This window comes from Microcoleus sp. w2-18bC1, assembly GCF_036700365.1.
Classification (GTDB): domain Bacteria; phylum Cyanobacteriota; class Cyanobacteriia; order Cyanobacteriales; family Microcoleaceae; genus Microcoleus.
The window spans coordinates 1-57,671 of the sequence record NZ_JAUBOS010000011.1; the positions used below are offsets into that span (position 1 = coordinate 1).

Here is a 57,671-nt window from a genome sequence, read left to right on the forward strand (position 1 = left end):
CCTTAACAGAAGTGCTAAAAACACTTTTTTCGGCAAAATACGCTTGCTGACGTTTGTTGATTAAGCTAATATAATCTTTGGGTTCCGATTGCTTGTTGATCCTAAGCTTAGCCTGAAAGGATGGCAGAGCTACCGAAGCTAATACTCCAATCAACATTAAAAACACTAAGTATCCACCAACATTCGATGCAAGGCTAGCTGATTTAGAACTTGGTTGACTCATAGTTTTGTATCCTCCCTGTTTGTAGTAAAGAATTTAGTCAGGTAAATCTCAATTAAAAGCCGATTTAATCTTGTAATCGACTGTCATTATATTGCGTATAGTTAGTTTGGTGAGACCATTGGTCTTGTGCCTTTACCGCAAGCAGTTTTACCATTTTCATAGGTGGGTTCCGCTGGTTGAATGCTACCGGGAAAATCAGCTTCGCAGAATATAAACGTTGTAGTTATTTCCTCTTTGGTAGCATTGGGAACAAAGTTTTTTGGCGGAACAATAAAAACACCGCCGACATAACTTTTTAATTCGTTTTCCTTTGCTACTGCATAATTAAATGCTGCTTTCTTAGTGGCGCGAATTGAATACTTGAAAACTTTTGTCTCTGTTTTAAGGCCAATTCCCAAAGCCTTAACAGAACTGGAAAAAGCATTTTTTTCGGCAAAATAGGCTTGCTGACCTCGGCTCATTGATCTAACATACTGTATCCCTTCCATTTTCTTATATTTACAGCCCTTGCAACCACCCAGAAATGATGGCAGAGCGATCGCGCCAATTACTACAATGCCCATTAAAAGCAATAAGCATCCGCAACCATTAGGTGAAAGGCTAGCTGATTTAGAATCTTGTTGACTCATAGTTTTGTACCCTCCCTGTTTGTAGTAAAGACTTTACTCCGGTAAATCTCAAGTGAATGCCGATTTGATATTGGTAATCGACTGTCATTATCTTGCGTATAGTTAGATTATCTGGTCACTTGTCTTGTGCCTTGCCCACAAGCAAGTTTACCGTTTTCATAGGTGGGTTCCGCTGGTTTAATTGTACCGGGAGAATCAGCTTGGCAGAATATGGATATTGTTGTTATTCCATCTTTAGCAGCATTTGGCTCAACTTCTTTAACAGGAACTAGAAAGACACCGCCGACATAACTCTTAAGTTGTGGTTGCTTGGAGACTCCATAATTAAAAGCAGTTTGCTTTGTGGCGCGAACTGAATACTTGTAATTTGTTGTCTCCGTTTTTATCCCAAGTTCCAAAGCATTAACAGAAGTGGCAAAAGCACTTTTTTCAGCAAAGTGAGCTTGCTGCGCCTTGTTCATTGAGCTACCATACTGTTTTGCTTCTGACTGCTTGCTTCTATTGGTATTATTTAGATAAAATGGCAGAGCTATCCCATTCATTACTCCAATACCGGTTATAAGTAATAAGCATCCGCAACCGCGACAAGCTGCATTGCGAACTATTGATTCTTGATTTGTAGTCATGGTGTTGTCTCCTTAAATGGTATATACAAGGTGAATTAAAGTCGGCGAGGCCGAGCCTCTGGATCTGCGTTACCAGGCAGAGCCTGGTAACGAGGAAAAGGAGGAAATACTAATCTTTAAGCTCGCAGCTTTTGTACTTCTTTCCGGTCAAGGGATGTGGGCTGAATCACTTTACTGCCGATCGCAAAATCGCGCAATTCCACTCTCGTAAACTTCACCCCCCAAGGATCTGTCGTTGTATCCAACTCTTCCACTAAAGCATTATTAATCTCATGTCGAGCCGTGTAGAGTTCCTCAACAGATAATTTAGCAAGGTGAGTCCGAATTGAAAGAATCAGCATATTTAACATCGCTTCCTTGAGATTCTGCACTTTGTAGGAAGCTTTTTCTAAGTCAATGATTCGCCAGTACACAATAAAATCAACGGTGATAGCCACGCGATCGCGCGTTGTGCATTCTTGCGGTGGCAAGTTTAAAATTTGCTCGCGCAGAGTTTGTTTATAGGCGACTGTTTCGACAAAGGGAATCAAAAATGTTATACCCGGTTCGAGCTTTTTTCGATCATACTTTCCGAAAATTTCAACTAATGCCTCATCTCCTTGACGGACAATTTTTACGCTGTTGGCTAAGGATACTCCGGTGATGGCAAACAATACCGTCAAAAAATACTGATACATAGTGAATCTCCTGGTAAATAGTTGACAGTTGACAGTTGACAGTTGACAGTTGATAGTGATTTCTTAGTCTCTTAGAGGGACTTTGTTTGGCAAGAAGCGATTCAACTCGCCGAGTTATAAAAGAGCTAACTCAGATTTAGCTGTTGATATGAATTAATCTGTCAGGTACAACAATCAGCGTGTTTCCTTCGCGGCGCAAAACGTAAACTTTTTGTCTGGGTGCGATAGCCCCTTGGGAATCTTCATTACGGGCTTTCCACGAAGCCCCTTCATAGATCACCATTCCGGTTTCTCCGGGGAAAATTTCGGAGATAGTTGTCGCTTCCGTGGCTTCGGGAATGACAAACTTTTTGCGAACAATGAAAATCGGTCTAATCCAGATGCTCAGCGCGAGGGCTATCCCCATCCAGTAGAAGATTTGCCAGTCAAAATCTTCATACATTATGTTCGCCCAACTAAACTGAAATGCTACAGATCCTCTCCACAAAATAAAGGCTTCAATTAAAGCCGAAGCTCCCATCATTAGCAGGTAAAATCTGTATTTTTGGGGCTGAGTTTTGATAATTAATAGCTCCATCGCACTAAGCACAACTCCGATCAGCAACCAGAATAGGGGCGGGGTGAAGGCGAAACCTGGTTGATTAGTGGCTGACGCCAGCGACCAAATTAGGATAGAATACACAATGCTTTTACCTCGTTTTGATGGGATTCAACCTTGTTATTTCTAATCTAATCAGGTGGCTATTTGAGTTGGCGACTGAGTTATTTGAAAAATCATCGACTTTTCATCGACTTTTCATCGACTTTAGGTACGGTTGGCATTTATGATGGTTTCAGTGTTTTGATTGTGATAAGCAATGCCACGATCGCTAAGGGTGCGCGAAGAGTGCATTCGCGCAGTTAAATCCTGTCTCCTGAGAAATGGCTTCCCCAGTCAGAAAATCCTGGCTGAGGATTTAGGGATGGCGCAATCTACTGTCAGCCATTTTCTGAATGGCAAACCTGTGGATTATGCCAATTTCATCGAAATTTGTCGCGGATTGGGGCAGGAATGGCGCGATATAGCCGATTTTGAGGCGAATTCAGAGCCAAAGGAGGTAGTGCTGGTGGGGGCAAAAGTGGCGATCGTCTTCGAGGGCTTCGCCAACGGGCGTTGGCTAAGCCCTCGAAGAGGATCGACCTCACACAAAACCCTTTCCCAGCAGTTACACCAAGCTTTGAGTGCGGGAGGCCACGAAGTCTTTTTTATTAACAACAGCAGCGAGTCAGGCTCATATTTAAAGCGTTGCGATTATTTGCTGTTGCTGATTTCAGAAGAATCGGCCGCTAGCGAAATGGTATTGGAACAAGTACAGCTAGCCAAAGAATTGCACAATATTAATGCTCAAAAGCCCGCAATTTTACCGATTTTTATTGAATTAAATACACCGCTTTCCTTTGATTTACTGAGCTATTTAGCCGGAATTCAGCCCTGGCTGTGGCGCGGTGCTGGCGACTCCTACAAGTTATTATCAGAAATTTTAACTATCATCAAAGAAGGTCGCACATCGTTAACTGCCGACAATGAATTAGCTGTAGAATGGAACGCAATTCATAGCACTAAACAGTCAATAATTCAACCCCTGCCAGCAGCACCGCCAGAATTGCCGGGAGGACAAGTTGAAATAGCTTCTTGTTTTTATATCGATCGCCCTCCGATCGAATCCCGCTGTTACGAGACGATCGCCCAACCGGGAGCGCTAATCCGCATAAAAGCACCCAGACAAATGGGCAAAACTTCCTTAATGGCGAGAATTTTGCATCATGCAGAAGTGCAAGGTTCTCGCACGGTAGCGCTGAGTTTTCAGCTAGCCAATAGGAAAATATTCGCTAATTCCGATACATTTTTGCAGTGGTTTTGTGCTAGCATCGGTCAAGAGTTAGGAATGCTGGAGCAGTTGCCCAAGTGTTGGGAATTAGCCGATTTGATTGGCAGCAATCAGTGCTGCAAAGCTTATTTTGAACAGTATTTGCTGTCAGAATCATCACAACCTCTGACGTTAGGGTTGGATGAGAGCGATCGCCTGTTTGAATCACCGGAAATTGCCGACGACTTTTTTGGGTTATTGCGCGCTTTACACGAAGAAGCAAAACGGCGCGATATTTGGAAAAAGTTTCGCTTGATTGTGGTGCATTCTACGGAAGTATATATTCCGCTGGATGTGAATAAATCGCCGTTTAATGTGGGTTTGCCGATTGAATTGCCAGAGTTTAATTCCCAGCAAGTGCAAGACTTAGCAAAGCGGCACGGATTGAATTGGAGCGGGAATGAAGTTCCAGAATTGATGGGGTTAGTGGGCGGAAATCCTTATTTAGTGCGACTAGGAATGTATCATATTTCGCGTCAAGATGTGACTTTAGAGCGGTTAGTGAAAGAATCTGCAACAGAAGCGGGAATTTATAGCGATCATTTGCGGCGGCATTTATGGAATTTAGAGAAATATTCGGAATTAATGGAGGCGATGAGAGAGGTTGTGAGTGTTTCTCAGCCAGTTAGATTGAGGTCAGAATTGGGGTTTAAGTTAAATAGTATGGGGTTGGTGAAATTGGATGGAAATCATTGCATTCCGAGATGTCGGTTGTATCAGAAGTATTTTGGCGATCGCCTAGGTTGATAGTTATACGTTGTACCAGTCTCAAGAAGGGGCAAGATGCCCGTTCCACAAGAAGATTGAGTTTTTAAGAAGGGGCAAGATGCCCATTCCGCAAGAAAATGGAGTTTTTCAAGAAGGGGCAAGATGCCCATTCCACAAGAAGGTTGAGTTTTTAAGAAGGGGCAAGATGCCCATTCCACAAGAAAAGAGAGTTTTTGAAGAAGGGGCATCTTGCCAGTTTCTAAACAGGTGATTGAGAAGGAAGCTTGATATAAGTTAATACCAGTTTCCATAAACGTTGCTACCTTTACTCACAAGTTGAAAAGGGTATGAGACGGTAGCGGTTAAATCTCTATCAATGGAAGGGTGTATACGGCTGACAGATTCGCTATCTTGAAAGTAATTAGCCAGAATCATCAGCAATCTGCAACGGTTGGCTGTTTGGGCAGGCAGCACAATAATCAAAGTCATAACATAAGTTGATTCCATGCAAAACACGGCAGATTTACTCCCCAAAATAGACTCGCTGAGTCTTCCCAAAAAGCAACCCGCACCCCCAAATTACGAAGCAGCCGATCGGCAATTTGTCAATTTGCTAGAAGTCGAGGATTTAGACAAGACGGTGGCGACAAAACCGTTACTTGTCAGCGATTTTGAAAGCGCAATCGCCTATGCAATTCAAGCAGCTTACCAACAGGAACCGGGCGATGAGGCCGCTCACCGCTTCTTGCAGCGCGTGCTTTACCGCATCAACCGCCTCAACTTGTTTTGGTACGATGATTTGCGCCGCTACAACAACGAACGATCGCACTATTTGCGTTCTGTGCGTGATCGCATTGAGGAACCTTGGCAGCAGTGGGAAATCGCGCAAATCGACGTTGCAGCGCTGCAAAAATTGCCGGATGTCAAGCAAGCTCTGCGCGATCGCGCAGCCGCCGATGTCGATCCTCCGCTAACTGAGCTCGATCGCTACCAGCGGGAACAGATGACTGAAGAGGGATACAAACACCTGCTGGCGATCGCCTCCTTCGATGGTTTAGTGGAAGCCAGCCGTGTTTCTCGCATCATCGGCGGTGCCGGCAACGAAATTCAGTGCACCCTTACGCGAGTGCTGATCGAAGAATACGGCGGCGGTCGCCTCCCGCGCAAGCATTCGACCTTTTTTGCTCAAATGCTGGCAGAATTCGGGATGAGTACGGAACCGGAAGCGTACTTCGATTTAGTGCCTTGGGAAGTGCTCGCAAGTATTAATCACAACTTTCTGCTGACGGAACGCAAGCGCCATTTTCTGCGCTACAACGGCGGACTCACTTATTTTGAGGTGGCCGGGCCTGTCGCTTACCGCAATTATCTAGCCGCCGCCCAGCGTCTGGGCCTCTCGCAAGCTGCGATGGGTTATTGGGAACTCCACATCAAAGAAGATGAACGTCACGGCCGGTGGATGTTGGATGAAGTGGCGATCCCGCTGGTTGATAGATACCCGCAGGAGGCTTGGGAGCTGGTGTTGGGGTACGATCAGGAGAAGTCGATCGGCGATCGGGCTGCTGCTGCTGTGGTGCGATCGATCCAAGCTGCAGAACGGAATTAACGGCTATTTAGGGTGCATAAGTCTTGGATGCACCCTAGATCTTGCACCTTTCTCAATAAGCCTTTGAGGAACAGGCTGTCCGGCCTGTTCCACAAAGAGTGTATTTCTTGTGTAACAGGCCGGACAGCCTGTTGCTGACAATGGTGGAACACGCAAGATGCACCTGCGAGCGCTGTATTTCACAATGCTGTCATTAACTGAATGAGCTCGATCGACAAATCTCTTTGCGACTTTTGGTGCTTCTTAAAGAAAACTCCAGCCAGCAGATAGATGTTTTCCGTATAAAAAGCCATTCCCTGTTCTCTGAGAGTGGCGATCGCGCTTTTCACTTTGGGTTCCGAACTATAATAGCCAAAAGTTAAAGGTGCAATTTCAAAATTCGCAACCGAGTAGCCTCGATCCAAGGCATAATCGATCAAACCCACAGGATTAGAATAGCTAGAAACCATCAGCAAAACTTCATCGCTGCCCAAAGATAAAAGTTTCTTAGCAATTGTACAACCATCATTCCCGCCGTGCAACAGTGGTTGGTAGATTTTATCATCTACCGCAGGCAAGTAAGGCGGATTTGAGATGACACAATCCGCCGACTCGTATAAAGGCGAATCAAAAAAAGAGCAATTGTTGACTGTGTATTTTTCGCTGAGTTGATATTCCTTAATTTGAGACTGAGCAATTTTCCAAGCTACATTATTTAGCTCAAATCCCTGTATTGTCCCATCAAAATCACTTCTCAGCAAAGACTTAATAACTGGACTTCCCTCTCCTGAACCAAACTCTACGATAAGTCGAGAATTGTCACTAGCATTTAACACTAAACTTTCCAAGCAGTGCGCGTAAAAATCCGATTCTTCCGGGCAGTGGAATACCTGTTTCAGAGGATGGGATGAAGTGAGCATAAATTCGGTAACAAAGTTGACTATTTTTAAAATATCGAATAAGTAATATTCCAGCCATCTGTCGCAAGAGCTATTTTATCAACTTGTACAATCTATCTCTTCCTGTTATACCGGGTGGGCTCAAATAACTATTACTGCCGACAGATTATCCAATTAACTAGATTAATCCGATTGACAGATTGCAATTAGAGCGATTACTGGTGAGATAGTACCTAAGCAAATAATTGTAAATTTTAATAGTGTCAGATATGACCTTTTTTAATTATTCAGTTCCCCCTCTGCGCCGGAAACAGCTTAACATCGAGCTTCAGGATTTAGAAGGGCTTTGGCAGGTTCAGTTTCCCCTTGGCAAAGATCGATTTTATTCACAATTTTACACTTGTCTCGATCGAACTTGCTTGCTGTGGAGCTTGCTGTTAATACCCATCTTCGGCACAGCACAATTTTTTTCTGTGAGTTGGATGCTGCAAGCCGGTTTGTGGTCAGCGCTCAGCCTCGTAGGTACAGCAGCAATGGTAAGCATGACATACTCTTGGGTTAAAATAGAACGCCTGATTTGGGTGCTTTACGGTTGGGTAATACTAATGTTATTAGGATTGTTGCTGACAGATTTAGCAATTTTTCTCAGTTGGGGAAAAGTGTTGGCGAATCTCTGTCCGCTGTGGTTGGGAATGAGCGGGATAGGGTATTTAGGGACGGGACTTGCAGTGCGATCGCGCGCGCTTTTAGCTGCAAGTTTATTTCACCTGTTGGGGATTTTGATTTTGCCTTACACGGGCGGTTGGTCTTTCCTATTTACGGGAGTCGTAATGGTATTTAGCTTGCTGGTTTTAGCCGAATTGCAATGGGATATGCGCCAGCCTATTAACAGGCTACATTAACGGGTGTTCCGCCGCGATTCCCACAGCTATCAACCTCAAGCATTAACCACAACTGATGAGTACATTCCTAATGACGGAGGATATCACGCCCGCTAGAATAACGTCACTGCAATTTGTGGGTAGTGAGGACTTTTGGTTCTCCTCAAAATTTGAGGAATGAAGTCCTCACTAAACAACGGATCGGGGTTATTTTAGCGGACACGATAGAAGTGATGGCTGATAACTAATTGCCACCAGACTGTACAGATTTGCGGGTTTGGTTAGTATCGTCGCCCTTGTGATGCCACGTGCCACCTTCGCCTTGAACGTATTCAGATTTTACGCTGTTCCAAGCAACGCTAGTAGCACCATCGGCGCTCATTCCATCTTCACTAGCGCTCTTAAAAGCCGCCTGAAAAATTTGTTTCGCTCCTTGGGGGAGTTCTTGTGCTTCTGAAGGTAAGGTATCAAATTGTTGTTCTGGCATAATGACCTCTAATTATTAAACATAAATTTAATCTTATATACTAGAACCCACTACTTTCCTCTCTCTAAAAGCAAGTTTAAGATTGCATTCTTATCAGTCCGAAGACAGATGTAATATTAAAGTTTTTGTAAAAACTAATACAACTTGATTGCCGTTCCTGGTTCAGCCGGATTTGGCTAATTTCCCTCCTCCAACAGCCATTAATCTGACTTCGGTTTTTTCACCTGCGAACTTAGAAAATACGTCAGCGCAGCGATTACTAAAGCGATACCTGCTCCCAAGGGAAGGATGTTCGTCCCGCCATTCCACCGAACTACCTCCGAGAGAAACAATACACTCAACACTACTACAATGACGCTGGTGAGTTTGCTTTTCAGGTCGTCGATAGTGTGAATTTCCAGCCAGATGGGTACTTTGATGCGCTCGTCAATAAACAACTCGTAAAGTCCGAGTGCAGTAATGTAAAATACTGTGGCGAGGAGAAACAAATCTACAACTTCGATGCCAGACAGAATCAGTTGTTTGGAGTTTTCGCTGGAAACCGGTACTGTAACTGTGTGGCCGATGGTAATGACGGTTTCCAGGGCACCGTAGATCAAAAGCGTCACAGACGTTGCAAAAGAACCGAATACAGCGATTAACATTAGATAGCGACTTCTGGCAAGAATTCGATGCAGCATAGTTGATCTCTCGTTGGAAAATTGGTTAGAGAACAAGCGCTCTCTGGCATACCTGTGGCTTTACTATATCAGAGTTTGCCCGATCGCACTCACAAGCAATTCTGCCGAGTGTGGCCACTGGTTAATTTCAGGTCGCGCGGCCACAACTCGCATAGCCCTCATTTCGCCTTCGTGTTTGAGACAACTCCAATCCCAGTCAAAAGCCTTGCTGTTGCAGGGTAGCAGGCGCTTTTGCGACTCGGAGCGATCGCTCGCGCGTTTTGAGATAATTTAGTTTCCTGGGAAAGTTTGAGCGGTATTCTGCCAGTGCCCAAATTGTCAGCCACAAGTTAAGAAAAAATAGCGCTCAAAAATTTTTAAAACTAACTCATCTGGCGGAGTGCTCAAGCAAAATTGACGGTGAGAAAATCACCAATTTCTGCCTCAAAGCACCTGCATCCGGGGAAAATTCATAGGAAGAAGCGGGCGCTTGTCTGAGAAAGCCGGTTAATTCGTATATGTCTCGTTACTCCACCCAAAATTTTTCATATCAACCTGGTTTCTATCCCCCGAACACAAAATTTGATTAAGCTAGTCTGCCGCTCAATCAAATTTCATCCACCACCTGAAATAAAAAGTCCTTTTGTCAAATATTCCTAAAGATGAATGGCGAACTTGAAGCATACGTAATAGCTTATAAACTGTTAACGTGGCGGTGTAATTAATCAGGAAAAAATCATCAAGGGAACGGGACTAAATTGGCTCCCTAACCTTCATTGTTCCGCAGCGAAGGTTAGAAAAATTGTACGTTACGCTGTCAATTTGACCCTCCGGTTTTGGCATCACAACCGATCGCAGCACTCTATGCAAAAGCAAGCATTACCATGAAATCTTCTAAATTGTTGAAAGTTGTTTTAGCAAGCGCTTGTACTTTAGGTTTAGCAACGGTTTCCTTAGCACTGCCTGCTTCAGCCCAGTCGGGCGGTGCTGGTGGCGGCGGTGCCGGCACAGGCACAAGCGGTACAAGCGGTACAACGGGTACGAGTGGCACCGGTACAAGCGGTACAAACGGTACAAGCGGTACTGGCACAAGTGGTACAAGCGGTACGACTGGCACGGATACAACCGGTACTAGCGGTACGAGTGGCACTGGTACAACGGGTACAAGCGGTACAACGGGTACAACGGGTACGAGTGGCACCGATACAACGGGTACAAGCGGCATCGGTACAAGCGGTACAAGCGATACAACGGGTACGAGTGGCACCGGTACAACGGGTACAAGCGGTACAACGGGTACAAGCGGTACAACGGGTACAACGGGTACAACGGGTACAAGCGGTACAACGGGTACAACGGGTACAACGGGTACGAGTGGCACCGATACAAGCGGTACAAGCGGTACAAGCGGTACAAGCGGTACAAGCGGTACAAGCGGTACAAGCGGTACAAGCGGTACAACAGGTACAAGCGGTACAACAGGTACGACTGGTACAACGGGTACAAGCGGTACAACCGATACGACTGGCACGGGTACGACTGGCACGGGTACAAGCGGTACAACAGGTACGACTGGCACGGGTACAAGCGGTACAACAGGTACGACTGGCACGGGTACAAGCGGTACAACCGATACGACTGGCACTGGTACAACAGGTACAACTGGCACTGGTACAACAGGTACAACTGGCACTGGTACAACAGGTACAACTGGTACGACATCGACGCCGGCTGATACTAATTCTGGAGTTTTGAGTGCTCGGCGCGATAGCCCCAACAATTTCGGGTGGCTGGGTGCCCTGGGCGCGTTTGGTTTGATCAACTTGTTTCGGAAAGGCAGTACGCCATCCCATCGGTAGTTTCGGGCGATTCCCTACGGGATAGCTTCGCTTGACGTACTTTTGAAAACAACTTAGAGGCTTAGAAATTCATGACTTCACTCAATCGCAAAAATTTGTTCAAAAAATTGGTAACAGTTGCCGGAATTGCCGGCGTTAGTTCCTTGATAGCTGTGCCGGGATTCGCAGAATTAAACCGCCAGACTCACGGCTTCAACCAGTCGGGCGATCGGGTTTTTGATCTTGCTGATAGCGACTTAAACGATCCTAATTCTCCGGGACCTTCTGTTACAGATCCTAACAACAACAATCCTGGCGGTTCTCCCAACACTCCAAATACCCCCACCAACAACACTCCTGGCGGTTCTCCCAACACTCCAAATACCCCCACCAACAACACTCCCGGCCGTTCTCCAAATAGCCCCATCAACAACACTCCCAGCCGTTCTCCCAACACTCCAACAGGTGGCGAAACTTCGCCTAATTCTCTCAGCAGCCAAGACAGAAACTTTGTCATGCAAGCAGGTCAACTTGGTATGCTGGAAGTGGAGCTCGGCAGATTGGCAGTGCAGCGCGGTTCTAGTGCAGGTGTGAAACAATACGGGCAAGAAATGGTTGAGGAACACACCCAGGCTAATCAAGAACTGATGCAGGTAGCAACGCAAAAAGGCGTAAAACTGCCAACCGAAATAAGCAGCCAGAACACAGCTTTGATGGATCGACTTTCCGGACTATCCGGTACAAGTTTTGACACCGCTTACAAGCAGGCTATGATCGACAGCCACACTCAGGCTATTGCTTTGTTTCAGGCTCAATCTCAACAGGGACAAGATCCAGACTTGAAGGCTTGGGCCACCCAGAAGTTGCCGAACCTTCAGGCGCACTTGCAAATGGTTAACCAAATGTTGGCAGATACCAGCCAGCCCAAATAGGAGGTAGAGGAGGTAGAGTGCGATCGGCTTTTATGCGATCGCACTCTACCTTTTGTGCTCGGAGAGGGAACAGTAATAAATTCTTTTAAACCCTATAATTTTTGAGAAAAATGGAAGATTTTCTCCGCAACTTGTTGGGCAACAATATTACAGCAACCTGGCTCTTATTTATCGTAGGGTTTTGCTGGATTGCTTACATACCCGGTCGCCTGAAAAATTAAAAATTATCAATTAAAACTTCAAAATTAAGTACGTAGGCGCAAATAAACCTTACCGTGCAACCAACCTATTGGAGGGTGCCTCAAGCCTCAGATTTCCTACGATATTTCATGCCATATCTCCGGGGCAGCCTACAATTTAGTCTAAATTAATCATTTTTTAACAGACAGGCGTTCGATCGCCCGATCGCGGAAACAAGCAAGTGCGATCGGGCGATTTCTTCAAACAACACCAAATTAATTAGTCCTCAGTGTCCACAAAAACAGTCACAGCCGCCACAGCGATTAGCATTTCATCATTTTTATCATTCAGAGAGGCGATCGCCCTTCCTGGCACAATCATGCCTCCTTGCTCCACAATCAGAGTTTTGCTGCCAAAAGGCAGCACCGCCAATACCTCCTCGGCGCGCACTTGTTCCGGGTAAGGAACAGCCACCTTAACCTCAACAATCATCTGATTAGGGTCGGTCAAACCCGCCACTTCCCAGACGCCTAGGAGAGCATTATGGGCGATCGCATTTCGTACAGCCCTTGCACAGGCTACAGTCGGTTCCTGCCCGTGCTGGTCTATACCCATCCCCATTTCAATGATGAAACATTTACGTGTCATAGTTGTCCATTGGTTTATTTTTGTTTGTAGTCGTTAGTGAAGCCCCCCCCTACGGGGGCTTCGCCAACGAAGAGGTTCGCACTCTTTCCCCAAACAATTATCAACCCAAATGACCGAATTTTATATTATTTTATCGCTCCATCGAATAACACAATAATCATCTCATTTAATAAAAAAGATAACTTTAGACGACCTCCAAACTTATATCAAATCAGTCATTGTAAATCTAAAATCTAAAATCTTAAAGTTAAAATGGTATAAGTTATGGTAATATTATCCAATTCAGCTTTCCTCGTGGACTGCAAAACTCATCGCCAGCTTGAATCATGGATAGTTTTCTGCCAATTGCCTACTTTCAAAACCAATTTCTCCCCTTTACCGACGCCAAAATTTCCATAGCCACCCACGCACTGCACTACGGAACCGGAGTCTTAGGCGGGTTGCGGGGAATTCCCGACCCCCAAAATGCCGATCGAATATTGCTATTTAGATTAGACCGCCACTGTCAAAGATTAAGTCAAAGTGCCAGCTTCCTTCACTGCGATTTACCCGCCCGCAAAATCCAACAAATAATTATTGATTTTGTTCAGAAAAACCAACCAACAAAATCATTTTATATCCGCCCTTTTATCTACACATCAAGTTTAGGAATTGCCCCGCGACTGCATAACGTAGAAACCGACTTTTTTGTCTATGGATTAGAACTTTCAGACTATTTACCCAAAGAAGGAGTAAACTGTAGAATTAGCTCTTGGTACCGCCAAGAAGACCGCAGTTTGCCCTTAAGAGGTAAAATTAGTGGCGCTTACATCACCTCAGCCTTAGCTAAAACAGAAGCAGTAGAATCCGGCTTCGACGAAGCTATTATGATGAACACTCAGGGAAAAGTCAGCGAAGCTTCAGGAATGAATATATTTGTCGCCAGAAACGGTAAATTAGTTACTCCCGGTTTCGAGCAAGATATTCTCGAAGGAATTACCAGAGACAGTGTAATCACAATCGCCAGAGACTTAGGAATTGAGGTCATAGAAAGACCCGTTGATAGATCAGAACTGTTGATTGCAGACGAGATTTTCCTCTGCGGAACCGCAGCCAAAATTACGCCAATTAAACGAGTAGAAAACTATCACTTGCCCACAAACCGACCCATCACCGAAAAGGTTTTGGACAAACTAACCGGGATTATCGAAAATCGGGACAGCAAGTACAAAGACTGGGTATTTCCGATTAATCTTAATTAACCGAAAATACCTGTGATCGTAGAAGCGAGTTCACTCGTTACCAGGCAGAGCCTGGTAACGCAGATCAGGAGCATCGGCCTCCACATTTCATGGCAGCCATGCGAGGCAGAGCCTCTGGATATCGGTTCCCAGGTAGAGCCTAACCGTTGTTGTGGAGCAGGCATCTTGCCTGTTTCCTGCTAGGAACTACCCGCACAAAACAGCCGCGTGATGCCGAATGTGATCCTCCATAAAACTAGCTATAAAATAATAGCTATGGTCGTAACCTTCCTGCATCCTTAAAGTTAGTGGCTGTCCCGCTTTTGCACAAGCTTCTGCGAACACTTCAGGCAACAACTGCCCGTCAGCGAGATAGGAGTCAGCAGTGCCGCAGTCAATCAGAATCTGACGGTTGTATTGTGCCTCCAGCACCAATTCGCTAGCATCCCACGTCTTCCACATCTCTTTGTCGTAACCGAGGTAGTGTCCGAATATTTTTTGTCCCCAAGGGCAGCGCATTGGGGCGGAAATAGGCGCAAAAGCGGAAACAGAAAGATAGCGAGATCCATTTTTCAACGCGCAAATTAACGCCCCGTGTCCGCCCATCGAATGACCAAAAATTCCCTGTTTTTCCGGTATCGCTGGAAAATTTTCGGCGATTAAATTCGGCAATTCATCAACCACATAACTGTACATTCGATAGTGAGCCTTCCAAGGTGCGGCTGTCGCATCAACATAAAAACCCGCACCACTTCCTAAATCCCAATCCTCATCTTCCCCAGGGATGTCCGTGTTGCGCGGGCTAGTGTCGGGCGCAACCAGCATTAACCCATATTTTGCCGCAAATTGTTGCGCCCCCGCTTTTGCCATAAAGTTCTCTTCCGTGCAGGTTAAACCTGATAGAAAATACAAAACTGGTACGGGTTGAGATAAAGCTTGCGGCGGCTGGTAAACAGCGAATTTCATCTCGCTGTTGCAAGCGGAAGATTGATGGCTGTAAAAGCCGAGTTTGCCACCGAAACTTTTCTGTTCTTTGTGCAGTTTTAGGGAGTCAGAGAGCATAATTGGGAATTGGGAATTGGGCATTGGGAATTAATCTTTATTCTATCCGTTACATCCGTTACAAAATCTGTTGCCGAACTTCTTCCTTCTTCCTTCAAAAAGTCAAAACTGTGCGAATTACTTCGCCTTTGTGCATCAAATCAAAGGCTTCATTGATTTTGTCGATCGGCATTACCTGAGTTACCAGACTATCAATATCAATTTTACCGTCCATGTACCAATCAACAATCTTAGGAACATCAGTTCTGCCTTTTGCGCCGCCAAAAGCCGTGCCTTTCCAAACCCTACCAGTTACTAGCTGAAACGGGCGAGTGCTAATTTCTTGACCTGCTCCCGCTACCCCGACAATTACGCTCACACCCCAACCTTTGTGGCAGCATTCTAATGCTTGGCGCATCACATTAATGTTGCCGATACATTCAAAGCTGTAATCAGCTCCGCCTTTGGTTAAATCTACCAAATAAGGCACTAAATCGCCTTCCACTTCGCGAGGATTGACAAAGTGAGTCATGCCGAATTTTTCCGCCATCTCTCGCTTATCGGGATTCAAGTCTACGCCGACAATCATGTTAGCTCCCACCATGCGAGCCGCTTGAATTACATTCAAACCCACGCCACCCAAACCGAAAACTACCACATTAGAACCAGGCTCTACTTTCGCAGTATTTATGACAGCGCCGATGCCAGTTGTTACGCCGCAGCCGATTAAACAAACTTTATCAAAAGGAGCATCTTCGCGAATTTTTGCTACTGCAATTTCTGGCAATACTGTATAATTAGCGAAGGTAGAAGTTCCCATGTAATGGTAAAGTTTCTGCCCGTCTATGGAAAACCTGCTCGTGCCGTCGGGCATCACTCCCTGCCCTTGAGTCACGCGAATTGCTTGACAGAGATTTGTTTTGCGGCTCAAACAATATTCGCAGTTGCGGCATTCGGGAATGTAGAGAGGAATTACCCGATCGCCCACTTTGACACTCGTTACTCCCGACCCCACTTCTGCGACAATCCCGGCTCCCTCGTGGCCTAAAATAGCCGGAAACAAGCCTTCAGGATCGGCACCGGAAAGAGTGTAAGCATCAGTGTGACAAACACCCGTGGCTTTAATTTCCACCAGCACCTCTCCAGCCCGCGGCCCATCCAGATCCACCGTTTCAATGCTCAAAGGTTTGCCGGCACTACGAGCAACTGCTGCTTTTACTTTCATGCTTTCTCCCTGCCCTCTATTTGTCAATTCACCAGTCAATATGTATTGTATTACTTAATGTCAAACTTGGAGCAAATCTATGACAAAATTAATTGTAATTACCGGAGTTAGTCGCGGTCTAGGTCTTGCCATGACCGAAAAGTTTATTGAATTGGGACATACAGTTGTGGGATGCGCCCGTTCTTCGGAAGCGGTGGAGAAACTCAACCAAAAATATAGTGCGCCCCACCATTTTACTTGTTTGGATGTCACCAACGACGATCGAGTAAAAGCTTGGGCAACAGAAATTATGGTAAAAAATGAGCCGCCAGATTTGCTAATTAATAATGCAGGTGTAGCTAATCACCTAGCGCCTCTTTGGAATGTCAGCAACGAAGAATTTTCGCAGGTAATTGATGTTAATATTAAAGGTACGGCTAATATAATTCGCCACTTTGTCCCGGCAATGATTGCTCGAAAAAACGGCATAATTGTCAACTTTAGTTCTGGTTGGGGAAGGTCAACTTCGCCGGAAGTCGGGCCCTATTGCGCTTCCAAGTGGGCAATAGAAGGACTTACGCGATCGCTCGCTCAAGAATTGCCCGCAGGTATGGCAGCAGTTCCTTTGAATCCGGGGATAATTCACACAGATATGCTGGATATTTGTTTCGGAGAAGATGCGGCAAATTACCCATCAGTCAAAGCATGGGTGCAAAAAGCCGTTCCTTTTTTACTCAAGTTGAAAGCTTCCGATAACGGAATGCCGCTGACTGTTCCTGGATAATACAGCAACCCTTACAGGATTTGCGAACATCTCTCCTTTCTTCTCCTCTGCGCCCTCTGCGCTCTCTGCGGTTCATAAAAAAATCTCAAAAATGAAATAAAATTGCTATATTCCCAAATCACAACTCTTTCCCCAAATAGCAACTGTGAACTTGCCGCTAACCTCCCCCTCGCAAACCGAAACCCGTAAAGCAGACCACCTGCGGATTTGCCTCGAAGAAGACGTACAATTTCGCGAAACTACCAGCGGCCTAGAACGCTACCGTTTTGAACACTGCTGTTTGCCAGAACTCGATCGCACTGAAATCGATTTAACCTCCACATTCCTCGGCAAAAAACTAGCCGTTCCCCTGCTAATTTCCTCGATGACCGGCGGCACAGAATTAGCCCAGACAATCAATTATCGCCTCGCCGATGTTGCTCAAGAATACAAACTAGCAATGGGAGTCGGTTCCCAGCGAATCGTTGTAGAAAATCCTCAACTAGCTCCTACATTTGCCGTCCGTCGTCGCGCTCCCGATATTCTGTTATTTGCCAATATCGGAGCAGTTCAATTAAACTACAATTATGGTTTGGAAGAGTGCCAAAAAATTGTTGATATTTTAGAAGCAGACGCACTAATTTTACACCTCAATCCGCTGCAAGAGTGCGTTCAAACCGAAGGCGATACTAACTTTAAAGGACTGCTAGATAAAATTGCCAAATTGTGCGATAAATTACCAGTACCAGTTATTGCTAAAGAAGTCGGCAACGGTATTTCAGGAAAAATGGCAAAGAAATTGCTCGCCGCTGGGGTAGGTGCGATCGACATTGCCGGGGCCGGAGGTACTTCTTGGGCGAAAATAGAAGGAGAGCGAGCTAAAGATGGCAAGCAGCGCAGGTTGGGCGCAACCTTTGCCGACTGGGGAATACCAACAGCCGAGTGCATTGTCAGCACCCGCGCCGTAGCGCCGGATGTTCCTCTGATTGCCTCTGGAGGATTGCAGAATGGGTTGGATGCAGCGAAGGCTCTCGCCCTTGGCGCGGATATTGCGGGACTGGCGCGGCCGTTTCTACAAGCTGCAGCGGAATCGGAATCAGCCGCAGCCCTCCTTGCTGAGGTATTAATTGCAGAAATCGCCACCGTGATGTTCTGTACAGGCTGCGGTAATTTGGATGAGTTAAAACATTCTGGGGTTTTGGAAAGGTTAAGATAAAAGTGAGTCAGCAGTCAAAAGTCATTAGTCAGCAGTCATTAGTCAACAGTCATTAGTCATAAGCTAATAACTAACGACAGCAGATAAGTGCTAAATCCTACTTCCAGGAATTACCAATAATATCATTTCCGCTGGCATCGGAATCATATTTTTCCGAGTGCAGTGCGAGCGTCTCGATCGCGTGCGGGGACGCTTGCACGCTCGGTATCATTCCGCTCTAACCGGATGTGATATAACTAATGACTACTGACTAATGACTACTGACTACTGACTACTGACTATTGACTAATAACTAATTACCAATTATCTAATGAAAGATTTCCTAAAATATACCTGTGCAAGTTTACTGGGAACCTTCCTAGGACTGCTGCTGCTGGGCAGCATCGGATTGGGGGGACTGGTACTGCTAATTGCTATGGCGGCATCGTCGTCTAAAGATTCAGGCCCGCAAGTTAAAGATAAGTCTGTATTGGTATTAGACCTTTCTTCAAATATCACCGACAGCAAACCGAGCCGTAGCACTGGCGCGGCGATTGAAGAAGTGCTTTCGGAAGATTCCGGCGATACAGTGACGCTACGGACTGTTTTAGACACGATCGAATATGCGAAAAAAGACCCGAAAATCGTTGGCATTTATCTCGAAGGCAGCTCGGATTCGAGCAGCAGCGGGTTTGCCAATCTCAAAGAAGTTCGATCGGCATTGCAGCGTTTCCGAGATGCCAAAAAACCTATTTTTGCTTACCAGATGGACTGGAACGAGCGAGATTATTACCTCGGTTCCGTTGCTAATACAATTGCCGTCAATCCTTACGGCGCTTTGGAAATCAACGGTTTTAGCAGTCAGGCAATGTTTTTCACCGGTGCCTTGGAAAAATACGGCGTGGGAGTGCAAGTGACTCGCGTCGGCAAATACAAGTCAGCCGTTGAACCGTTTTTGCTCACAAAAATGAGTCCAGAAAATCGCCAGCAAACTCAAAAGTTGCTCGGAGATATGTGGGGAGAATACCTGCAAACTGTCGCCCCGAGTCGCAAAGTGACTGTTCCGCAACTGCAAGCGCTTGCAGATAGTGGCGGAACTTTGATGGCTGACGAAGCTCTCAAAAACAAGTTAGTTGATAAAGTTGTATACTTTGACGAAATATCGACTGAACTCAAAAAACTCACAGGAACCGATCGCGAAAACAAATCTTTCAAGCAAATTAGTTTGAAAAACTACGCGAAAATTGCTGAGAATAAAAACTCAACTCACGCTAACAATAAAAACCAAATTGCTATACTTTACGCCGAGGGAGAAATTGTAGACGGCGAAGGGGGCCCGACTGAAGTAGGAGGCGATCGCATCGCTCAAGAAATGCGGAAAATCCGAGAAGATAACGACGTAAAAGCGGTAGTTTTGCGCGTCAACAGTCCCGGAGGCAGTGCGACGGCGGCCGAAGTCATTGGGCGCGAAGTGATGCTGACGGGGAAAAAGAAACCCGTTATTGTTTCAATGGGCAATTTAGCAGCTTCCGGCGGCTATTGGATTTCGATGGGTTCCAACCGCATTTTTGCCGAACCCAATACGATTACTGGTTCTATTGGCGTTTTTGGAATGCTGTTCAACGCCGAAAAATTGGCTGCTAACAACGGTCTAACTTGGGACGTGGTGAAAACCGGTCGCTTTGCGGATACTAACACGGTTGCCCGCCCGAAAAATCCTCAAGAATTGGCGAATATTCAGAGGATAGTCGATCGCATTTACGATCGATTTATTACTAAAGTCGCCACCTCCCGCAAACTGCCGAAAAACAAGGTACAAGAAATTGCTCAAGGCAGGGTGTGGTCTGGTACGGCCGCGAAACAGTTGGGTTTAGTCGATGAAATTGGTGGCCTTGAAGATGCTGTCAGAGAAGCGGCTAAGCAAGCTAAACTCGGCGATGATTGGAAGTTGGAAGAATATCCAAAACGCCGCAGCTTGGAGGAGCGAATTTTGGAAAGAATTTCAGGCGTTCACGTTTTGAAACCAGCCGCCAAACTCGACCCGCTAACGGCCGAATTTAAGAAAATGCAAGAGGAATTGGCTGTGATCAAGTCGATGAACGACCCGCAGGGGATTTATGTTCGCTTGCCTTTCAATTTGCGAATTGATTAATTAATACCAAGTCCGGGATTTTTACCCCTTTATTCTTAGTCCCGCTCTGTTGAGACGAAAGTTTTGCTCTTGAACCGTTGCAAGCGCTGAGTCTGATAGGGGTTTTTAACCCGGATTTGGTAAAAGTAGGCTGACCAAGAATTTCTTGATGGTACAGCCCCCGGATTTATCCGTGGAATCAATCCAAAATCGCAAATCGAAAATCAGAAGAGCCCCCGCATTTATCCGTGGGGTCGCCTCTAGAATCTAAAATCTAAAATCTAAAATCTAAAATCGATTGGCCAAGAATTTCTTGATGGTACAGCCCCCGGATTTATCCGTGGAATCAATCCAAAATCGCAAATCGAAAATCAGAAGAGCCCCCGCATTTATCCGTGGGGTCGCCTCTAGAATCTAAAATCTAAAATCTAAAATCTAAAATCGATTGACGCACCTACAAACAACTGAAAAACCCGGTTTTTTCAAGAAACCGGGTTTATGAATACCCTAAAAGTCGATCGACTGGGAATTGGCAATATTTGTTATGCAGCACGCTGAGTTAACAATCCCCAGATGAAAAGTAGAACGATCGCACCTACGACTGCAAAAGCTATGCTGGGTAGTGTCAATGCTCCGAAGGATGCTCCCCCGCTCGTCCCCAGCAAGACTTGACCTAGATAACCTCCCACTAGGGCGCCCAAAATTCCTAAACCTGTTGTTGCCAGAAAACCGCCGCCTTGAGATCCCGGATAAATGGCTTTGGCGATCGCACCGGCAATCAGTCCTAAAACGATCCAAGCAATAATTCCCATTTCTCTTTCTCCTGAATACTTAAACTTTTCTTGTGCCTTGTCTTATGTTCTAAGAATAACAACCCCTATCCCGCTCTTACCTCTACCGCAGGGATGAACCGAAAGTGGTAGGATTTCTCATGAATCGTCCGAGTTTGAGGTTTTTTAATATCTCAAAAGAGTTAACCCACTTTTTCGAGGGAAGAAAGGTACTTATGCTCAAAGCAAAAAGGAAATAGGAGAATTTTTTCTGGGACTTTTTGTGTTTTACTGGTAAAAAAATTACAATAATTTTGTGAAATGAGGAAAGTTTGCGCCCGATGGATCTGACTCTGTGCATGATTGTGAAGAATGAAGAGGCAACACTGTCGCGGACTTTGGACAGCGTTAAGGGTGTTGTTGACGAAATCGTGGTGATGGATACGGGATCGGGCGATCGTACCCGTGAAATTGCCAGAGAATCCGGGGCGAGGGTTTATGACTTTGAATGGTGCGACGACTTCGCAGCGGCGCGCAATGAGTGTCTGAAGCACGCCCAGGGCGACTGGATTTTGGTATTGGATGCCGATGAGGTTTTGGTACCGGAGATTCTACCTCAAATTAAGCAGGCAATTGCGAGCGAGCAACTGCTGCTAATCAATCTCATCCGCCAAGAAATCGGTGCCTCTCAATCTCCCTATTCCCTAGTGTCGCGCTTGTTTCGCAATCGCCCCGACATCCGCTTTTCTCGCCCTTACCACGCCATGGTAGACGACAGCGTGGCTGAGATTTTGCACAGGGAACCAAATTGGAAAATAGCTTCTCTCCCCGATGTGGCGATTTGGCACTCTGGTTATCAAAAAGATGCGATCGCCGCAAAAAGTAAATTCCAAAAAGCTCAAGCAGCAATGGAACGCTATATAGCTTATTATCCAAACGATGCTTATGCTTGTAGCAAATTAGGTGCGCTGTATGTAGAAAGCGGGCAAATCGGGCGGGGAATTAATTTATTAAACAAAGGCTTGACTGCCGAGGCAATTGATGATTCTATTGTTTACGAGCTGAACTATCATTTGGGAATTGCATATCGCCAGCAGCAGCAATTTGTAAAAGCAAAAGAACACTATCAAGCGGCAATTAATACCAATGTGTTCCCGCCACTCAAGTTGGGTGCTTACAATAATTTGGGCAATTTGCTCAAAGATGAAGGAGATTTGAAATCTGCTGAAAAAGCTTACAAAGCAGCTTTAAAAATAGACCCCAATTTTGCAGTAGGTCACTACAATTTAGGACTGACGTTGAAGGCAGCCGGAAATTTAGCAGATGCGATCGCCTATTACAGACAAGCGATTAAAATCGATCCAGAACACGCGGAAGCTCATCAAAACTTGGCAGTTGCCTTGCTAAAAATTGGCAAAATGCCAGAGAGTTTAGCAGAATTCAAAAGAGCGATCGCCCTTCACGAACAGCGCCGCCCTTTTGAAGCAGAACGCTTGCGCCGGGGACTACAAGAAATGGGTTTAATGTAAACTTCCATATCTACTTTATCGTTACCCAATAATTTTTAGGGGCAATCCCCGATGGTTTCCCCTCGCTCCCCAAGGGGTAGGCACTCTTGGCACTACCCTACAAATTCTGAAAATTACCAGCCAAATCAAGCAATTATCTCTACTTTGCCGCTATCCAAATCATAGCGGCCCCCAACAACTTTAAGCTTGCCGGCTTTGATTGCTTCAGCTAAAATAGGCGACGAGGATTGTAACTTATTTACATTCATTTTCACATTAGCTCTGACTGCATTATCCCACGCATTGCCTGTTTGACCTTTGGTCGAATCTACTGCGGGTTTAATCGCCGCCACCAAAGTGCTAATGTGACCAGGCACAGTTTTACCATCTAAAGCTGCTTTGACAGCGCCGCAGCGTTCGTGACCCAGAATTACTAATAGTGGCACGCCTAATTCTAAGGTGGCATATTCTATATTCCCAAGAACTACATCGTCGAGGAAATTTCCAGCTACTCGAATATCAAATAAGTCCCCTAATCCTTGGTCGAAAATAATTTCGGGAGCAACCCGCGAATCAGAACAAGCCAGGATAGTTGCAAACGGATGTTGACCCTGTGCTACTTCTACAACTCGCGATCGAGCTTGGTCGGGAAATGTCCGTTTTTGCTCAATGTAGCGTTGATTCCCCTCCATCAATTTCTTAAGAGCACTGTTAGGAGTAATGTCAGTAGGAGTAATGTCAGAGATTGCCTCTGCCTTTGCTACTTCGGCTTGTAAAAACGCTGGTGCCAAGCTTGCCGCCAGCATCCCTGCACCAGCCCTCAGCATTAAATTCCGTCGCGAAATCATACCTGCTCTTTCGCTTTTAGTCATTGCTTGCAACTCGGTTCAATTGTTTGTATTTGTTAGCATAATATATACCACAAGCTCAGTCAGACTTCTTTGATTTTTCTTTACAAGCTGCTCCGGCACAATGTAAAGTTCAAAAAAGTAGCCCATTTTTATTTCATTCATATTTTATTTAGTAAAGTCAATGGCAGTCATCCTTCTGCGGACAGGGATGCTAGAATGTATCTAAAACGACTATTATTTATCAATGGCTCGAAATGTCCTACGTTGCCAGCATTCATATCTATCCGGTCAAGTCCCTTGACGGCATAGCAGTCAGTCAAGCACCTATTCTAGCCAGCGGAGCTCTAGAAGGCGATCGTTCTTTTGCAATCTGCGATGCAGCAGGAGAATTGGTTAACACTAAGCACAACAGCGGAGTCAGTTTTCTACGCTTATCCTTTGACATCAAAAAGAGAATTGCCGGTCTGAAAATTCAAGGCACCGAACAAGAAATATTTTTTCATGTAGATAGAGAACGCTTGGGAATAGAATCTTGGTTGAGCAGCTACTTTGGTTTCCCTGTCAAATTAATTGAAAACTTGCTTACAGGTTTTCCCGACAATACCGCTGCACCAGGGCCAAGCATTATCAGTACCGAAACAATTGCCGAAGTTGCATCTTGGTTTCCGAGAGTTTGCGTTAACGAGATGCGCCATCGCTTGCGAGCTAATATTGAAATAGGAGATGTCCCGGCTTTTTGGGAAGACCAACTTTTTCCACAAGCCGATGAAATTGTGAGGTTTAAAATAGGGACTGTAATATTTGAAGCTATTAATCCAGGTCAGCCATGTCTCCTATCTACGCGAAATTATGCGGCGCAAGCAAGCGATCTAAATTTTAAAAATATACTAACAGCAAAGCAGAAGGAAATTATGCCTGACCTGCTAAAAAAAGGGCATTTAAATCACTTTACTCGGCTGATAGTCAACACGCGACTCGCACCTCAATCAGCAGAAAAAATATTACACATAGGAGACGAAGTTCACATTATCAGGGTCAGCAACTCTCTATTGAATACCATTTCTGATTAGTTGTAGGTTACGAGTCTGATCAGGCCGGCGGCAACTCCAAAGTAAGTTGACCTAAAACACCAGTTCTAAAATCGTTTAACATCTGCCGCGCCGTTCGTTCGACATCTCCTTTGTACCTGTCTTTTGCTACCTCGTGCAAATAATCTTCACCATTACTAGAGGCTGCATCTAATTTATACCTGGATTTGAAACCTGATAGTGATATCAACGTGTCATCAGTCGCCTCCAGCCCTTGCAGCAAATCTACCATCGCTGCTGCTACTACCTGATTGTCGTAAGCTGCTTCGCCAATATCTTCGCAAATAGCTAATTTTATGGCATTTTCTTGATTGTTAATTCGGGTTGGGATCACTCCAGGCGCGTCTAATAATTCAATTTCGTCAGAAATGCGAATCCATCGGAGCGATTTAGTTACTCCAGCTCTGCGAGCACTATCCACCACTCTCCGCCCTAACAGCCGATTAATTAAAGCAGATTTTCCCACATTGGGAAATCCCATTACCACTGCCCGGACTGGACGGGGCAGCATACCTCGATCGAACCTTCTTTTATTTAGCTGCACGCCAGCATTCTGCACGGCATCCGCCACATCATGTACTCCGTGACCGTGCTCGGCATTAGTAAAATACGCAGTTTCCCCCTGGGACTCAAACCATGTTTCCCACGCCTCGCGCGATCGAGGTGTAATCATATCCATGCGGTTGATGACCAAGACTCGCGGCTTGCCGCCCACCCAGCTCGGCATTTGGGGGTGATAAGTAGCCAATGGAATGCGGGCATCTCGGACTTCGAGCACCACATCTACCCGCTTTAGCTGTTCTTTTAATGCCCGTTCAGCTTTGGCAATGTGACCGGGATACCAGTGAATTTTCATTAGTTAGTTGACTGTTGACTGTTGACTGTTGACTATTGTGATTGGTTAGTTGTGATTGGTTAGTTGACTGTTGACTGTTGTTATTGGTTAGTTCTTAGTTGTTAGTTCTTGAATGACAACTAACAACTGCCAACCGTCAACTGCCAACAGTCAACTGTCAACTGACTAAGGCACAATCAAAACTGCACAAGGAGACAGATTGATCACCCGATTGGTAACGCTGTCAGACGCCCCATCATCGGTTAAACCCATCCCCCGACAGCCCATCACAATCAAATCCGCCCCAATTTCGTCAGCCACATCGCAAATCGTGAAAGCTGGTTTGCCTTCCCGTTCGATGATTTCAGCTTCAATTCCCTGCTGGGAAAACATCGATTGGGCCTCAGAAAGAAGTTTGGCGACTGCTTCGGGGGAAGTCATCACCTCGCGCGCGGGGGCGTCGGCCTCCTCGGCTGGAGGCTCGACTACCGAGAGAATAACTAAACGAGCACCGTAGGTTTTTACGATATTGACCACCTTTTCGGCAGCTTCGCGGGCTTCTCGGCTTTGATCTACAGGAAATAAGACTGTCTTGAACATACTGCACATCTCCGGGACACGGACTCCGATAAAATGTTTAGGTTAAGCCAATCAGTGCCGTTTGTTCCATCTTCCGTTTTTTGTACGGGCGCGGTTGAATGCGTCCGAGGCCGGGGTGCAAGTTACCAGTGCCGCCATTTCAACGGAATTCGACAAAAACACACATATTAGGAGGTTAATCCTGTGACAAAAAAAACTGTAGCAAATTTATCGGCATCGGACTTATCGGGCAAACGGGTATTGGTGCGGGCGGACTTTAACGTGCCGCTCGACAACGGCAATATCACCGATGATACTCGCATCCGGGCGGCTCTGCCGACAATTCAAGATTTAGCGTCCAAGGGCGCTAAGGTGATTTTGTGCAGCCACTTCGGCCGTCCCAAGGGTGTGACGGAGAAGTTGCGCTTGACGCCGGTTGCGAAACGCCTGTCGGAATTGTTGGGTAAAGAGGTCAAAAAGACTGACGACTGCATCGGTGATGAAGTCGCTGCTACAGTAGCCGGGATGCAAGATGGCGATGTGCTGTTGCTGGAAAATGTCCGCTTCTACCCAGAGGAGGAGGCAAACGACCCAGAATTTGCTAAGAAGTTAGCTTCTGTGGCCGATTTGTATGTCAATGATGCTTTTGGTACTGCTCACCGAGCTCACGCTTCTACTGAGGGGGTTACTAAGTATCTGAGTCCTTCTGTGGCTGGGTTTTTGATGGAGAAAGAACTGCAATATCTCGGCAGTGCGATCGACAATCCTCAGCGTCCTTTAGCTGCTATAATCGGCGGTTCTAAGGTTTCCAGCAAGATTGGAGTCATTGAAAAACTGCTCGAAAAGTGCGACAAACTGCTGTTGGGCGGTGGCATGGTTTTCACGTTCTACAAAGCTCGTGGCTTGAACGTTGGCAAGTCTTTGGTGGAAGAGGACAAGCTGGAACTGGCTAAGTCTTTGGAAGCTAAGGCGAAGGAACGGGGAGTTACTTTTCTGTTACCTACTGATGTGGTAGTTGCTGACAAGTTTGCTGCTGATGCTAACACTCAAACTGTTCCTGTAGAAAGCATCCCCGACGGTTGGATGGGTTTGGATATCGGCCCGGATTCAGTAAAAACTTTCCAAGATGCTTTGGCCGATTGCAAAACGGTCATCTGGAACGGGCCGATGGGCGTGTTTGAGATGGAGAAGTTTGCTGTGGGAACTGAAGGTATTGCTCATTCTTTGGCTGGACTTACTAAAACTGGTACTACCACAATTATCGGTGGTGGTGACTCGGTGGCGGCTGTTGAACAGTTGAATTTAGGTGAACAAATGAGCCACATTTCTACGGGTGGCGGTGCTAGTTTGGAGCTGCTCGAAGGTAAGGAATTGCCGGGTGTTGCTGCTTTAGATGAAGCTTAATTAAGTTAAGTAGGGCGGGCTTTGCCCGCCTTGCTGGAAGCAGGTCTATATCTTTGGCTGCGAATTATTTTTTTGAATATTTACCGCAGAGGGCGCAGAGAACGCAGAGGAAGAGAAAAGAGAGAAGGATATCGGTTTTAAGTCTATAGTTTGCTAGTATAATTTGTTTGAAGTAGCAGTGAGGTTTGTTTGTGAAACTTAAACTCTTGGCAACTGTAACGGCAAGTTTAGCTTTGTTTGGGCTGGCAGCTCCCGTTCAAGCTCAAAATCCCGATCATGTTAGGCAATTGCTGGAAACTAAAGAGTGCGAAGGCTGTGACTTGAGAAATGCTGATTTGTTTAAGGCTAGCTTGTACAGAGCTAATTTAAGAGGAGCGGATTTAAGCGGAGCAAATCTCTATGAAGCTAATTTGCTGGAAGCGGATTTAAGTGAGGCTAATTTGGCAAATGCTAACTTAGTTAATGCGGAGATGTACGGGGCTGAATTGAATGGTGCTAATCTGCGAAATGCGGATTTGTCTAATGCTTTTTTGGGGCGAGCGAATTTGACGAGTGCGGATTTGCGCGGTGCTAAGCTTTTTAATGCGAATCTGGGCGAAGCCTATCTGCTGCAAGCTAATTTGTCGAATGCCGATTTGAGGCGTTCGCTGCTGTTTAGAGTTAATTTGCATCGTGCGAATTTAAGCGGAGCGGATATGTCTTTCGCGGATGTGCGTGATACTAATTTGCAGAATGCTATTTTGTCAAATACTAGGCTTCCTGGGGCTCAATTGGCCGGGACAAATATTGATGCGGCGAATAACGTGCGGCAGGGTGATTTGGAACGTGCCAACTTCCGGGGTACGAATTTTGGGCCAGGGGTTTGTGTGATAACTAATTATCCTTATTGTGTTTTGAATGTGGAATAATCTGCCTGCTGAGTGCGTCAGCCTCCATGATTTTGGCAGCTACCGGAGTTTTTGACGCCGCCCAAAAATGGATACAAGCCTGCGACTTAAGTCGTGGAAAGATCAAAATTTTAGACTAAAGTTTTAGCTCCCAGATGAATCTGTGGAATAAATCTCAAGTCTAAAATATAAAATCTAAAATCGACTAACCCGGCCCAAAAACGGATACAATCCCGCGACTTAAGTCGTGGAAAGATCAAAATTTTAGACTAAAGTTTTAGCTCCCAGATGAATCTCTGGAATAAATCTAAAATCTAAAATCTAAAATCTAAAATCGACTGGCTGGCTGGCTGGCGCACCCTAGGTTGAACTCCGAGTTAAGTTTGAGGTGGTTTGTATCCTCTTTCTAGGGCAAATCTCACAAGCTGGGCACGATTTTCTAACTGTAATTTGCTGAAAATGCTGCCTAAATGAGCTTGCACAGTCCGGGGGCTAATAAACAGCCGATCGCTAATTTGTTTGTTAGTATAACCCTGGATAACCTCCCAAAAAACTCTTTCCTCGGCTGGTGTTAAAGGCAAAGGTGCAGGTGCTGGCAAGACTGGCACAAATTGTGGTTCCACCGCCCTACCGCTAGAAGTTTGCAGCAGTCGGACAATCTCGGCGTGAATGCGGTGAGAGCGCTCTAACTGCGCTTTTACCTTAGCTAAGATTTCTTCAGACTGAAAAGGTTTTACCAGATAATCGTCACCGCCGATCGAATGACCTTCAACTTTTGACTCCAACTCGCCTTGACCCGACAAAAATATAAAGGGGACTAACTGTCCCAAACGGGTAGTTCGCAAACGGCGACAAAACTCAAACCCGTCCATTTCCGGCATCATGACATCTGAAATTACCAAATCTGGGGGGGCATTTTCAAACATCGAGAGCGCCTCAGCCCCTGAATTAGCGCATTCCACCCGATATCCTTGACTTTCCAGGTACATTGCTAAGACTGTTTGACAGTCTGCTTCGTCGTCCACCACTAATATTCTTTCCATGACAGGCTTGCACCAATTCCAGTTGGACAGTTATTGAAACTGCCAGTCCCAAAGTAGGAACTTAATTGAGTTTACCTGCTGCAACTTAATAAAGGCTTGCAATTTCAAGACGCCACAATTTCTCAAATAGTCCAATTAGGGGCGCCTAGCGCCTAAAAGGGGAAGCAGTAGAGCAATAGGGGGAACAATCTCTTTCTTTGATTGGCCTATCATCAAAAGCTACAACTTTTTACGAAGAAGCGTCAACTTTTATGCCGAAAATAGAAGGTAAAAGAAAGAATTTTATCCTATAAAACCGAAATTTTGGTGACACTTACACTATTCCTAGACCCGACATTGAAAGGTTTTTAGATTTTTCGGGTTCAGACACAGGTACAAAAGGAACAACGCGACCAGGTGCTGCTGGCGGCGGCGCGAACAAACTTGGGTCGGCAACCAACATACTTTCAATTATCGCTGCTGGTTCGGGGCGACTGAACAGATACCCCTGCATGATATCGCACTGATGTTGTTTCAAAAAATCTAGTTCTGCTTCTGTTTCCACTCCCTCAGCAATTACAGTCATGTTCAAACTGTGACCCAGTAAAATTACTGCTGTAGTAATAGCAGCATTTTGAGCATCTTCGTTGGCATTACGGACGAAAATTCGATCGATCTTTAAACTGTCAAAAGCAAATTGCTTGAGATATCCTAAAGTAGCGTAACCGGTGCCGAAGTCGTCAATAGCAATCCGAATCCCTAGAGCTTTAAGTTCGTTTAAAGTAGCGCCTGCTACTGTCGCATTTTCCACCAAAGCGCTTTCGGTCATTTCTAATTCTAAATTAGCAGGATCTAAACCTGTAGTTTCCAATATTTGCACGATTCGCGCCTTGAGTTCCGGGTCTGACAACTGTCGCGCAGACAAATTTACTGATATTGTAAAGGGCGAAAACCCTGCAGCCAGCCAACTAGCGGCTTGAGCGCAAGCTGAAAGCAGTACCCACTCCCCAATCTGAATAATTAAACCTGTTTCTTCTGCTAAGGGAATAAATTCGACGGGAGAAATTATACCTCGATCGGGATTTTGCCAGCGCACTAAAGCTTCGGCGCCGATAACTTGACCGGTCGCAATATTCACTTGTGGCTGATAGTATACCTGAAACTCACCTTGTGCCAAAGCGTGGCGCAGCAAAGCTTCGAGAGCAAACTTTTCAGGAGAGAGAGTTGTAACCTTGGTGGAGTCGTTAACTAAATCTTTGAGTCTGGCTTCTGCTTGGTGAAGCGCGACTGTCAGCGGTTGAGTAATAGTTTGCCGTTTCAAGACGCGAGAAGCAATGGCTCCCAGCAATTCAGCCTTGGTAAACGGCTTTGTCAGGTAATCGTCTGCCCCCAATTCCATCCCCCGACGAAAATCGGTTTTGTCACTTTGAGCCGTGAGGAAAATAAATGGAATTGTTGCAGCTAGAGAGTTTTGCCGCAGAGTCCGCAACACGTCATAACCGTCGAGTTCCGGCATCTGCACATCGCACAAAATTAAATCCGGTATCTCCGAAAGTGCCATCTGCACCCCAGCTCGACCGTTCTCGGCCGCAATGACCCGGTAGCTGTGAGATTCCAGAAGTTGCAGAAGAGTTTCCCGGATTAATTCGTCGTCTTCAATTACCAAAATTTTGAGCATGATACTTAGATAACAGATGCCACTATATATCTGAACCTGACTAACTCTAGCATACTCAAACTAGGGAATTAGTAATTGGGCCAATTAGCCAATAAATGATTAGCCAAATGGCTGAATATTTTCCCTCGGTTCTTAAGTCACAATCAAAGAACTGCCCAAATTGGGAAAATTTCGATCTCTTTCAAAAGCAGAAAACTGCTGCGCCCTACTCGTTCGATAAACTTTTATTACAAAATCCCCAATATTTCTCATAAAAAAATTAGCGAACAGTTTCAGTGCGCCGATGGCGAAAATTACTCAGACTATCACTTATATGATGTCCGGTTAATTGTTCATAATTAGTCCGTGTTTGTACGGAAAACTAGAGTTTTATCTCCATAGATGAATCAGGATGCAGCATCCTGATTCATCCAAAAAAAGATACTTGCTTTCAGACAACAGTAGTGGAGAGATAAAAATTTTAGATTAAGGTTCAATCTCCCAGATTCATCTGTGAAGTAAATCTAACATCTAAAATCGATTAACGGAGAACTTAATTATGGTTCTCTAACCCGAAATCCTATTATGCGGTGCCTTAATTCACAGGCTTAGTGGAATTCGCGCAAAACTTGGAATCTACAATTGCAGAAGTGATACTGACAGCGTGCATGGATGATGACGGAATTATCCGGTCTTGCGGAACTACCACGGTCTTTTTACAAACCAGCTCGCTACTGCCTACAGAGGCAAAGTTCCAAGCATAAAATTCGGGATTGCTGACTGTCGCATTGGCCGGATGTAAACCTAGTGCAGTCACTAATACTAATCCCAAAGTCACTAAAGCTACGATCGCGAATCTCAGCATATTCTTTCTTTGAACAGGAAAACTTACCTGATTGGTATTACCTTATTATTGCCTGGGTGGATAGAGAGCGTCAACAGATTTTAGATTTTAGATTTTAGATTTTAGATTTTGGATTTTAGCATTGACCCCACGGATAAATTCGGGGGCTCCTTTATCGGATACAGATTTTTTATTTCTGGACGGATGAATCACGTGGCGGGTATCCTGGATGCTTGATTGTCAATAGCAGTTATTCGGCAGTCAGGTTCAACTCGTAAGGGATCGGCTCAGATGCTTGAGAAACTACCACGAATTCATAAAAACCAGTATCATCCAGCAATCCTGACCAACTAAGTCCTTCTGCATCTTCCAGCAAAGCTCGCGCGCCCTTTGTCCGCCCCGGAGTATAAATTGACAGTAGGGTAGATTTGCGCGGTGCTTGCAAATTCACGCGCAAAGTTTGATTTTGAGCGAACCTGGCAATGTAAGCTTTCCCTTCTCCGGGTTTGAGATTGCCTGCGAGGCTTTTGCTCTTCGATAGGCGGTCAAATTCAACGCTTTCGACAGTTGCTCCAGCTTGTAAGGCTTCGAGTTCGTCGGCGGTAATTGCTTGCCAAATTTGTCCGATCGGCAAACCAATGATATTGCGATCGCGCGGCTGTTGTGGAAACCAATAAAAGAACCTAGCATCAGCCAAATCGTACAAAGCCCGACTACTCAAATTCAGCTTGTTAACCTCAGTTTTCCAGCGATCGATATCAGTGGTGTCGTAAGTGCCCAACCGTGATCTAGCGTCGCTGCTGAGATTTTCCAGCTTGTCGAGCAACTCCTCGCCGATTTTCTGCCATCTTTCGCGCCACTGGCGATCTTCCTCGCCTTCTTTTAACAATCGTCCCCCCAATTCCGGGTATTTGGCATAGAAAGTCTCGTCCACAAGGTTGACGTAACCGTTATAGAATCGATCGTCAATTTTGAGCTTGACAAAGCGATCTTGCAAAGCATCTTCTTGCTGCTGCTTCGGGCTTGAAGGCTGGGGAACTTTCTGCACTTTTGATTGCAGATTTAACAAAGAATTGCCCGCCAACCAGCCAACTCCCCCCATACTTGAGAGCACCGCCACCACGAACAAAACCATTTTCCAAGCAGGCATTTTTTGCTGATTGCCAATAGCAGCAACTCGCACCGGAGTTCCCGGCAGTTTTGGTGTGGGAGCGGGCACGGGTATAGGCGAGAAATCTGGTGGCTGGGTGATACCAAAATCCGGGGCTGGTGGCAAAGGTGGCTGTAACGGCGGATTGCCGGAGAGAGCGAGCATTACCTCGCGAGCCGAGGAGTAACGCTGGCTCGGCTCCTGAGCAAGCATTTTCTCCAGCACCAGGGACAAATTCGGAGACAGAGAACATTCCCCCCGCCAGTTCCAATTCAGGGTATGGCTGTCGAGCAATTGATGGGGTTCCTTCCCAGTCAGCAACACCAAAACCGTGGCCGCCAGAGCGTACAAATCGCTGTGGGGAGAGACAATGCCCATCTGCATCTGTTCGACGGGAGCATAGCCGAGCTTGCCGATGCGAGTCGCGGGGGCGAGAGTGCCGTTAGCCTCAGCGAATAGAGACTCTACGGTGGCGGCGACTTGTTTTACTCCGCCAAAGTCGATCAGCACGGGCATCCCGTCAGAACTCCGCAGAATCAGGTTGTCCGGGGAGATGTCGCGGTGAATCACTCCCAAAGAGTGAATGTATTCGAGCACGGGCAAAATCTGCAGCAGTAATTGATTGATTTCTGCTTCTATGAACCGCAAACCCTGACGCTTGCGGGCGTCGAGCAGAAAGCGGTAAGTTTGACCGGGCACGTAGTCTTGGACGAAAAATAGGTAGCCTCGATCGCTGATACTGACGCGGAAGAGTTCGCGAAAGCGGGGAATTTGATTGTGTTGCAGCTTGTAGAGCACTCCCGCTTCCCGCTCGAACAGTTCCTCGGATTTTTGTAAAGCGTAACTTCCATGTACTTGGGGCGCAAATTCTTTTAAAACGCAGGGTTCGTTAAATCGGTGGGCGTCTTCAGCCAGGTAGGTGCGTCCGAAGCCTCCGTGTCCCAATTCGCGGACGATGCGGTAGTGGTTGTTGAGAGTTATGCCGGGGTAGATGGGATTGTTCATTGGAACTTGCTGCGTCGGATTTTCACGCTTGACTGAGACTGGGAGTTTTGGGCGATCGCTGATTTAATCTTGCCATAGTGTGTCAGTGTTGATTAGTCGATCGGCAGCTTGGCTATCCCCTGTGGTTATTGTGAAAACAGCGGTTTCGTGCTATGGAAGTTTATCTACTGCGCCATTTTTTCGATCGACCTCAAAGTGTGTTCAAATTTTTAGCGTCCAGCCCAATGTGCGATCGGGCGTTAGCGCTACTAATTGAATCTTGAGCGATCGAGGTGCAAAATAGCTGGTAAAAGTATAGTCATTTATAGACATGGGAGGCTTCAAGCCCCGCCCCTTTCACTTTTACTTTGAGCGGATTGACCCGCCTCGGCTGAACTACGCAGCTCCCTATCCCATTGCTAAACGCATTTGAGATTGCTTTTCTGAGGATATTGTACGAACCGTTAACATCAGAATTGATTAATTGACCAATTGATGTTTTGTACAAACCTCGTTTAATTCGCTTGCCCGTGAAAACGGGGTCTTTATCAGTTTTTCCGTAAACTGGGATTGGGTCTAAACCCAGGAAGTTCGCTCGCGAGGTGTAGGACTCTTCTTGTACAATTACTTCGATTCCAACCAGTCGAGCTTTGTAATCCAACATCTCGATTAATCGAGCGTGAGGAATGCTGACAAAGTTTTGGTTAGTTTGCTTCCCTAGATCGATCTCGGTTTTCCATTGTGCATTCTTACCAATTACTAGCGTCCCAATTTGTTTCGCTACCAAATGGTCAACAATTAGGCGGCTTGTGTGATGCAAGTAATTATCAACTTTTTGGTGGCGACAGCGAGTTAAACGCTGAATGCGACATGAGGTTCTGCGATTTCTTTTCAACTGACATTGCAACTTGGCTTTGCGCTTGTTGTAGAACTGGTTGATAGATTTCAACGGTCGCCCGTTAACCAACAGTGGGGTAAACCCCGGTTGACTTGAAGTTAGCGCCGCTAAATTATCCAGTCCTAAATCAATGCTAGCTACAAAGTTGTCACCACTAAAGGTGGACTCCGGTTCCTCATAAATCACCTCCATTACATAGCAATCGCATTTGGGAACTAATCTGACTTGGCAAATTCGAGCGGGATTAATTTTAGTTTTGATCGAAAGGTCAGCCCCCGAAAGTTTAATGATTCCCTTTTTCAACTGTTTGCTGCTAATTGCTTGAATTGTGTAAACGAGAATGTTTCGTCCTTTAGTTTTATCTTTGTATTTCGGCAGTTTTGGGCGACCAGTGAATTTAGAGGAATCCGTTTTGTAAGCTTTAACCGCTTCAAAGAATGATTTCCAATTCTTGTCCAACACCATTAAGATTTGTTGGCTAACCTTGGCAGGTAAAGCCTTGTACGCTTCGTGAGACTTCATTAAGCGGTTCATTTCGTTGTAGCCGACATAGCCCCATCCATAAATAAAACTCTGACGAATGACGTAGTTGGCGGCATTGTAGAGATTCTTGGATTTAAAAGCTAGTCGATCAATTTCAGCGAAACGGTGTTCCGTAGATTTAATGATATGTCGTTCTGTTAACTGCATTTAAGGCTTTTATTTTTTAGATGGCGCGTATTTCACTCGGCCCCTATGATAATATCATCATACTACTATTGCTTATAAGTGCTTACAAACTCAACGAAGTTTTACAATACGCATTTTAAGGAGCAAATCATGCAGCCAGAACAGCGTCAGCGAGCGATTGGGGCGTTTGAAGAGTTTTTGAGGGCGCCACTTGAGGAACGATTGCAACACCAGCAGAGTCGAGTTGCCGAATCCGAGGCGATCGCCCTTTTCCAAAAAGTCGCTGCCACAGTACCAGCTTACCAGACTTTCCTAGCTGAACATAACATCAATCCCGCCTCAATTCAAACCTTTGAAGACTTCCAAAAATTGCCGCTAATTACCAAAGAGAATTATTTACGCTGTTACCCGCTACCTCAGTTGTGCCACCAGGGCAAATTAGAAACTTGCGATTTCATTGCTGTTTCATCGGGTTCGACAGGAAACCCGACATTTTGGCCGCGTTTTATCAGCGACGAGTTGCAAATTGCCGCTCGTTTTGAACAAATATTTCACGACAGTTTTTCCGCCGATACTCGCTCAACTTTAGCTGTGATTTGCTTTGCTTTGGGGACTTGGGTTGGGGGAATGTACACGGCGAATTGCTGCCGCTATCTAGCGAGTAAGGGTTATCCCGTTACAGTTGTAACGCCTGGGAATAATAAGACTGAGATATTTCGAGTTGTGCAGGAACTTGGGGATCATTTCGAGCAAGTAGTATTGTTGGGATATCCGCCGTTTATCAAAGATGTGATTGATAGCGGAATTGCTGGGGGTGTGGAGTGGCAAAAATATCGAATTAAGATGGTGTTTGCGGGGGAAGTGTTTAGCGAAGAATGGCGGAGTTTGGTGAGCGATCGCACTAATTCTGACAATCTATATTACAACTCTGCGAGCCTTTACGGTACTGCCGATGCGGGCGTTTTGGGCAACGAGACACCGCTGAGCATTTGCATCCGCCGCTTTTTAGCCAACAATCCAGAAGCAGCACGCAATTTATTCGGGGAATCGCGGTTGCCAACGCTGGTGCAGTATGATCCGAAAAGCCGCTTTTTTGAAGTGAATAATGACGGCACGTTGTTATTTTCTGGCGACAACGGTATCCCGCTAATACGCTATCATATCTCGGATAATGGCGGTTTAATTTCTTACGAAGCAATGCTTAATTTTTTGGCTGAATGGGGATTTAACCCTGTTGCAAGTTTGCAGCAAGCAGCAGGTATGAAAGTTTCTGATTTCCCCAGAGGAATTCGCTGCTTGCCATTTGTCTATGTATTCGGGCGATCGCACTTTACCGTTTCCTACTTCGGTGCTAACATTTACCCAGAAAATGTCACCGTAGGTTTAGAAGTTCCCACGATTCGGGAATGGGTAACGGGAAAATTTGTATTGCAAGTCAAGGAAGATGCGGATCAAAATCGCTTTTTATCGGTGGTTGTGGAATTAGCAGCGGGGGTGGAGGGCGACGAGGAGATGCAGCAGGCGATCGCATCTTCAATTCTCGCGCAATTGCGGCGGCTAAACAGCGAATTTGCTAATTACGTGCCGCCAGAATATCAGTTACCTGTGGTGACATTAACTGCGATGGGCGATGCGGAGTATTTTCCGATTGGGGTGAAGCACCGATACACGCGACAGTAAACCGTGTTTTTGTGAGTAGGACGATCGCTAAATTGTATCGGGATCAATATTTAATTCTCGCAGTTTCGCGGCCAGGCGATCGGCTCGTTGAATCTCCCTTCCTGCAACCTCTTCAGGAGTAGGGACAAGCTCTCCTTCTGCTGTAAAGAAACGCAATTTTCCGCCACAAATTCCGAGACTCAAATCGAGTTGTTGACTCCGCAGATGCCCGGATTCGTTCGGTGTGATCGGTTGATATTCCCCGTCAAGTAAATGAAACCCAGCTAATTCTAAAGTTTCTGGGTCAAACCAAAAGTAGTCGTGAGTGCGAAAAGTATCTTGATAGAGTTGTTTTTTAAAGTTTTTGTCTATATCCGCTGTTTTGGGAGACAGGATTTCTATGATAATATTAGGGTACTTTCCGTCTTCATCCCAAACTACCCAGCTTTTCCGAGTTTTTCTTTCTGTTCCGAGTACCACAAAAAAGTCTGGGCCTCGGAAGTCTTTCGATTTGAGTTGCTTGGGACTGTAATAAATGGTGAGGTTTCCAGCAGCATAGAAATCATTTCTATCTCGCCATACCCATTCTAGACAGTTGAGGAGTAGGATTATTTGTCGGAGATGCAGTTCTGTTTCCACGGGAGGTTCGTCACTGTATAAATCGCCTGAAGGAAAGATAACATTTTCTGGTATCTCTTGTTCTGGTATTTCTTGGGTAGTAGCTAATTCTGCGGTTGCGGACATGGCTGCTGGGTGAGGAGTAAGAGGTTGTGTGTCTATTTTAGCAAGCTTTTCATATCTCTGCCGATCACTATTCTGAAAGCCCGATCGCGCTTTTTGCCGAAAAACGCGATCGAACAGCGAACAATTAGTCTTTAACTATTAGCAATTATCGTTTTATTGACCGTCAGTTTGTCTGAGAGCCGCCAGAATTTCCGGTCGTTTCATGCGCGCGTAGCCCCGCACTTTCCTGTCTTTGCCGATCGCCTTCAAGCGTCTCAGCGAAAGACTTTCGTAGTCATCCTCTGGGGACGGGGACGGAAACGGCAACTCCAACTGCAACTGCGGTAACTGAGGTTTCTGCTGTGCTTTCGACTGCTTCTTCGGCTGCGTTTTTGACTGCTTCTTCGGCGGTGCATCGGGCTGTATTTCTGAGTGCGTAGCTGTGGCTCCCAGTTGGTGGCGGAGCGTTTTGATTTGATTTTTCAGGTCATTTTCTACTTCTTCAATGGCGTCGGAAACAAACTGATTAATTGTTTCGACTGTGCGTTCTAATTTTATTGATAGCAGTTTTTCCAGTTCATCCAACTGTCTCAAAGCACCTTCAAGATTTACCTCAGAAATAACAACCGATGTTGGCGGACGGTTGCTGCTCGATTGTTCAATTTTTTTAGCCATTTTATCTACCTTTTCATGAAATGCTTTTTCTACTTGTTCGAGCAAATGCTTAATCTGTTCTATTTGATTACGCTCAAAGTTCTGCTCAGTTAGAGCTTTTACGTGCTTTTTTAGCAGGTCTTCATTTTTTTTAACAGATTGTTCTATTTGTTTTGTTAGACTATCTATCTTTTTTTGAAATGATAGCTCAAATTGTTGCAGTAGAGTCTCAATTTGTGCCGTTTTAGGAGTCGGTTGCGGAGCTAAATGTTCCATTTCAGCTTGAGCAACAGCGACCTCCTCGTCGGTCATTTCAAATACCCAGGCCCACATTTGCTCGATGCCAAGTTCTTTAGCAACAATACACCAATCTGAGCCGCAGACCACTTCATATTCTTCTTCGTTGCTGTAAGCTTCGGTAGGGCGTACAATTAAAGGAATTAAGTTGCTGCCTTGCTCGATCAGACTTCTCCTGAGAGCTTCGCGACGTTCGCGAGGAATTTCGCCCCGCTGAGGCTCTGGTACTGCTATTTGGGAAGTGTAAATCTGACTGTGACTAATGGGCTTAATCCGCAAATATTCAACTATTCGGTTTTGATCGGACGATCGATCCATCTTGTTACAAGTCCCCTTTTGTCATTAAAATCTGCTGTGTAGGTATTTATGTATGTTTGCACTTTACAGCCGGCGTTTTAAGGGATGCAGGACTAACCCAAGAACTCAAATTGTAAGGTGCGAGACAAACACCTTACCCAGACCGTGGTAAGTTAAAGGGTTTCTTGGGCTGAGTCTTCCAAGTCTGCGATCGAACTCGGTTATCTGGGGGAGATATGCCGTTGCTGCTGTAACTGTGCGGCTGGCTGTGCGGTGACAGCCCGATCGGCAAAAGTTACTGCAATTCCTAAAAAAGCGACTGTGATGAGTTTAACTGCCTGCGGGACACCAAGCATACACTGCTTTACTCATCTTTACTTTTTTACTTTTTTTGGCATCAGGGCGATCGGGCTGACGTTGCGAATTACGATCGCAATTTCGATTTATACGAAAGCCAGCTTTAATATCGCCCTTATTCTTTAGTCTCAACCGAGAGGGACGAAAGTTTGTGTAGGATCGGTTTCAACCGCCGAGTCATTCGGGTTTTTCAACGTTTGTCGCATTGGCTTTGAGCAACGCCCCAAAAATGCAATTTTGATGGCTGAAAGCTTATAAATATCTTTGCCAATTGTCAATGACCTTAATCATTGTTTTATCTCCTAACCCTTTAATGCGTTTCACCACATTCTCAAATGAGGTAAATGGCTCCAAATCTCGCTGTGTGATGATGTTGTTTCTCATTGTTTGAGATGTGATCCCAGCATTTTTCAAATTTATGCTCAGTTGGGATTCCTTTTGAGTGTTGAGTGCTTCCAACAGCGGAACAGGTTTGGGAAGGCGGCTTTCAACTTCTTTAACCCTCTCTATCAGCGCCTGTTTTTCCCGCGTATACTCGGCTTTCAATTCATTAATTCTGTTTTCCAATCGAGTTTCAATATTGGTCAGCCGCTGTTCAAAGCTGGAGGACTGTTGCGGAACCACACTTACAATTGGATTCTCAGTGATTGCGGTTTTTCTGCGAATTTCAAGTTGTTCGAGGAGAAGTTCTTCATTTTCTTCTTCCAGGATGAATGCTCCGATTGTCTCGCCTTTGAGAGGTTCTATTTCCTTTGCTCTCGCCGCCGCATAGTATTCAAAGTCTCCGTCTACTATTTCGTAAGCATCCATACCGTTTCGGCGGACAATTATCGGATTAATCAATCCTCCTGACTCTAAAATCAGTCTCGCTAATTTATCCAAATCAGCCTCTGCAAAATTGGAACGGGGAACGGCGGATGTAATTCTTTTCACTGCAACCAGTGACGGAAATAATTTTTTCATTAGTTTTTACCTATTTTTTCCAAAACTTCTAGTGCTAGCATTTCAAATTCTTGGGATGCGATGCAATCAGGCTTAAAGTCTAGCACTGAAATCGGATCGGCGATTTCCATATTTCCCACGATTTGAAATTGTTCTGCACACTTTGCCAAATCGTCTCTCTCATAAATTACGCTGTCCATGATTTCAAGGTCGTACCGTTTGGGAATTGCTTCCCTCCGCTTGGGCAAACTGTACTGTACAAATTTAACATTAGTTGAGATTTTGCAAGGGAGAACGCCTAAAATTTCTAGTGGTTTCTTGCCAATTGTTTTTTTGAATCCATTAACTTTTTTGATAAATTCCTTGACATTAATCAGTCCTTGATTAGCAAAAGGTTTTAAATCAGAAGGAATAATTACATAATCTGATGAATTCAGGGCAACTCTAGCGTAAAAATTTAAAGAGGGCGGCGTATCGATCAGTACAATATCATACTTATCCTGTACTTCTGCTAGTTTTTGAATTAAAATCATTCGGCTGTAATCTAGGTTATTGATTTCGGTTTCATATTGCATTAAATCAATATGAGAAGGAATCACATCTATTGGGGGATTACAAAAATTAGACTTGCGAGCTACTTCGGCGATCGAGTAACCATCTTCCTGTTGTAAAACATGAAGAATGTTGCTATGTTTCAAATCATCTTGTTCTTCATCCTCAAATTTGACTAATCCTGTGGCAAAGGTTGTATTGGCTTGACTGTCTAAGTCTATTACCAAGACTCTTTTACCTTTCTTGCTCAGCGCAGCAGCTAAATTGACGACAGTTGTAGTTTTGCCAACGCCACCTTTGTTATGGTAAACTGCAATGATTTTCATACTATTTTGCCTTTTTTGGGGAACGGTTACATCGGATTTAACTTGAGGCTTAACTGGATATTTTTCAGGTATTTGTTCCGGTTCAGAGATTTGACTTGTCTCAGGTTCTTCGGTGGCGGGATTGTTGGGCTGTACTGGGACTTCGCTAATTAACTCAGGACTAACCAAGTTAATTTTACTATCTTCCAGTTCGAGATTATCGGGATTTTTTATAAATTTTAAACGATCTCTGCCAATTAAAGCGATAATTTCATCAATTCTCTTTTCAAGGTCTTTTCCAGCACACTTAAAGACTAGCTGAATATCATCGGCAACTCTTTGGTAAATTCTAATTTCTTTACCGTTAGTTATGAGACCATAGCGGATGCTCAAACTTGTTAAATAGCGAGTGAGTTTTCGCAGGTGGCGGTCTAAATTTTCCTTCGGATGTTTAGCCTCCATAACTACACTCATCGGTGAGTCTGCATCGACTACTATGGGGATAACTTGGGTGGCAAATGAGAGGAAGTCGAGACGAATATTCCCAAATGCTATTTCTTGGTGCCAAGTGTCGGGCGTATAGCCTAGTTTTGGTAGCAGATAGCTGACAATGAGTTTGCTTTCTACTTCACTTTCGTTGCGACAGTTATTGGGATTGAAAGTCATTCGATTTTAGATTTTAGATTTTAGATTTTAGATTTTAGATTTTAGATTGGGAATGACTGATTTAATAATGGTACGGATTGTGATATTGACAGTAGGGTACGCATTCCTCAATACGGTTCAGTTAAGCTCGATCCCCCCTAGCCCCCCTTAAAAAGGGGGGGACAAGAACTTACTCAAAGTCCCCCAACAATCAGGGGGATTTAGGGGGATCTCCTAGGAATAAATAGTTTTAACTGAACCGTATTGACGCATTCCGCACCTTACACAAGCTACGGATTGTAATATCGAAAAACCCGGTTGTGTTTGACAAACCGGGTTTTTCTGGCATTTATCGCGTTTAAAACTTACTTTGTTTTAGCGTTAAATTCCTGCAATGTTTGATAGCCACCAGCGGGATTGTACAAGTGACAGTTGTCGGCAATCCGCTTCATTAAAGACCAAGAAAATTTTGTTTCGTAGAGATGATCTTGCCAATTTTCCTTTAAGCTGCTGTGGGCGAGGCGCAAGTTGTACCAGGGAATAGCAGTCGAAAGGTGGTGGGGAACGTGGACGTTAATGTCGTGGCACAGAAACTCTACCCAGCGGGGATAATCGCAGTGAACTGTTCCCGACAGTTGCGCTTGGGCTTCGTTCCATTCTTCGGGTTCTTTAAATGAAATATCTGGTGCTGTGTGGTGGACGATCGTAAAAGTGCTCATCCAGAAATGGTAAACCAGCCAGGGCATCAACCAAAATTTGACAAATCCCCAAATGCCTGTGGTTGCAATTAAAATCGGGAATCCGATCGCAGCACCGATTAAAACGACAAAAACTGAAAACCGCACTTGTTCTTGTTTCTGTTGACCTTTGAACCGCCACCACATAAAGTGTACTTTGGCCCAGTGGGCGATCGAGCCGATCCACCACATTGGACCAAATATTAAACTATAAGCTATTTGTAAAGCCTTGGGCGCAGCAGCGTAGTCTGCTGCTGTCATCGGGTGCCAAGCATTATCCTCGCCAAGTTTATTGGTGTGCTTGTGGTGGTAATTGTGCCCGTGCCGCCATGCGTGAAACGGAAAAATTAACGGCAGAAATGCGAGATGTCCGACTAAATCGTTTACCCAGCGGCGGTTAGCAAATGACCGGTGCCCGCAGTCGTGGCCGATCACAAAAAAACCGGTTAATCCGGTTCCTGTGAAAATCCACATTAGGGGTAGTAGAAACCAAGGAGAGACTGCTATGCCCCAATAACCGACAGCAACGAGCAAAACGTTGACGATTACTTTTGTCCAAGCTTTGCGGGGGTTTTTGACGAATACTTCCCGCGGCAGGGTTTTGAGAATATCTTTGAGGCGCAGGTTGGAGGTGTCACTTGCGGATGTCAAATTTAGTGGTTTTTCGATCGATGCTGTCATAAACTGATTTCGATTCTCCGTATGCCATGAGGATGGCTTAACAAATTAGCGCAATAAAAAAGCGCCGTAAAATGTCAGCTCGTTGCCAGCAAGCAGCAGACGAGTTGAGCTGTAGGCAAGCGCGTTTTAGCAAAAGCTAGCGATCGCTATCCGCAGTTAGGAATTTCTAGCACTTTCGGCAAAAAACACTGCGGGTAGCAAAACCTTTGTTTTTATAACACAGGGGCAGGACAATTAGCATTAGCGACTGTTGTCTGCTAATTGCTGTTGCTGCCCGCAATGGGGTCGATCTCCCGCAAGCCAGCGATCGAGCGTTGCTGTTTGAGGCTTTGCACTTCCAGCAGCAAGGATTCGATTTCTGCTTGCAAGTGCAGGAACTTGACTTGCTGATCTGCTTGGTAGGGGCACTTCACCAAATCTACTTTGCGGGCAAAAGTGGTCGATAGGGTAGAAGAACTAGCCATTTCGGGGTTGCTCGCGGTGACTTGAGGCCGAGAAAGAGTGGATGAATTATTTGACATTAGTAATTGAGTAGACATATCTACACATTCACACCATTAAGTTACTTTAACCTGAACCGATCGTATTAAACATCAAATTAACCGATCGAGCTAAAATTAGTGTAAATTCTTTGGCCATTGCCTAAAACCATTGACATCGTGACCCTGATTCTACCTGCTACTGACTCTGTTGCTAACTCCGCTGCTAACTCCGCTGCCCGCGCAGCCGAGCCGAAACGCTACGGCTGGCCCGGCTTGATCGAAGCTTATCGCCCCTACCTGCCGGTGACGGAAACCACGCCGGTAGTAACCCTCCAAGAAGGCAATACTCCCCTGATTCCAGCACCTGCGATCGCCTCTATCATCGGTCGAGACGTGCGCGTCCTGGTGAAATACGACGGCCTCAACCCCACTGGTAGTTTCAAAGACCGGGGGATGACAATGGCGATTTCCAAGGCAAAGGAAGCTGGTGCGGAGGCCGTAATTTGTGCCAGTACCGGCAATACTTCGGCCGCCGCCGCCGCCTACGCCAGACGCGGGGGGATGCGAGCATTCGTGTTAATTCCCGAAGGTTACGTGGCTTTGGGCAAGCTGGCGCAAGCTTTGCTTTACGGTGCGGAAGTAATTTCGATTGGCGGAAATTTCGATCGCGCCTTAGAAATTGTCCGCGAAATGGCTGTTAACTATCCCGTGACCTTGGTAAATTCGGTGAATCCTTACCGCTTGGAAGGTCAGAAAACCGGTGCTTTTGAAGTGGTGGACGCTTTAGGCGACGCCCCCGACTGGCTGTGCATTCCGGTGGGAAATGCGGGAAACATCACAGCATACTGGATGGGTTTTTGTCAATACCACCAAGCCAAAAAATGTTCGCGCTTGCCGCAGATGATGGGATTTCAAGCAGCCGGAGCTGCGCCGTTGGTAACGGGCTCACCGGTATCGCACCCAGAAACCCTGGCGACAGCAATTCGGATCGGCAACCCCGCTAGCTGGAAACAGGCGATCGCAGCTTCCGAAGCCAGCCGCGGCAGTTTTGCCGCAGTCACCGACGCCGAAATTCTCGACGCTTACCGTTTGTTAGCATCACAGGAAGGAATTTTCTGCGAACCTGCGAGTGCGGCTTCTGTGGCCGGTTTGCTGAAGGTAAAAGACCAAGTTCCGACTGGGGCGACGGTGGTTTGCGTGCTAACTGGTAACGGTTTGAAAGACCCGGATACCGCCATTAATCACAGCAACAATCAATTTAAAAGCGGCATTGCTCCGACTTTGGATGCAGTAGCTGGGGCGATGGGATTTTAATAAGTTAGTTGGCAGTTTTCGGTAATGTTCTTTGTATCCTCTGGGGTTTTTTAAGTCGGATATAACTGGTTCCCAGGCTCTGCCTGGGAACGAGAATGGGCAGATTCTAAGGACGAGGAACCGAAAATTTACTAACCAATCCCCGCAGTCAGAAACGATTTCGGATTGATACCGATTAAAGAAGATAAAACGCAAGATAGATTTTACGGCTTTTGATTCGATCGCAGTTTATAATTATGTTTAATTTATTGCATTGAATGATAATCATGAATAATTATGATCCTGTCGCCAAAGGGATTATGCAGGGAAATCTAGGTGGTTTACAAGAAGAGCAAGGTGAATTTGAGACGGCAAAACAGTCTTACTTTGATGCGATCGCTGCCTTCGATGCTGCTTTACTTATTCAACCGGATGATACCAGGGCTCTCAAATGCAAAGCTAGTGCGCTGATGAGTCTGGGTGATGTGCAAGAAAAATTATCTGAGAGACAGGAATCACTCAAGAATTGGCAAGAGGCACTGAAAACATACAATCGATTTTTGGGGATGGAACCTCATAAAGAGCGCATTCGCTATATTCGCGATGGGCTGCAAAAACGTCTCGATAATTTGGATGAAGATACTGCCAGCAGTTAGCTCGATCTAAATAGGTAAAGATGCGGTATTCAGCAGATCGATATACTTTAACCATTCTACGATGACCAAACCTACTGCAACCCTGTTAATTGCCTGTCCCGATCGCAAAGGACTCGTCGCCTTACTTGCCAATTTTATCGCGTCCCACAACGGCAATATCATCCACGCAGATCACCATACGGATTTTACCGCCGGATTATTTCTGAGCCGACTCGAATGGCAATTAGATGATTTTGACTTAACCACCGAACAAATAACACCTGCTTTTAGTGAAATTGCTAAGGACTTACAAGCCAATTGGCAATTGCATTTCTCTCATAAAATTCGACGCATCGCAATCTGGGTAAGCCGTCAAGATCACTGTTTATTAGACTTGATTTGGCGACAGCGAGCGCAAGAAATCAGAGGTGAAATTCCGCTGATTATCAGCAACCATGAAAATTTAAAGCCTCTTGCGGCACAATACGGTATCGACTTTGAGTATATTCCCATTACTAAAGATAATAAAGCTATTCAAGAAGCACAACAGTTAGAAATTCTTAATAAGTATAAGATTAATTTAGTAGTTTTGGCTAAATATATGCAAATCTTGAGTCAAGACTTTATCAGAAAATTTCCCAATGTGATTAATATTCACCATTCATTTTTACCCGCGTTTGTGGGTGCAAATCCCTACGAAAGGGCTTATGAAAGAGGGGTAAAAATTATCGGTGCAACAGCCCACTATGTTACACCAGATTTAGATGCTGGCCCGATTATCGAACAAGATGTTGTGCGCGTCAGTCACCGCGATGAAGTGTCTGATTTGGTTCGCAAAGGTAAAGATTTAGAAAGGGTTGTGTTAGCAAGAGCGGTGCGATATCATTTACAAAATCGTGTTTTAGTTTATGGCAATCGAACAGTGGTTTTTGCTTGAAAGTTATGCCTGATATCAATCCTGGTTTGTTACTCATTTAATCCCTCGGCGAGTGAGATCAATTCCGGTTGCACGAGCCAAGTGCAGCGACTCCCAAAGTTTGCTCAGCTTGACATTTGGCATGACTGGTGATGCTGTTAAGATTTTCTGTTGCCGTCTTGTTGCGATCGCCCTTGCGTCAGTTTTCGCACAGAGTTACTAATACGACGAGGTTTCGGAACTTTACCTTTGTCTACTGGCCATCCTTCACGTTGCTGGGAGTGATCGCCATCGGTTTCTTCGGTTTGATCGTACAACAAGATGTTGCGCGTGGGATAAGGCAAATCGAGGCCGTTTTCCACATATAGCTTTTTTTTAATAGCACAAATTACCTTGTCGCGCGATCGCAGATCGTCAATTCGGCGCGGCGGAGCAATCCACCACCGAACGCGGATATTGACCGTACTTTCTCCTAGATCCATCGCCAGTACATCGGGTGCAGGAGCTTTCAAAACCTCCTTCAGGCTGTGCAATGCTTCCAGGATTAACTGCTTAGCCTGGTCAATATCGTCGCCGTAACCAATACTAATATCGTATTCCATGCGGCGTTTATCGAAAGCAGTATTCACAGTCACCGTATTCGTAAACAATTCGGCATTAGGAATGACAATCCGCCGACCATCATAGGTTTGGATTGTTGTAGCGCGCGTCTCAATATTTTCTACCGTTCCCTCAAAGTTTTTAAACACAATTTGGTCATCGATTCGGAACGGTTCCGTCAACAGAATTAGGATACCTGCTAAGAAGTTTTGCAATATCTCGCGAAAGGCAAAACCAATTGCCACCCCGCTAATTCCCAGCAGTTGCACCAAATCGCCAGCTTTCAATGTGGGAATTATAATCGAAAGAGAAATAAATAGACCAACTAGAACGATCAGACTCTGAGCTAACCGTCCTAACACCAGCCCCAAATTTCGAGCTTGGTGGTGCTTGCGGGTAACTCGCCTGACCACTCTCTTAATTTGCCGACCCACAAAATAAAAAATTGCAAAGACAATTAACGCCAGCACAATATTAGGCAGCACGATCAGAAAGCCGTCGATCATGCTCTGAATCTTTTTCCAGACTAGGGATATCTCTGCCCTCATGAAGTTTCCTCGCGCATCAATCGTTGTCGATAGTAGTAAAATTTAGCTCGATTAAGTTCTATCTAAAGACTGTAGGTGAGTACGACGCGAGGAAGATTTTTTGGCAGTCCTCAAAATTTTGAATGCGGATTATAGGTTGGGATATAGTACAGTTACATCAATTAGTAGATTATCCGTAGGTGCGGAATAATAAAAAAGCTGATAGATTAATGCAGCCTAATTGCAGTTAAGGCAAAAACAACGCATTGCTGACTAAATCCCACCTGCTAAGGAGACTGGCCATGCCGAAAATTCCTGAATTTGTAACTCCTAATTCCCAAAGGGCGGTAGATCGAGTAACTGATTTTTAGAAGGTGGAAGTTGGGCGGAATTTTTGCCTGGGGCGGAAGTTTGGCGGATTTCCAGAGCAGTTTCGCCAGGATTTGCAGTGCGAGTAGGTACTATTTCTAAAGAATATACTGTCTCCGTTTTTGCAGGGGCAGGATTTTGGGCTTTCGTGAGCAAGTCAACAGCATCTCCGAGGGCGCTAGTTAAATTTTTGCTAGTTTCGGCGTGACGGGCTTCTTCTTGTTTGAGGGCTTGAGTGAGTTGTTTAACTTGTTCGATCGCCCGATCGCGCTCTTGAAGAACTTCTGCTAACTTAGCTTTAAGTTCGCCTACTGTTTGGAGTTGTTCGACTTCCTGCTGGCGAGCAACTCCAGCATCGTCGCCTTCGGGCATAATGGGGGAAAAATTTTGTAATTGCTCTATTTGTGCTTCCAGAGAAGCGATGCTTTGCTGAGTTAATTTAGCATCATTCCGCCGCTGCTCAGCTTCAGTATTGTAGAGTTGGCGCCACTGAGCAGCACTTTCACCTGCCTCATCGCGATCGCGCGAAACTTCTGTTAACTGCTGTTGCAGCCGCTTGATTTCATCTAACCACTGTCTGACATCCTGAGCCATAATATTGATTTTAGAGTTTAGATTTTAGATTTTAGATTTTAGATTTTAGATTGGGAATTGGGAATTGGCAATTGCGAGTTGATAATGGCTTAACTAATTAACGACTTGTGTACCTCATCTTTCGCCCCCTTGCCTGTGCGCTATGAACATTTTTTACTGGTTGCGCTACCTGATTTTAGCTTTGTTTAAGGCATTTTTGAGGCTGCTTCGAGCTCTCAAACGGAAATTTGGGGGTTTTTGGCTGTTTTGTAGGTGTTTGACTTGGGGCACACTCAAGGAAGTCGCCGCGAAGGCAGGAGAACAGCGCTTACCGGGGCTATCTGCGGAAATGGCCTACAATTCTATGCTGGCGCTGTTTCCGGGGCTGTTGGCTATCTTATCTGCGATCGCTCTGTTTGAACCTTTGCAGTCAACACTTTATCAAATCGCCCGTCTTTTGGGCGAAATTATACCCGATGACGTGCGGAAGTTGATTGGTGGCTTAATCAAAGAAATTTTGTTAACTCGCAGTAAAGGGCTGTTTTCGGTGAGCTTTCTTGGAGCGATTTGGGCATTTTCTGGAGTAATGAGCGCGGCGATGGCTGCACTCGATCGCATCCATGAAATCCCTAGCGATCGAACTCGACCATTTTGGAAAGCAAAACTTATTTCTCTGGCGCTGAGTGTCGGCACAATTATACTATTGATTCTGGCATCGGGAGTAGTCTTTGTCAGCGACTTAATTGTACAAGCTATTGCCCGCCAAAGTTGCCTGCTGGAGTCCGTCGCCAATTGCGATTTAAAAGATGTCCAAAATTGCTTGCTCCTCACCGACAATTGCCCTTTGGAGTCGCAACTGTTAGGTGTTTGGCGGCGGTGGCGGTGGCCGATTTCTTTGGGAATTGTATCACTGACTTTTGCCTTTGTTTACCGCTACGGGCCTAGCCGCCGTCAACCAGATATTCCTATTTTGTCGGGAGCTGTTTTTGCTGCTATTTTGTGGGCGCTATTTTCAGCTTTATTTCGGTTTTATGTTTTACACTTGGGCAATTACACTTGGACTTACGGCACGATCGGAACTTTTATTGTGTTGCTGCTGTGGCTCGATCTTTCTTCTTTGGTGATGCTGATCGGCGCTCAATTGAATGTGACAGTGGGAAAGGCAATGAAACAATCAAAATTAAAATAAATTGTTAAGTTTTAATTGTTAATTCTTATTTGTTATTTGCCGGATGCTGGCTTACCGACGGAGTAAAGTGCTGAGGATACCCGCAACAAAAGACAACAAAATCAGTATCCAGATAACACCACCGGGAATGAATGTCAATATCCCAACACCTCTGAGAATCCAAACTAGGAGGGTGAGGCCCAGGATAGTCAAAAAGAGGCGGGTAGATAGTCGCATTTGAAATCTAGGAGAATTAGTCATGTTGAATCTTAAAGTTTTGTCTGGATCAATGATAGCTGCTTTGCTGGCGATCGGCAGTTACCTCACCTTAATTTCGGTTCCGGGTTCCGCTGTTGCGCCTGGGGGTGCAAATAAGTTGGGGGAAACGGCAAATGCTGCTCAAAAAACACCTGCTGCAAGTTTAACAATTTCCGATCGCACAATTGGAGCGGCGAAGGTGGGGATGACTTTCGGACAATTGAAAAAGGCTCTGGGTTCCACGGCGCAGTTTAAGGTAGAGTCTCCTTTTATGGTAGACTTTGATTCTGTGGCAGTTAGTCGATCGGGAAAAGTGCAATATCGGATTATCTACGCTGCGGGGACAAAGCTGAAAGATACCGATGTCATTGAACTTTTAATGACTGAGAATTCTAATTATAAAACAGTTCAGGGCGTGGGGCCGGGAATGACTTTGAAACAAGCTGAGGCCATTTACGGCAAGGCTACTTTATCTTATAACGTGGATAATGAAATGAGAGAAGGGGTTGTATTTGCCAAGCAACCCACTAGAAACATTATGTTTGTTGCCAAGGCTGATGGGAAACAATTTGGGGGGGTTTACGGGGCTGGTAAAGGGGGATTTTATCAGACTAATAAGTATCACCCGAATGCTGTAATTAAGTCTGTGATGGTGCGGAAGTAGCCTTCACATCATTCCCAGAAACCGGGTTTCTTCCGAGATATCTCGCCACCCTACCTAAATCATCCGAGAAACCCGGTTTCTTAGCCTAAAATTAAGGATTACCTGTAGTTACTTCCAAATACTCTTGATTGTCAAGATAAATTTTAATATTCTGCAGTATTTGACGTAGATATTCTATGACTTCCTCTTTAATCTCTAAAAGATCCTCAATAGTCTTACCTTGCCCCACTTCCTTAAAAGACTTATCTCCGTGGGCTAAGTCGTTCCTTTTGTCTTTAATATCTACAAGGTTTTCCCCGTTCTTTGTCTTAGCAAAGTCTGTTTGATATGAAAAACCGTATTTTTCGGCTATTTCTTTAATTAACCTAGCATCCACATTCCCTGAAAATAGTTTTTTGCCGTCAAATGTAGCTATGATGATGTCTGTAGATATTTGATTAATTTCTAAATGAATTTTCTCAGGAGAACGGTTTTTAAGATTTTGAAGAACAATCATTTTGATTTTTGGTTTGAGTTGATCGAAGGAGATTGCTTGATTTTTTAACTCATCAAATATGGCTACAATGGCATTTCGCATAGTGGATTCAACTAAGTTATACAATAACAACAAGCCATTGGCTTTTAGAGTTTTTGCCAACTCAGGATTAAGACTTTGTATTTGATATTGTCCAGCACTATCGGCGACAGCTAACTTAGTGGTTTGTTTGATTAAGTTCTCTAAAAATATGAAGTAATCATCTACCTCTTGGGCGCGTGTATTGAAATCTAAGAGTACAGTATTCATTTTTGGCCTAGCAGTCGATCGCGGACATATTCAATGCGTGAAGCTACTTTCTTTTTAGAACTGCTAGCATCAGATTTTGTGTAATTCTTAAAATCTTGTGAATTGAGCAATTCTGTTGACTTTGGCTCAAGATTGCTGGTTTCTCTCAAAGCAAAAGCAACACCGACAGCCAAAGACTCGAATTTAATCCGAGTTGTTGTTCTTGCGCCATTTTTACCTTGACGAAATCCTTGAGGAAAATATTTTTCTACAAAATTTAGCATTGACTCGAATTCTGCCCGCATTTTTTCGCGATCGAATTTCGGATCTGCATTTACTTGCTTCAGATACTCATCAAGGAATATGTTTATCTTACTATTAAACTTCTCATAGTTATTTAAAAATGCAAAAAAACGCAACACAAATTCTTGCGGTTCGCGTCTGCGAATAGCAGACTCAGAAAAAGCGCATAATTTGCGGAACTTGTCATGTTTCGATAGTTCCTCAATCAGTTCGAGAAACTGGCCGGGCTGTATGCCTCTGCGCTTTTCCATCTCGTTTAGCTCGACGCTACCTGTATTAATGCGTTCAAATAAATCTCTTCGCACTTCCTCATTTGCACTTTCAGTTAGTTGAATCATCCGAAGTGTAGTGCGGTTGAAGCGCCTCTGACGGGCTAGGGACAAATCAGCAAACTTAAATCCATTTAAACTCTGTATTTTCTTTAAATCTGTCAATGTTAATTCGTTATTGATAAATCTAGTTAGAGTCCGAATGCGTTGTGTACCATCTATTATTTCTAAACGGGCTTCATCGTTTTCGTCCTCATGGATGTCAGCAACAAAAATATAAGGTATTGGCAGACCCAAAATTATAGACTCAATAAACTTTGACTGCCTTGCGTCATCCCAAGCCATTTCACGTTGGTAGTCGGGGATGAACAACTCATTGGTATCATCATCCTTTCCTTCCATATATTTTTGAACGAGTATTTCGACTGGATACTCTTTGGTATCGTAATTAACTAGCTGCTGCTTGTCGCGGATTTCGGCTTCCGCAGCATCAACCTTTTTGTGTTGCTCGGTAATTTCTAGTTTCGATCGCATATTCTTAAATAATAATCGGATATTGTCGAGTGAATAGACTTATCGGTACTATGATTTTACCATGAAAATTTGGGACTTACTTCGTAAAAGCGATCGCACTTATCAAAAAAAGTACGATCGCACATCTTTAGTTAACCGAAGTTGCCGCGAAAATTACCCTTTATAACGCGCTGGTGACGGAATTGGAAGGGCGGCAGGTCGCGGATAAACGGTGACTTTCCCCACTGGAATCGAACACAACCTCAAACTTAACGTGGGGTATAGTTTGTCGCAAAAACTGAAAATGCCCGTCTGCATCTGAACGACTGCGGAAGCGGGCAACAATAATCCATTGCTGAGTCGGTAACAGACGGGCGATCGCCCAACAACACAAGCGGTCTTTGTATGTCAACATAGAACTCGTCTCCATTGATATTTTTGGAGCCAGAGCCAGCCCGGAACCTTGGACAGTGAGGGGCTGGCTTCTGACGTTTTAAGGCCTGAGCCTTATATACACTAATAGCATAATTTGATGCCATTGACATCAAATGACACAAAAACCGATCAAATGGTGTTGGAGTGTAAAATTGAAGACAATTGAAGTAAAACCATGCCAGCCCATGCCTTCACGAATGCGAGTCACAGTTACCCTGCCAGAAGACGTTCATCAAGCCTTGTCCGAATGGGCTGAAGAAGAAGATAGAACCCTTGCAAACCTGCTATCCCATGTGGCAGCTAAAGCAGTCAGAGAGCGCCAAGAGCAGAAAAAGGAAGAATCAGAAAGCGATCGCCCTTAAGCGATGACCACGGCGTAAGATGGAGTTTGTTGAAATGTTTTGCAGTACAACGAATGGCTTCACGGGGACGAGTTACCGCATATTTGCCAGAAGAGATTCAAAAAGCTCTCGAAGAATGGGCAGAAGAAGACAGCAGATCCGTTAGCAGTTTGGCAACGTACCTGCTGACGAAATCTGTTCGAGAACGCCAAGAACAGAAAAAAGATAAATCAGAAAGCGATCGCCCTTAAGAACGATCGCCCGCAATCCCATCCGCGTCCATCCGCGTCCATCCGCCTACATCTGCGGTAAAAAAAAAGAACCACCGCCTCAAAAAAATAAGGTGGGCCGCAGCCCACCCTACTCAAATTATTTCGCAGTCACCAATTGTGCCGGCAGCCGCTTAAACGCCAACCTTTCATTCTCGATATCCACAAAAATGGTATCGCCGTCAGCAAAATCTCCCCGCAAAATACCCTTCGCCATTTGCGTTTCCAACTCGCGTTGAATTCCCCGCTTCAGAGGGCGCGCACCGTAAACCGGATCGTAACCAATTTCTGCTAAGAAATCGATCGCAGATTCCGACAATTTCAGAGACATTTTGCGATCGGCTAACCGTTTTTCCAAGCGCTTAACTTGCAACAGCACAATCTGCCGCAGTTCGGCCTTACTCAAACCGTGGAAGATAATCATCTCATCAATCCGGTTCAAGAATTCTGGGCGGAAAGTTCCCCGCATCGCTTCCATCACCCGACTCCGCATTTGTTCGTTATCTCCCGCCACATCTAAGATGTATTGAGAGCCGACATTCGATGTCATAATAATCACAGAATTCTTAAAGTCTACTGTGTGACCTTGAGCATCGGTAACGCGGCCGTCATCCAGAATTTGCAGCATGATGTTGAATACATCCGGGTGCGCTTTCTCGATTTCATCGAATAGAATCACGGAGTAAGGGCGGCGGCGCACAGCCTCAGTTAATTGTCCACCTTCATCGTAGCCAACGTATCCCGGAGGCGCACCAATTAACCGCGAAACCGCGTGTTTCTCCATGTATTCCGACATATCAATTCGCACGATCGCTTCTTCCGTGTCGAACAGATAAGCCGCTAATGCTTTGGCTAACTCGGTTTTGCCAACACCCGTGGGGCCGAGGAAGATAAAACTCGCAACCGGACGATTTGGATCTGCTAAACCTGCGCGCGATCGTTGAATTGCATCTGCAACCGCCGTCACTGCTTCATCCTGTCCAATTACCCGCTTGTGCAGTTCATCTTCCAAGTGCAGAAGTTTCTGCATTTCCGATTCAACCAACTTGCTAATCGGAATTCCCGTCCACTTGGAAATAATCTCCGCAATGTCACCTTCCGTGACTTCTTCCCGCAGCAAAGTTTTACCTGTGGTTTGAGTTGCTGAAAGTTGAGATTCAGCTTCTTGCAGTTGTTTTTGTAATTCCGTTAACTTGCTATATTTCAACTCAGCAGCACGGTTCAGGTCATATTTTAATTCAGCTTGCTGAATTTCAATATTCACCTTATCAATCTGTTCTTTAATCTTTTGAATGCTGCCGATGACACCTTTTTCCGATTGCCACTGGGCATTCAAAGCGCTTTGCTGTTCCTTGAGGTTGGCTAAGTCTTTTTCCAGTCTTTCCAAGCGTTCTATCGAAGCCGCATTGCTTTCTTTTTGCAGCGACAGTCTTTCCATTTCTAGCTGCAAAATCCGGCGATCGATTTCATCTAGTTCTTCCGGCTTGGAGGTAATCTCCATTTTGAGTTTAGCTGCTGCTTCGTCCACTAAATCAATGGCTTTGTCTGGCAGGAAGCGATCGCTAATATATCGAGTAGACAAAGTAGCGGCCGCCACTAGGGCGCTGTCGGAAATTTTAACGCCGTGGTGAACTTCGTAGCGTTCTTTCAAGCCCCGCAAAATCGAGACAGTATCTTCAACTGTTGGTTGGTCAACATAAACTTGTTGAAAACGACGTTCTAGTGCCGCATCTTTTTCGAGGTACTTGCGGTATTCGTCGAGAGTGGTAGCGCCGATACAGCGCAATTCTCCCCTCGCTAACATGGGTTTAAGTAAGTTGCCGGCATCCATCGATCCTTGAGTTGCACCGGCCCCGACAACGGTGTGAATTTCATCGATAAATAAGATGACTTTGCCGTTGCTGTCCATCACTTCTTTGAGCACCGCTTTCAAGCGTTCTTCAAATTCTCCCCGGAATTTTGCACCAGCAATTAACGCGCCCATATCTAGGCTAATTAATTGTCTGTCTTTGAGAGATTGCGGCACATCTCCGGTGATAATTCGCTGGGCTAGTCCTTCGGCGATCGCAGTTTTGCCGACTCCCGGTTCCCCAATCAATACCGGGTTATTCTTGGTACGACGGCTCAAAATTTGAATCGTGCGGCGGATTTCGTCATCCCGTCCGATTACCGGATCGAGTTTGCCTTGACGCGCAGCTTCAGTCAAATCTCGGCCGTATTTTTCCAGCGCTTCGTATTTGCCTTCTGGATTTTGATCGGTCACTTTGTTCTTCCCTCGGACTTGGGTAATGATATCTTTGAGCTTGGCTTCATCTAGTTTAAATTCTTGTAGTAAATTTTTGCCAAAGCGATCGTCCTTAACGTAACCTAGTATCAAATGCTCGATCGAAATAAATTCATCGCCGTAGTCTTTGCGATAAGTTTCGGCGCGATCGAGCAAAGTGTCGAGAGAACGACCTAGATAAACGTTGCCGCCGCTTCCAGTGATTTTGGGCTGACGACTGATAAACTCATCAGTGCGATCGCGCAATTTTGCTACAGAAACTCCCGCTTTGTTAAACAAGCTGCTAGCAAGTCCCGATTCTTGTTCCAGCAAAGCTTTCATCAAGTGTTCGCTTTCTAGCTGCTGCTGCTGGGCTGCTTTGACGATTTCGGGGGTGCGGGCGAGGGCTTCCCAGGCTTTTTCGGTAAATTGGTTTGGATTATTCGGTTGCATAAATTTTAATTCCCTGCATTAAAAATGATGATTGCTGTAGAGGCAATTGCTTAATTCCCCGTACAATTGTCATTGTAGGCAGTTGCGGAGGGGGGGGCGGATCGGTGTTCCCCTATCTTGAGATAGGTATTTCCGTCCTGTGTAGCAGTCTCTCGCAAGGAAAAGCAAACTGTCGCCCCTAAAAGTTGGACTCTTGGATAAGAGCAACTCTCACATTAAAAATGCTTTCTAGTGCCACTTGAAAAAACGGCACCTTCTTAAACAGTCTCCTGCTGCGGAAAATGGAGAAACACTCATGTAAATAGGAGAGAGGACTTGAGAAGCGCCACAGTCCTATAGCTAAACCCAAAGCGTTATTGTTTTACTCATCAATAACAGCCGCTATAACTCTCACACATGGAAAATATAGCTATGAAAATTTTACCTTTAATTTCGTTAGGTATTATAGCAAGTGCCGCGATCGCACTAGCCCCTGAAGCTTTGGCAAGTACCTGGCGTGCCGCACACCGGATGTCGGGTTTTTCCGCCGACAGCAATTACTACTTGTATCTAGAAAGTTCCAGAGATACAGGAGCGGGAATTCCCAAAGCAAAATTGCAAATTGTCCAAGTTGCTGCAAATTCCTGCATCAAAAATGGGTGTATCCAAACTAAATATGGCGAGCCAGACTCCAATAAAAGCACTAAAATTGCCGAAGATGACTTGCTGAAAAAAAGTTGGAATAGCAGGCAAAGTTTGAAGTTAACTCCTCCTCAAGCTGGAACTAAACTGAACATTATTTCTCGTACTCCCGGAGCCAATGGAAGCGAGACAGTTGCCGTCCAAGTCAATAGAGCAAAGCCTTTACAGATTCGCCTGGAACAGCGGCAAAAAAATGCTTCTGCTGGCAAAGAAAGCGCGGCCATGCGTCTTGTAATTAATCATAACGGTCGGCAGCGTGTCCTCGGAACGCTGAACAATTTTCAAGATTGGGTGTTCTCTTATTCAATCCGAGAAGTTCGTTTGTCTCCGAATCGGCGCAATGTCGTTGTGCTGCTGGACAAGACAGAACGCACTTTTGAAGGAGTCTTGAAAACTACTGTTGTACAAGGCTTTCTTCTTTAGGCTTGCTATATTCCCAGGTTAAAACCTGGGAATTATCAAAACTTA

Annotated in this window: 55 protein-coding genes and 1 pseudogene; 22 read left to right on the forward strand and 34 right to left on the reverse strand. The window is 45.2% G+C overall.

Translation table 11 applies throughout. The features are described 5' to 3' along the window. The 5 genes and pseudogenes from QT979_RS09280 to QT979_RS09300 form a co-directional block, all read right to left on the reverse strand. Positions 1-223: pseudogene (locus QT979_RS09280) on the reverse strand (type IV pilin-like G/H family protein); the annotation flags it as partial. A 101-nt stretch (positions 224-324) separates the two neighbouring features. Next, on the reverse strand, positions 325-852 hold the full coding sequence (locus tag QT979_RS09285) for a type IV pilin-like G/H family protein (RefSeq protein ID WP_333212917.1): 528 nt from the start codon (positions 850-852) through the stop codon (positions 325-327). A gap of 107 nt (positions 853-959) precedes the next feature. Further along, complete coding sequence (locus QT979_RS09290; RefSeq protein WP_333212918.1) at positions 960-1,478, reverse strand: type IV pilin-like G/H family protein; 519 nt, start codon at positions 1,476-1,478, stop codon at positions 960-962. 116 nt (positions 1,479-1,594) lie between these two features. Next, positions 1,595-2,155: an SPFH domain-containing protein gene (locus QT979_RS09295; protein ID WP_333212919.1), complete on the reverse strand. Its 561-nt coding sequence runs from the start codon at positions 2,153-2,155 to the stop codon at positions 1,595-1,597. Between the two features lie 136 nt (positions 2,156-2,291). After that, entirely contained in the window at positions 2,292-2,837 is a 546-nt protein-coding gene (locus QT979_RS09300) for an NfeD family protein (protein ID WP_333212920.1), read from the reverse strand. A 175-nt stretch (positions 2,838-3,012) separates the two neighbouring features. On the opposite strand from QT979_RS09300, the gene QT979_RS09305 reads away from it, so the two are divergent. After that, on the forward strand, positions 3,013-4,809 hold the full coding sequence (locus tag QT979_RS09305) for an AAA-like domain-containing protein (RefSeq protein WP_333309377.1): 1,797 nt from the start codon (positions 3,013-3,015) through the stop codon (positions 4,807-4,809). 255 nt (positions 4,810-5,064) lie between these two features. Here the strand turns inward: QT979_RS09305 and QT979_RS09310 are convergent, their stop codons facing one another. Then, positions 5,065-5,259 (reverse strand): hypothetical protein, encoded by a 195-nt coding sequence (locus tag QT979_RS09310; protein WP_333212922.1) that lies wholly within the window; start codon positions 5,257-5,259, stop codon positions 5,065-5,067. 16 nt (positions 5,260-5,275) lie between these two features. On the opposite strand from QT979_RS09310, the gene QT979_RS09315 reads away from it, so the two are divergent. Beyond that, positions 5,276-6,376: an iron-containing redox enzyme family protein gene (locus QT979_RS09315; protein ID WP_333309379.1), complete on the forward strand. Its 1,101-nt coding sequence runs from the start codon at positions 5,276-5,278 to the stop codon at positions 6,374-6,376. Between the two features lie 179 nt (positions 6,377-6,555). On the opposite strand, the gene QT979_RS09320 is transcribed toward QT979_RS09315, so the two are convergent. Next, on the reverse strand, positions 6,556-7,275 hold the full coding sequence (locus QT979_RS09320; protein ID WP_333212924.1) for an SAM-dependent methyltransferase: 720 nt from the start codon (positions 7,273-7,275) through the stop codon (positions 6,556-6,558). 248 nt (positions 7,276-7,523) lie between these two features. Between QT979_RS09320 and QT979_RS09325 the strand changes: the two genes are divergently transcribed. Beyond that, entirely contained in the window at positions 7,524-8,156 is a 633-nt protein-coding gene (locus QT979_RS09325) for a hypothetical protein (protein WP_333212925.1), read from the forward strand. A gap of 223 nt (positions 8,157-8,379) precedes the next feature. Here QT979_RS09325 and QT979_RS09330 read toward each other — a convergent pair whose 3' ends face one another. Both QT979_RS09330 and QT979_RS09335 read right to left on the reverse strand, forming a co-directional pair. After that, complete coding sequence (locus QT979_RS09330; RefSeq protein ID WP_190662935.1) at positions 8,380-8,622, reverse strand: ChaB family protein; 243 nt, start codon at positions 8,620-8,622, stop codon at positions 8,380-8,382. A 200-nt stretch (positions 8,623-8,822) separates the two neighbouring features. Then, positions 8,823-9,302: a YqhA family protein gene (locus tag QT979_RS09335; protein WP_333212926.1), complete on the reverse strand. Its 480-nt coding sequence runs from the start codon at positions 9,300-9,302 to the stop codon at positions 8,823-8,825. Between the two features lie 863 nt (positions 9,303-10,165). Here QT979_RS09335 and QT979_RS09340 point away from each other — a divergent pair. After that, entirely contained in the window at positions 10,166-11,140 is a 975-nt protein-coding gene (locus QT979_RS09340) for a hypothetical protein (protein WP_333309381.1), read from the forward strand. 71 nt (positions 11,141-11,211) lie between these two features. Then, on the forward strand, positions 11,212-12,051 hold the full coding sequence (locus tag QT979_RS09345) for a DUF4142 domain-containing protein (RefSeq protein WP_333309383.1): 840 nt from the start codon (positions 11,212-11,214) through the stop codon (positions 12,049-12,051). A gap of 459 nt (positions 12,052-12,510) precedes the next feature. Here QT979_RS09345 and QT979_RS09350 read toward each other — a convergent pair whose 3' ends face one another. Continuing rightward, positions 12,511-12,879, reverse strand: a complete 369-nt coding sequence (locus tag QT979_RS09350) for a Lin0512 family protein (protein ID WP_333212775.1) — start codon at positions 12,877-12,879, stop codon at positions 12,511-12,513. 326 nt (positions 12,880-13,205) lie between these two features. Here QT979_RS09350 and QT979_RS09355 point away from each other — a divergent pair, with 326 nt between their 5' ends. Then, positions 13,206-14,120 (forward strand): branched-chain amino acid transaminase, encoded by a 915-nt coding sequence (locus QT979_RS09355; protein ID WP_333309385.1) that lies wholly within the window; start codon positions 13,206-13,208, stop codon positions 14,118-14,120. A 186-nt stretch (positions 14,121-14,306) separates the two neighbouring features. Here the strand turns inward: QT979_RS09355 and fghA are convergent, their stop codons facing one another. Both fghA and QT979_RS09365 read right to left on the reverse strand, forming a co-directional pair. Next, the gene (gene fghA, locus QT979_RS09360; protein WP_333212779.1) at positions 14,307-15,161 is read right to left on the reverse strand and encodes an S-formylglutathione hydrolase; all 855 of its coding nucleotides are present in this window, start codon (positions 15,159-15,161) and stop codon (positions 14,307-14,309) included. A 94-nt stretch (positions 15,162-15,255) separates the two neighbouring features. After that, positions 15,256-16,365, reverse strand: coding sequence for an S-(hydroxymethyl)glutathione dehydrogenase/class III alcohol dehydrogenase (locus QT979_RS09365; protein WP_333212771.1), 1,110 nt, complete (start codon positions 16,363-16,365; stop codon positions 15,256-15,258). 79 nt (positions 16,366-16,444) lie between these two features. Here QT979_RS09365 and QT979_RS09370 point away from each other — a divergent pair, with 79 nt between their 5' ends. The 3 genes from QT979_RS09370 (at position 16,445) to sppA (ending at position 20,454) form a co-directional block, all read left to right on the forward strand. Then, positions 16,445-17,128 carry an SDR family NAD(P)-dependent oxidoreductase gene (locus QT979_RS09370; RefSeq protein ID WP_333212770.1) on the forward strand — a complete coding sequence of 228 codons (684 nt, stop codon included), beginning with the start codon at positions 16,445-16,447 and terminating at the stop codon, positions 17,126-17,128. A 145-nt stretch (positions 17,129-17,273) separates the two neighbouring features. Beyond that, positions 17,274-18,323: a type 2 isopentenyl-diphosphate Delta-isomerase gene (gene fni / locus QT979_RS09375; protein ID WP_333212768.1), complete on the forward strand. Its 1,050-nt coding sequence runs from the start codon at positions 17,274-17,276 to the stop codon at positions 18,321-18,323. 310 nt (positions 18,324-18,633) lie between these two features. Next, positions 18,634-20,454: a signal peptide peptidase SppA gene (sppA, locus tag QT979_RS09380; protein ID WP_333212766.1), complete on the forward strand. Its 1,821-nt coding sequence runs from the start codon at positions 18,634-18,636 to the stop codon at positions 20,452-20,454. 521 nt (positions 20,455-20,975) lie between these two features. Here the strand turns inward: sppA and QT979_RS09385 are convergent. After that, entirely contained in the window at positions 20,976-21,245 is a 270-nt protein-coding gene (locus tag QT979_RS09385) for a GlsB/YeaQ/YmgE family stress response membrane protein (RefSeq protein ID WP_333128479.1), read from the reverse strand. Positions 21,246-21,544: 299 nt separating this feature from the next. Between QT979_RS09385 and QT979_RS09390 the strand changes: the two genes are divergently transcribed. Beyond that, positions 21,545-22,732: a tetratricopeptide repeat protein gene (locus QT979_RS09390; protein ID WP_333309388.1), complete on the forward strand. Its 1,188-nt coding sequence runs from the start codon at positions 21,545-21,547 to the stop codon at positions 22,730-22,732. 125 nt (positions 22,733-22,857) lie between these two features. On the opposite strand, the gene QT979_RS09395 is transcribed toward QT979_RS09390, so the two are convergent. Continuing rightward, a complete protein-coding gene (locus QT979_RS09395; protein WP_333309390.1) occupies positions 22,858-23,583 on the reverse strand; it encodes a carbonic anhydrase in 726 nt (241 codons plus the stop codon). Between the two features lie 233 nt (positions 23,584-23,816). Between QT979_RS09395 and QT979_RS09400 the strand changes: the two genes are divergently transcribed. Beyond that, the gene (locus QT979_RS09400) at positions 23,817-24,632 is read left to right on the forward strand and encodes an MOSC N-terminal beta barrel domain-containing protein (protein WP_333309392.1); all 816 of its coding nucleotides are present in this window, start codon (positions 23,817-23,819) and stop codon (positions 24,630-24,632) included. Positions 24,633-24,651: 19 nt separating this feature from the next. Here QT979_RS09400 and ylqF read toward each other — a convergent pair whose 3' ends face one another. Both ylqF and QT979_RS09410 read right to left on the reverse strand, forming a co-directional pair. Then, on the reverse strand, positions 24,652-25,506 hold the full coding sequence (ylqF, locus tag QT979_RS09405) for a ribosome biogenesis GTPase YlqF (RefSeq protein ID WP_333309394.1): 855 nt from the start codon (positions 25,504-25,506) through the stop codon (positions 24,652-24,654). 165 nt (positions 25,507-25,671) lie between these two features. Continuing rightward, a complete protein-coding gene (locus QT979_RS09410) occupies positions 25,672-26,085 on the reverse strand; it encodes a universal stress protein (RefSeq protein WP_333151871.1) in 414 nt (137 codons plus the stop codon). 183 nt (positions 26,086-26,268) lie between these two features. Between QT979_RS09410 and QT979_RS09415 the strand changes: the two genes are divergently transcribed. Together QT979_RS09415 and QT979_RS09420 are read left to right on the forward strand one after the other, a co-directional pair. Then, the gene (locus tag QT979_RS09415; RefSeq protein ID WP_333212758.1) at positions 26,269-27,468 is read left to right on the forward strand and encodes a phosphoglycerate kinase; all 1,200 of its coding nucleotides are present in this window, start codon (positions 26,269-26,271) and stop codon (positions 27,466-27,468) included. A gap of 191 nt (positions 27,469-27,659) precedes the next feature. Then, on the forward strand, positions 27,660-28,376 hold the full coding sequence (locus QT979_RS09420; RefSeq protein ID WP_333212757.1) for a pentapeptide repeat-containing protein: 717 nt from the start codon (positions 27,660-27,662) through the stop codon (positions 28,374-28,376). 356 nt (positions 28,377-28,732) lie between these two features. On the opposite strand, the gene QT979_RS09425 is transcribed toward QT979_RS09420, so the two are convergent. The 5 genes from QT979_RS09425 to QT979_RS09445 all read right to left on the reverse strand — a co-directional run bounded on the left by QT979_RS09425 (position 28,733) and on the right by QT979_RS09445 (position 35,600). Beyond that, positions 28,733-29,398: a response regulator gene (locus tag QT979_RS09425; RefSeq protein ID WP_333212756.1), complete on the reverse strand. Its 666-nt coding sequence runs from the start codon at positions 29,396-29,398 to the stop codon at positions 28,733-28,735. A 313-nt stretch (positions 29,399-29,711) separates the two neighbouring features. Beyond that, positions 29,712-31,055: an EAL domain-containing response regulator gene (locus QT979_RS09430; RefSeq protein ID WP_333212754.1), complete on the reverse strand. Its 1,344-nt coding sequence runs from the start codon at positions 31,053-31,055 to the stop codon at positions 29,712-29,714. A 574-nt stretch (positions 31,056-31,629) separates the two neighbouring features. Continuing rightward, on the reverse strand, positions 31,630-31,899 hold the full coding sequence (locus QT979_RS09435) for a hypothetical protein (RefSeq protein ID WP_333212752.1): 270 nt from the start codon (positions 31,897-31,899) through the stop codon (positions 31,630-31,632). 229 nt (positions 31,900-32,128) lie between these two features. Next, on the reverse strand, positions 32,129-34,033 hold the full coding sequence (locus QT979_RS09440; protein WP_333309397.1) for a serine/threonine-protein kinase: 1,905 nt from the start codon (positions 34,031-34,033) through the stop codon (positions 32,129-32,131). A gap of 298 nt (positions 34,034-34,331) precedes the next feature. Further along, positions 34,332-35,600, reverse strand: a complete 1,269-nt coding sequence (locus QT979_RS09445; protein ID WP_333212747.1) for a transposase — start codon at positions 35,598-35,600, stop codon at positions 34,332-34,334. Between the two features lie 129 nt (positions 35,601-35,729). Here QT979_RS09445 and QT979_RS09450 point away from each other — a divergent pair, with 129 nt between their 5' ends. After that, positions 35,730-37,259 (forward strand): phenylacetate--CoA ligase family protein, encoded by a 1,530-nt coding sequence (locus QT979_RS09450; RefSeq protein ID WP_333212746.1) that lies wholly within the window; start codon positions 35,730-35,732, stop codon positions 37,257-37,259. 27 nt (positions 37,260-37,286) lie between these two features. On the opposite strand, the gene QT979_RS09455 is transcribed toward QT979_RS09450, so the two are convergent. From QT979_RS09455 to QT979_RS09485, 7 genes are all read right to left on the reverse strand, one after another. Beyond that, the gene (locus tag QT979_RS09455) at positions 37,287-37,982 is read right to left on the reverse strand and encodes a Uma2 family endonuclease (RefSeq protein WP_333212744.1); all 696 of its coding nucleotides are present in this window, start codon (positions 37,980-37,982) and stop codon (positions 37,287-37,289) included. A 153-nt stretch (positions 37,983-38,135) separates the two neighbouring features. Then, on the reverse strand, positions 38,136-39,230 hold the full coding sequence (locus QT979_RS09460) for a Rho termination factor (modular protein) (protein ID WP_333309399.1): 1,095 nt from the start codon (positions 39,228-39,230) through the stop codon (positions 38,136-38,138). A gap of 200 nt (positions 39,231-39,430) precedes the next feature. After that, positions 39,431-39,565, reverse strand: coding sequence for a hypothetical protein (locus QT979_RS09465; RefSeq protein ID WP_333212740.1), 135 nt, complete (start codon positions 39,563-39,565; stop codon positions 39,431-39,433). Between the two features lie 253 nt (positions 39,566-39,818). Then, the gene (locus tag QT979_RS09470; RefSeq protein WP_333309400.1) at positions 39,819-40,529 is read right to left on the reverse strand and encodes a ParB N-terminal domain-containing protein; all 711 of its coding nucleotides are present in this window, start codon (positions 40,527-40,529) and stop codon (positions 39,819-39,821) included. Continuing rightward, a complete protein-coding gene (locus QT979_RS09475; RefSeq protein WP_333309402.1) occupies positions 40,529-42,031 on the reverse strand; it encodes an AAA family ATPase in 1,503 nt (500 codons plus the stop codon). The genes QT979_RS09470 and QT979_RS09475 overlap by 1 nt, the downstream gene beginning before the upstream one ends. Before the next feature lie 344 nt (positions 42,032-42,375). Then, positions 42,376-43,428 (reverse strand): fatty acid desaturase, encoded by a 1,053-nt coding sequence (locus QT979_RS09480; RefSeq protein ID WP_333212735.1) that lies wholly within the window; start codon positions 43,426-43,428, stop codon positions 42,376-42,378. Between the two features lie 257 nt (positions 43,429-43,685). After that, positions 43,686-43,967, reverse strand: a complete 282-nt coding sequence (locus QT979_RS09485) for a hypothetical protein (protein ID WP_333212733.1) — start codon at positions 43,965-43,967, stop codon at positions 43,686-43,688. 120 nt (positions 43,968-44,087) lie between these two features. Here QT979_RS09485 and thrC point away from each other — a divergent pair, with 120 nt between their 5' ends. The 3 genes from thrC to purU all read left to right on the forward strand — a co-directional run bounded on the left by thrC (position 44,088) and on the right by purU (position 46,775). Next, positions 44,088-45,224, forward strand: a complete 1,137-nt coding sequence (gene thrC / locus QT979_RS09490) for a threonine synthase (protein ID WP_445304768.1) — start codon at positions 44,088-44,090, stop codon at positions 45,222-45,224. Positions 45,225-45,490: 266 nt separating this feature from the next. Next, positions 45,491-45,859: a hypothetical protein gene (locus QT979_RS09495; protein WP_333212732.1), complete on the forward strand. Its 369-nt coding sequence runs from the start codon at positions 45,491-45,493 to the stop codon at positions 45,857-45,859. A gap of 61 nt (positions 45,860-45,920) precedes the next feature. Beyond that, positions 45,921-46,775 carry a formyltetrahydrofolate deformylase gene (gene purU / locus QT979_RS09500; RefSeq protein ID WP_333309405.1) on the forward strand — a complete coding sequence of 285 codons (855 nt, stop codon included), beginning with the start codon at positions 45,921-45,923 and terminating at the stop codon, positions 46,773-46,775. Between the two features lie 137 nt (positions 46,776-46,912). Here purU and QT979_RS09505 read toward each other — a convergent pair whose 3' ends face one another. Both QT979_RS09505 and QT979_RS09510 read right to left on the reverse strand, forming a co-directional pair. After that, positions 46,913-47,902, reverse strand: coding sequence for a mechanosensitive ion channel family protein (locus QT979_RS09505; protein WP_333309407.1), 990 nt, complete (start codon positions 47,900-47,902; stop codon positions 46,913-46,915). Positions 47,903-48,211: 309 nt separating this feature from the next. Next, on the reverse strand, positions 48,212-48,844 hold the full coding sequence (locus QT979_RS09510; protein WP_333309409.1) for a hypothetical protein: 633 nt from the start codon (positions 48,842-48,844) through the stop codon (positions 48,212-48,214). A gap of 142 nt (positions 48,845-48,986) precedes the next feature. Between QT979_RS09510 and QT979_RS09515 the strand changes: the two genes are divergently transcribed. Together QT979_RS09515 and QT979_RS09520 are read left to right on the forward strand one after the other, a co-directional pair. Then, positions 48,987-50,012, forward strand: coding sequence for a YihY/virulence factor BrkB family protein (locus tag QT979_RS09515; protein WP_333212725.1), 1,026 nt, complete (start codon positions 48,987-48,989; stop codon positions 50,010-50,012). Positions 50,013-50,250: 238 nt separating this feature from the next. Then, positions 50,251-50,913 (forward strand): hypothetical protein, encoded by a 663-nt coding sequence (locus QT979_RS09520; protein WP_333309411.1) that lies wholly within the window; start codon positions 50,251-50,253, stop codon positions 50,911-50,913. 91 nt (positions 50,914-51,004) lie between these two features. On the opposite strand, the gene QT979_RS09525 is transcribed toward QT979_RS09520, so the two are convergent. The 3 genes from QT979_RS09525 to QT979_RS09535 form a co-directional block, all read right to left on the reverse strand. Next, the gene (locus QT979_RS09525; protein ID WP_333233822.1) at positions 51,005-51,697 is read right to left on the reverse strand and encodes an MAE_28990/MAE_18760 family HEPN-like nuclease; all 693 of its coding nucleotides are present in this window, start codon (positions 51,695-51,697) and stop codon (positions 51,005-51,007) included. After that, positions 51,694-52,782, reverse strand: coding sequence for a DUF262 domain-containing protein (locus QT979_RS09530; protein ID WP_333233823.1), 1,089 nt, complete (start codon positions 52,780-52,782; stop codon positions 51,694-51,696). Before QT979_RS09530 ends, QT979_RS09525 begins: the two co-directional genes overlap by 4 nt. 160 nt (positions 52,783-52,942) lie before the next feature. After that, the gene (locus QT979_RS09535) at positions 52,943-53,191 is read right to left on the reverse strand and encodes a hypothetical protein (RefSeq protein ID WP_333309413.1); all 249 of its coding nucleotides are present in this window, start codon (positions 53,189-53,191) and stop codon (positions 52,943-52,945) included. A gap of 190 nt (positions 53,192-53,381) precedes the next feature. Between QT979_RS09535 and QT979_RS09540 the strand changes: the two genes are divergently transcribed. After that, positions 53,382-53,558 (forward strand): ribbon-helix-helix domain-containing protein, encoded by a 177-nt coding sequence (locus QT979_RS09540; protein ID WP_333029546.1) that lies wholly within the window; start codon positions 53,382-53,384, stop codon positions 53,556-53,558. Between the two features lie 53 nt (positions 53,559-53,611). Then, the gene (locus tag QT979_RS09545) at positions 53,612-53,788 is read left to right on the forward strand and encodes a ribbon-helix-helix domain-containing protein (RefSeq protein WP_096829277.1); all 177 of its coding nucleotides are present in this window, start codon (positions 53,612-53,614) and stop codon (positions 53,786-53,788) included. 118 nt (positions 53,789-53,906) lie between these two features. On the opposite strand, the gene clpB is transcribed toward QT979_RS09545, so the two are convergent. Continuing rightward, a complete protein-coding gene (gene clpB / locus QT979_RS09550; protein ID WP_333309415.1) occupies positions 53,907-56,522 on the reverse strand; it encodes an ATP-dependent chaperone ClpB in 2,616 nt (871 codons plus the stop codon). A gap of 411 nt (positions 56,523-56,933) precedes the next feature. Here clpB and QT979_RS09555 point away from each other — a divergent pair, with 411 nt between their 5' ends. Further along, entirely contained in the window at positions 56,934-57,626 is a 693-nt protein-coding gene (locus QT979_RS09555; RefSeq protein ID WP_333309417.1) for a DUF2259 domain-containing protein, read from the forward strand. Positions 57,627-57,671 lie beyond the last annotated feature (45 nt).

Coding starts and splice junctions, on each gene's coding strand:
- QT979_RS09285 (WP_333212917.1), bottom strand. CDS start 852: ATGAGTCAACAAGATTCTAAATCAGCTAGCCTTTCACCTAATGGTTGC.
- QT979_RS09290 (WP_333212918.1), bottom strand. CDS start 1,478: ATGACTACAAATCAAGAATCAATAGTTCGCAATGCAGCTTGTCGCGGT.
- QT979_RS09295 (WP_333212919.1), bottom strand. CDS start 2,155: ATGTATCAGTATTTTTTGACGGTATTGTTTGCCATCACCGGAGTATCC.
- QT979_RS09305 (WP_333309377.1), top strand. CDS start 3,013: ATGCCACGATCGCTAAGGGTGCGCGAAGAGTGCATTCGCGCAGTTAAA.
- QT979_RS09310 (WP_333212922.1), bottom strand. CDS start 5,259: ATGACTTTGATTATTGTGCTGCCTGCCCAAACAGCCAACCGTTGCAGA.
- QT979_RS09315 (WP_333309379.1), top strand. CDS start 5,276: ATGCAAAACACGGCAGATTTACTCCCCAAAATAGACTCGCTGAGTCTT.
- QT979_RS09320 (WP_333212924.1), bottom strand. CDS start 7,275: ATGCTCACTTCATCCCATCCTCTGAAACAGGTATTCCACTGCCCGGAA.
- QT979_RS09325 (WP_333212925.1), top strand. CDS start 7,524: ATGACCTTTTTTAATTATTCAGTTCCCCCTCTGCGCCGGAAACAGCTT.
- QT979_RS09330 (WP_190662935.1), bottom strand. CDS start 8,622: ATGCCAGAACAACAATTTGATACCTTACCTTCAGAAGCACAAGAACTC.
- QT979_RS09335 (WP_333212926.1), bottom strand. CDS start 9,302: ATGCTGCATCGAATTCTTGCCAGAAGTCGCTATCTAATGTTAATCGCT.
- QT979_RS09340 (WP_333309381.1), top strand. CDS start 10,166: ATGAAATCTTCTAAATTGTTGAAAGTTGTTTTAGCAAGCGCTTGTACT.
- QT979_RS09345 (WP_333309383.1), top strand. CDS start 11,212: ATGACTTCACTCAATCGCAAAAATTTGTTCAAAAAATTGGTAACAGTT.
- QT979_RS09350 (WP_333212775.1), bottom strand. CDS start 12,879: ATGACACGTAAATGTTTCATCATTGAAATGGGGATGGGTATAGACCAG.
- QT979_RS09355 (WP_333309385.1), top strand. CDS start 13,206: ATGGATAGTTTTCTGCCAATTGCCTACTTTCAAAACCAATTTCTCCCC.
- fghA (WP_333212779.1), bottom strand. CDS start 15,161: ATGCTCTCTGACTCCCTAAAACTGCACAAAGAACAGAAAAGTTTCGGT.
- QT979_RS09365 (WP_333212771.1), bottom strand. CDS start 16,365: ATGAAAGTAAAAGCAGCAGTTGCTCGTAGTGCCGGCAAACCTTTGAGC.
- QT979_RS09370 (WP_333212770.1), top strand. CDS start 16,445: ATGACAAAATTAATTGTAATTACCGGAGTTAGTCGCGGTCTAGGTCTT.
- sppA (WP_333212766.1), top strand. CDS start 18,634: ATGAAAGATTTCCTAAAATATACCTGTGCAAGTTTACTGGGAACCTTC.
- QT979_RS09385 (WP_333128479.1), bottom strand. CDS start 21,245: ATGGGAATTATTGCTTGGATCGTTTTAGGACTGATTGCCGGTGCGATC.
- QT979_RS09390 (WP_333309388.1), top strand. CDS start 21,545: ATGGATCTGACTCTGTGCATGATTGTGAAGAATGAAGAGGCAACACTG.
- QT979_RS09395 (WP_333309390.1), bottom strand. CDS start 23,583: ATGACTAAAAGCGAAAGAGCAGGTATGATTTCGCGACGGAATTTAATG.
- QT979_RS09400 (WP_333309392.1), top strand. CDS start 23,817: ATGTCCTACGTTGCCAGCATTCATATCTATCCGGTCAAGTCCCTTGAC.
- ylqF (WP_333309394.1), bottom strand. CDS start 25,506: ATGAAAATTCACTGGTATCCCGGTCACATTGCCAAAGCTGAACGGGCA.
- QT979_RS09410 (WP_333151871.1), bottom strand. CDS start 26,085: ATGTTCAAGACAGTCTTATTTCCTGTAGATCAAAGCCGAGAAGCCCGC.
- QT979_RS09425 (WP_333212756.1), bottom strand. CDS start 29,398: ATGGAAAGAATATTAGTGGTGGACGACGAAGCAGACTGTCAAACAGTC.
- QT979_RS09430 (WP_333212754.1), bottom strand. CDS start 31,055: ATGCTCAAAATTTTGGTAATTGAAGACGACGAATTAATCCGGGAAACT.
- QT979_RS09435 (WP_333212752.1), bottom strand. CDS start 31,899: ATGCTGAGATTCGCGATCGTAGCTTTAGTGACTTTGGGATTAGTATTA.
- QT979_RS09440 (WP_333309397.1), bottom strand. CDS start 34,033: ATGAACAATCCCATCTACCCCGGCATAACTCTCAACAACCACTACCGC.
- QT979_RS09445 (WP_333212747.1), bottom strand. CDS start 35,600: ATGCAGTTAACAGAACGACATATCATTAAATCTACGGAACACCGTTTC.
- QT979_RS09450 (WP_333212746.1), top strand. CDS start 35,730: ATGCAGCCAGAACAGCGTCAGCGAGCGATTGGGGCGTTTGAAGAGTTT.
- QT979_RS09455 (WP_333212744.1), bottom strand. CDS start 37,982: ATGTCCGCAACCGCAGAATTAGCTACTACCCAAGAAATACCAGAACAA.
- QT979_RS09460 (WP_333309399.1), bottom strand. CDS start 39,230: ATGGATCGATCGTCCGATCAAAACCGAATAGTTGAATATTTGCGGATT.
- QT979_RS09465 (WP_333212740.1), bottom strand. CDS start 39,565: ATGCTTGGTGTCCCGCAGGCAGTTAAACTCATCACAGTCGCTTTTTTA.
- QT979_RS09470 (WP_333309400.1), bottom strand. CDS start 40,529: ATGAAAAAATTATTTCCGTCACTGGTTGCAGTGAAAAGAATTACATCC.
- QT979_RS09475 (WP_333309402.1), bottom strand. CDS start 42,031: ATGACTTTCAATCCCAATAACTGTCGCAACGAAAGTGAAGTAGAAAGC.
- QT979_RS09480 (WP_333212735.1), bottom strand. CDS start 43,428: ATGACAGCATCGATCGAAAAACCACTAAATTTGACATCCGCAAGTGAC.
- QT979_RS09485 (WP_333212733.1), bottom strand. CDS start 43,967: ATGTCTACTCAATTACTAATGTCAAATAATTCATCCACTCTTTCTCGG.
- QT979_RS09495 (WP_333212732.1), top strand. CDS start 45,491: ATGAATAATTATGATCCTGTCGCCAAAGGGATTATGCAGGGAAATCTA.
- purU (WP_333309405.1), top strand. CDS start 45,921: ATGACCAAACCTACTGCAACCCTGTTAATTGCCTGTCCCGATCGCAAA.
- QT979_RS09505 (WP_333309407.1), bottom strand. CDS start 47,902: ATGAGGGCAGAGATATCCCTAGTCTGGAAAAAGATTCAGAGCATGATC.
- QT979_RS09510 (WP_333309409.1), bottom strand. CDS start 48,844: ATGGCTCAGGATGTCAGACAGTGGTTAGATGAAATCAAGCGGCTGCAA.
- QT979_RS09515 (WP_333212725.1), top strand. CDS start 48,987: ATGAACATTTTTTACTGGTTGCGCTACCTGATTTTAGCTTTGTTTAAG.
- QT979_RS09520 (WP_333309411.1), top strand. CDS start 50,251: ATGTTGAATCTTAAAGTTTTGTCTGGATCAATGATAGCTGCTTTGCTG.
- QT979_RS09525 (WP_333233822.1), bottom strand. CDS start 51,697: ATGAATACTGTACTCTTAGATTTCAATACACGCGCCCAAGAGGTAGAT.
- QT979_RS09530 (WP_333233823.1), bottom strand. CDS start 52,782: ATGCGATCGAAACTAGAAATTACCGAGCAACACAAAAAGGTTGATGCT.
- QT979_RS09535 (WP_333309413.1), bottom strand. CDS start 53,191: ATGGAGACGAGTTCTATGTTGACATACAAAGACCGCTTGTGTTGTTGG.
- QT979_RS09540 (WP_333029546.1), top strand. CDS start 53,382: ATGCCTTCACGAATGCGAGTCACAGTTACCCTGCCAGAAGACGTTCAT.
- QT979_RS09545 (WP_096829277.1), top strand. CDS start 53,612: ATGGCTTCACGGGGACGAGTTACCGCATATTTGCCAGAAGAGATTCAA.
- clpB (WP_333309415.1), bottom strand. CDS start 56,522: ATGCAACCGAATAATCCAAACCAATTTACCGAAAAAGCCTGGGAAGCC.
- QT979_RS09555 (WP_333309417.1), top strand. CDS start 56,934: ATGAAAATTTTACCTTTAATTTCGTTAGGTATTATAGCAAGTGCCGCG.